Here is a 57,671-nt window from a genome sequence, read left to right as displayed (position 1 = left end):
CGCTTTTCATAAGCCGCGAGCTCTTCTGGTGTCTTGGGCTTCGGTTTTCTTGGTTGGCCTGTACCATCGCCTCGACTACCCGTGAGCTTGTCCTTGATAGCCTCAAATCCCTCATAACAAAGATATGCTCCCCCAATCATGAGCAGCCAGTGAACCGCCGCAGGCAACAGTGCGTTCAACACCAAGGCACAAGGCACCAGGATTGCTTTGTTTCTCAACGACCCCTTGAATACAGCCCATACCACCGGCAGCTCTCGGTCAGCTTTCATGCCGGTAACCTGCTCAGCATTCACGGCCAGGTCATCGCTCAGGACGCTAGCCGATTTCTTTGCAGCGACCTTGCTCATGAGAGAGATGTCGTCCAGCAGCGTGGCGATGTCATCCAATAGTGCGAACAAGCTGCTGCCGGCCATCTAAGGCTCCTTCCGTTGTTAATTCTGTTTCCCGACACCATAGGCATGCCGACACCAACGCCCCGAATACCGTCCCTCCGTATGCTTGGGATTACCCTGTCGTCATGGGGCAACGGAAAGCACCTTTCTAGACAATTGACACACCTTGCCGTTCATCAATGGATAAAGTGAATATTCCCGTCCTTGAATGCTTCGCGATTTAAGTCACTTCATTCGCCGCGTCTAAAAATTTGATCCGGTGGTTCCTGTGAAATAAAAGCTCACCAGCGGGGTGACTAGATCATCCAGATGCCTGACAACGACCACCACTGCGCAGGGCGACTCCATGAAGCCTCGATCCCTAAACGGGCCGCAATATGAGGTTTGAAGACTGCCCCCAAATATTCGTTATTGAATGCTGGCCTACTACCATCCTTAAGATCAAACCGCCTATTCTACGTAACCGAGATCCGAGCCGTTCGGCTACCGGCGACGCGAACCAAGTCAGAAGACGCGGGGCGTACACATCCTGGACGATGGGCGGTGAGCAATGAAGCTGCAGAGTATTCGGCTATGTAATTTTCAGTCCTTCGGCAATGGGCCTACGGTAATCACATTCGAGGATGTCACCTACCTTATCGGCCCCAATGGCTCCGGAAAGACAGCAGTCCTGCAAGCGCTCTGCAGGTTGTTTGCCTTTGATCCAAGCCTGCGTCGGATCAAGCGATCTGACTTCCATGTGCCTGCTGATGAGGATTTGGTACCTGAGGAACGCAGTCTGTGGCTGGAAGCGGATTTCGAATTCCCAGAGCTTCTGGAGGATGAAGACAACTCTACCGTGGCCCCGCACTTCGCTCATATGCGATTGGATACAGCCGACGGCATCCCGCGTGTTAGATATCGATTGAGCGCAACCATGGGGATTGATGGGGACATTGAAGAGAATTTAGTGTATGTCCTTGATGTTGATAAAGACGCCAACCCACTGTCGACCGCAGTAGTCACTCGGGCGCATCGCAATACCATTCAAATGCATTACCTCCCCGCCAGACGAGACCCTGCCGACCACATAACCTACGGCGCTAATGCCCTGCTCGGACGCTTGTTACGAGCCGTCAATTGGGCGGATGACCGCGAGCGGATCAAAGGACTCACTGACGAAATCAGCGAATGCTTGTCAGGAAACCAATCGGTAAGTGCATTCAGTGAAAGCCTGAACGTGATGTGGAAGCGACTTCACAGGGGCACCTTTTTCACCGACCCCAAGCTCACTTTCGTTACCTCCGAAATTGAGTCTCTTCTCAGACACATGTCAGTGTCGTTCTCACCAGGGCACGACGAAAACCTAGTCGACTTCTCTCGCCTCAGTGATGGACAGAAGTCGATGCTTTACCTATCACTGGTGTTGTCCTCTCACGCCATCGGGCGTGCAGTCCTTACCGGTAAGGACGTTTCTTTCGACGCTGAAAAACTGAAGCCGCCGTCATTTACGCTAATCGCAGTGGAGGAGCCAGAAAACAGCCTTTCACCTCATTACCTCGGGCGCATCGTGAACGCCCTCAATAGCTCAATTGGAGGGGCTGACTCCCAGGCAATCATTGCGACCCATGCCCCGTCCATGCTCCGCCGCGTGGATCCCGAGAACATCCGCTATCTACGCCTGGCCGCGAGCCGTTCAACCAAGGTCACCTGCATAGCCCTGCCTGACAAGGAAGATGAGGCTCATAAATTTGTCCGAGAGGCTGTGCAGGCTTTTCCTGAAGTTTATTTCTCCAGGCTGGTTGTACTGGGCGAAGGCGACAGTGAGGAGATAGTCCTTCCAAGAATACTTCAAGCGAAAGGCGCGCCTGTTGATGAGTCAGCAGTGACTATCGCTCCACTGGGGGGGCGCCACGTCAATCATTTCTGGCGGCTGCTGGCTGCATTAGAAACGCCGTATGTGACCCTATTGGATCTCGACGTCGCACGACATCAAGGTGGCTGGGGCCGCATCCGCAATGTCAACAATCAGTTAGCCAAGTTTTCTCCAGAGAAGATACTTCCTGATGATTGGAAGATTGTTAAGTGGAACGAAGAGCCTCCTATCCGAACACATCATACTTTCGAAGACGCGAGTTTGTTTCTCGAATTGGAGAAGCGCAACGTCTTCTTCTCTGAGCCGATGGATTTAGATTTCGCAATGATTAGCGCCTATCCAGACGCGTATTCTGTTGAGCAAAGTGATCCTGACGAGACAACACTCAAGGCGGTTCTCGGGAAAAGCCACCATAACCCTGCACAGTACACCGCAGCAGAGCAGCGGTTGTTTGGCACTTACCATTCCAAGTTTAAATTAGGTAGTAAGCCGGCAGCACACATCTCCGCTCTTGCAAAGCTGACTGATGAAGACCTGCTAAAGAGTCTTCCTCCTTCGCTTGACCGCTTGGCAGACGCAATCATTGCAGCGCTGGAGGACATTCCAGAATGATTAGCGAGGACTCATGGAAAGTCGCCGATGGATTAACCCTGGAAACAAATGCACTTCTTGCTGTGAAGGAACTCGGAAAGTCGCTCGCGCTCACCGCCGGCCCTGGCGCTGGTAAAACCGAGGTTCTGGCACAGCGTGCGGACTTTTTGCTACGCACCGGAAACTGTCGATATCCCAAGCGAATACTCGCGATATCTTTCAAGGTCGATGCCAGTAAAAATCTCAAGGAGCGGATTCGTCGCAGATGTGGCCTTGACCTGGCTGCGCGCTTCGACAGCTACACGTTTCATGGCTTCGCCAAGCGCATTATCGACAGGTTTAGACCGGTACTTACAGGCAAGGATTCTCTAGAGCCCAACTACTCTGTAGGCACCGAACAAATCCCAGGAAAGCAGATTAAGTTCGCGCAGCTTATACCACTCGCCACGAAAATTTTGAGCGACTCAAAGACTGCGAGGAATGCGATTTGTCAGACTTATGCCGATGTATTCCTCGATGAATTTCAGGACTGCACCACTGAGCAGTACACACTTCTAAAGCTCGTATTCATGAATAAGCCGATTCGTCTAACTGCAGTCGGTGACACCAAACAGAAGATCATGGGGTGGGCAGGGGCTCTGGATGGCATATTCGTAGAGTACGCAAAGGACTTCGGCGCTAGGCCACTCAATCTGTATCGTAACTTCCGATCCAAGCCTCGCCTGTTGCGTATGCAGAACGAAATCATCCGAACGCTTGATCCTGCTGCTGTTATGGCCGACGACCTGATAATCGGGAACGACGGCGAACTCTTCGCCCGAAACTACGACACCAGTCACAGTGAAGCGGTCGCACTGGCCAAGCTTATCAAACAGTGGATAGATGAAGAGGAAATCCCCCTACATGAAATAGCGATTCTGTTTCCAAGGCAGATTGACCTATATGGCACCCCTCTCATGCAAGAGTTGGCAGCTAGGGGAATTCCCTATCGCAACGAGCATGAGTCTCAGGACTTGGTTAATGAGCCCGCCGCTCGCCTCATAATTGACTATTTGTCATGCCTGTATCGCGAGCGAGAGCCAAAGGCGTGGATTAGTTTGATGGAGCAACTGGTTTCGTTTAATGATGAAGAAGGCGAATCAGAGCTTCAGAGAAGCTTCGAGCGGCTCTATCTTGCTCATCTCAAGGAGGTGAAAAAGTGCTCCCGATCTGACACGCCTTACAACGGGTGGTGGGATTTAACCATGACGTTCCTAAAGAACGTCGGCCTACCTGTGCTGGCCACCCTTTCTTCTGACTACGAAGCAAAAGCCAGATTGAACGAGGTTATCAAGAACACAAGACAGCAGATTGAAAAATTGCTCGAGCAAGAACCGGATTTGCTCAAAGCACTTGATCTGTTCTCCAACGATCAAGCAGTTCGATTTCTGACGATTCATAAAAGTAAGGGATTGGAATTCCACTCTGTAATCATGATCGGTGTAGAAACACAGACATTTTGGGGCAAAGCCCAAGAGGAGCGTTGCGGCTTCTTTGTAGGTGTTTCACGCGCCAAGGAGCGGTTGATGATCACGACATGCGACTTACGCCATCGACCGGCCTCAAACCCTCAAAGGTGGAATGAGCATCGCACTCCTCATGTAGAGTTCGTCACCTACATAACTCCATTTCTTTCCGCTCAGCCAAACGCCTAACAGATAGCCGTGTGTCGCTGATGTTGTATGAGCTCAGGGCAAGGATGCTCCCTACACAGCAAGTTATCCATAGACCTCAAGCAGAGTCGCAGACACTGGCCGAGGAAAATTTCCGGGCTTCCGGGATATGCCATAGATCGGGGTGTGTCAGGAAGGTCAAGGCAAGAGCACTCCCAATCAAAAGCAGGCTTTAACTGCTTTAAAGACAGAAGCAAGAGCGTGTCAAAGCCTAAGGGCTTTGACACCAAGGCGGTGTCTGTCTAGAAAATCACGGCCGAGTAAATCGTGTCACGCACCAGCGTGGCCGACGCTTCATTGCTCATCATGATCGCCAGGATCACCACTTCCACCAGCACGGCGGCCAGGGTCAGGATCATCGTGCCGTAGGGATCGCCGACTTTCTCCGCCAGCAGTTCAGCCTGATGGGCCACGCGCATGGAGGCCGCGACGATGAACGCGATCAGCACCAGCCCGGCGGTCAATGCAACAGCCTGACCGCTGTGGAGCATCCAGTGCTCCAGCGGATAGGCCACCACGGCGGCAATCAGGGCCAGCAGCAGAAAGGTTTCTTGCTTGAGAACAGAGAGCATGTCGGGCCTTTTGCCGTGGAGTAACGGATAAGTGACTGACTGCGCGGTGGAGCTAACGTTTCGTTAAACCTTAGCGCACCAGTGGATGGCAGCTGCGCCAGGCGTTGCACTTTTATCGGTCTCAGAGGACCTATCACGAGCAGGCTCGCGCCTATAAGGATCGCGGCGTTTTTGTGGGAGCGGGCTTGCCCGCGAAGGCCGCGCCTCGGTCCAAAGCCTTTTGTTGTCTTGTTGGTCAGCATTTTGCATTGGCCTTGTCAGGCCCAAGCGCCCAGCCAACCACACAACAAAATGGAGTTTCAATTCATGCACAAACGTCCGTTGAAGAAGCTGCTTTGCGCCGTTGCGGCGGCCATCGGTCTGAGCGCCAGTCTGACCGCGAATGCGGCCGACCCGCTGAAAGTCGGCTTCGTCTATATCGGCCCGATCGGTGACCACGGCTGGACGTATCAGCATGAACAGGGGCGCAAGGAACTGGTTGAAAAATTCGGCGACCAGATCACCACCAACTATGTGGAAAACGTCGCCGAAGGGGCCGATGCCGAGCGGGTGATCCGCAACATGGCCAAGGACAAGTACGACCTGATCTTCACCACGTCCTTCGGCTACATGAACCCGACACTGAAGGTCGCCAAACAATTTCCCAAAGTGACCTTCGAACACGCCACCGGCTACAAGCAGGACAAAAATCTGGGCACCTACCTGGCGCGTACCTATGAAGGTCGCTACGTCGGCGGTTTCCTTGCGGCGAAGATGACCAAGACCAAAAAGGTCGGCTACGTCGCCTCGTTCCCGATTCCGGAAGTGATCCGCGACATCAACGCCATCCAACTGGCTCTGAACAAATACAACCCTGGCACCGAAATCAAAGTCGTGTGGGTCAACTCCTGGTTCGATCCGGGCAAGGAAGCCGACGCAGCCAACGCGCTGATTGATCAGGGCGTGGACGTGGTGTTCCAGCACACCGACAGCCCGGCGCCGATCCAGGCAGCCGAGCGTCGCGGTGTGTACGCCGTGGGCTACGCTTCGGACATGGCGCACTTCGGGCCCAAAGCGGTGCTGACCTCCATCGTCAACGACTGGGGTCCACACTACATCCAGGCGACCCAAAGTCTGATCGACCATACCTGGAAACCCCAGGATTACTGGGGTGGCTTGAAAGAAGGCACGGTTGAACTGCCGATCAGCGATCTGGTGCCGGCTGCGGTAAAAACCGAAGCCGAGCAGATCATCGCTGACATCAAGAGCGGTGCCCTGCATCCGTTTACCGGACCGATCAAGGATCAGGCCGGCGTCGAGAAAATACCGGCAGGCGTGAGCGCGACCAATGCGCAGCTGGCGTCGATGAATTACTACGTGGAAGGCATGAAGGCCGAGATGCCGAAGTAAATTTTGCTCCCCACACAAACCCTGTGCGAGCTAGCCTGCTAGCGATGACGGTGTATCAGGCGACTTTTTTGTTGAATGACACACCGCTATCGCCAGCAGGCTGGCTCCCACAGTTGATATTCAGCGTATTCAGGATTGTGTATGAACAGCCTTCCCGTCATCGATATCAGCCCGCTCTACAGCAATGACCAAAACGCCTGGCAAGCCGTCGCCGCACACATCGACCGTGCCTGCCGCGATTGGGGATTTTTCTACATCAAGGGGCATCCCATCAGCGCCGAGCGCATCAATGCACTGCTAGACCATGCCAAACACTTCTTCGCCCAACCTTGCGCTGAAAAGCTCAAGATCGATATCACCCAGACGCGCCATCATCGTGGCTACGGCGCCATCGCCACCGAACAACTCGATCCGAGCAAGCCGAGCGACTTGAAAGAAACCTTCGACATGGGTCTTCACTTGCCGCTCGAACATCCCGATGTGCTGGCAGAAAAACCCTTGCGCGGTCCCAACCGTCATCCGTCACTGCCCGGTTGGGAAGCGCTGATGGAGCAGCACTACGTCGACATGCAGGCCTTGGCGCAAACATTGTTGCGGGCAATGACTCTGGCGCTCGGCATCGAACGGGATTTTTTCGATTCGCGCTTCAGCGAGCCGGTCAGCGTCCTGCGCATGATCCACTACCCGCCGCGCCATGCCGCCAGTTCCGATGAGCAACAAGGCGCCGGCGCCCACACCGATTACGGCTGCATCACCCTGCTCTACCAGGATGCCGCCGGTGGCCTGCAAGTACGCAACGTCAAAGGTGAATGGATCGACGCGCCGCCGATCGAAGGTACGTTCGTGGTCAACCTCGGCGACATGATGGCGCGTTGGAGCAATGACCGTTACCTGTCGACGCCGCACCGGGTGATCAGCCCGCTCGGTGTGGACCGCTATTCGATGCCCTTCTTTGCCGAGCCACACCCCGACACTCGGATCGAATGTCTGCCCGGTTGTCAGGATGAGCGGCATCCGGCGAAATATCCGACCACCACTTGCGCCGAATTCCTGCTCTCGCGTTTCGCTGATACCTACGCCTATCGACGGGAACAGGAAGCCGTGTAATGAACCGGCTGGTCAGGTTTTACCAAATGTCGCCGCTAGCCTCTGTAGAATGGCGACCATTGCACCTGATGAGAAAAGAATTATGTACGACTGGCTGAACGCCCTGCCCAAGGCAGAACTGCACCTGCACCTGGAAGGCTCGCTGGAGCCCGAGTTGCTATTTGCCCTGGCCGAACGCAACAAGATCGCCCTGCCGTGGAGCGATGTCGACACCTTGCGCAAGGCCTACGCCTTCAACAATCTTCAAGAGTTCCTCGACCTCTATTACCGAGGGGCCGACGTGCTGCGCACCTCCCAGGATTTCTACGACCTGACCTGGGCCTACCTGCTGCGCTGCAAACAGCAGAACGTTGTTCACACCGAGCCGTTCTTCGATCCGCAGACCCACACCGACCGTGGCATTCCATTCGAAGTGGTGCTCAATGGCATCGCCGCCGCGCTCAAGGATGGCGAACAGCAACTGGGCATCACCAGCGGCTTGATCCTGAGCTTCTTGCGTCACTTGAGTGAAGAACAAGCGCAGAAAACCCTGGACCAGGCCCTGCCGTTCCGCGATGCGTTTGTAGCGGTTGGCCTGGACAGCTCTGAAATGGGCCACCCACCGAGCAAGTTCCAGCGCGTATTCGATCGTGCACGTGGTGAAGGTTTCCTGACCGTTGCCCACGCCGGCGAAGAAGGCCCGCCCGAGTACATCTGGGAAGCCCTGGACCTGCTGAAAATCCAGCGAATCGACCATGGTGTTCGCGCCATCGAAGACGAGCGCCTGATGCAGCGGATCATCGACGAGCAGATTCCGCTGACCGTGTGCCCGTTGTCGAACACCAAACTCTGCGTGTTCGATCACATGTCGCAGCACAACATCCTCGACATGCTCGAGCGTGGCGTAAAGGTGACCGTGAATTCAGATGATCCAGCGTACTTCGGCGGCTACGTCACCGAGAACTTCCATGCACTGCATACCCATTTGGGCATGACACAGGACCAGGCAAAACGCTTGGCGCAGAACAGCCTGGACGCACGGTTGGTAAAACCGTAAGCCTGCGCGCATTACATTTTGTAGAGCCTGGCTTGCCGGTGAACGCCTTCGCCAGCAAGCCAGGCGCCTACAGCGCCATTTCCAGTTCGCCTTGTGTGGCGAGCCGATGGATTTCCCGCTGTCCGATGGCGGTGACCTGCAAGGCCCGTGAGTCGTTCGGTAGCGTCAACCAGCCGGACTGCATGAACAGCTGCAATAACGCAGCCCCCAATGATCCCCCCAGGTGCGGACGTCTTTCACTCCAGTCAGGACAGGCACACGCAGCCCTGCCGTTGTGATGCGCCAGTGCCTGAATGTAGACACCGCGTGCTGCCAATTCGGTGGAGCCCTTGAGGGTGATCGTCACACGCCTTTCGAACTGCTCGATCCAGCCGGCATCCAGCAAACGCTGATACAGATCAGCAGCCAGCGTCCCGCCCAAGTGGTTGTCGCAAAGCCGCGCGCTCAACAATGACGAACGCACCACCTGAGGTTTGGCCAGCGGAGCGGCGCGCTTGAAAATCTGCGGAATGTCCTGGGGCGTGCTGGCCAGCGTCGCACTGGCCAGTGCTTCGATCGCCGCACCGACCTCCGGAGCCGAGAGGCGGAAAAAACGCTTGCGCCCTCGGATTTCAACTTTCAACAGACCTCCGGCGGACAAACGCCCCAGGTGTGCACTGGCCGAAGACGGTGAGAGGCCGGCCAACAAGGCCAGGTCTTCGGTTTGCCGCGCCGAGCCATCCATCAAAGCCCACATCATTGCGCTGCGCTTTGGGTCAGCCAGCAATGTGGCGATCTGGCTGATGCAAGGTGCATGTTCCATGTATTCACTCCCTGTTGAATCGTTTCGTCCACTGTCCAGAGACCCCTTGAACAGTAATGTGTCGTAGGCCAATCCGAGGAAACCGCCTTTACCCGGGCAAAGTCTTCGCGCACCTGAGCCATCAACGGGCAGCGACTGCAGAGGTCAGGCTCGGGGTATGCGAGGCCTCGTCATTGCGATCGACGCTGCATACCTGAGGCGAGCGCTAGTATAGGCGGGTTAACCTCCGGTTCCTGCCCTTCGCAAACCAAGGGTGCTGATAGTTCCTGAAGGAAATTTCGCTATTTTCCTGCGACTAATCGTCGATAGCCGTCAACCCCGGAAAATGAACGCTCAAGCGGCTGCATCGACTGGCCAGCATTTCTCGCAACAAGTTCACCGGCTTACTCAATTGTGCGCGATGGGCGCACAACAGATTCAGTGGTGCACGCTCACAAAGCAATTCGGGCAGCAGCACTGTCAAGCGACCGGCAAGGACATCACCGGCCACATCCAGCCAGGATTTGTAAGCGATACCGGCACCGGCCACGGCCCACAGCCGCACGACATCGGCGTCGTCGCTGAAACGATCACCGCTGACGGTCAGGCCGACCTCTCGCTTGCCGTCGTGAAAACGCCAATGGTCGTGAACGCGACTGCCCAGCATGTACAACAGGCAATTGTGCTGCGCCAACTGCTCCAGATGCCGCGGCTCGCCATGCCGGGCCAGGTACTCCGGCGCCGCGCACAGCACGCGACGGTTCTGCGGGGCGATTGGCAGGGCTACCAGGCTGGAGTCTTCCGGCTCGCCATAGCGCAGGGCAATATCCACAGGCTGGCGAAACAAATCAGCGATACGGTCACCCAGCAACAAGCGCACGGTAAGTTTCGGATGCTCGCGCTGAAACTCGTCCAGCCAGGGCAACAGCAAATTGCGCCCGAAGTCCGACGGCGCCGATAACTGCAAGGCGCCACTGACCTGATCCTGACCGCTGGCCAACAGACGCCGGCCTTCGTCAAGATTGCTCAACGCTGCCCGGGCGTATTCAAGAAAGCCTTCACCTTCGGCGGTCAGGCGCAGGCTGCGGGTCGAGCGGGCGAGCAACCGGGCACCGAGTTGCTGCTCAATTCGCTTCAATGCTGCACTGGCCACCGCCGGCGACATGTCCATGCCCCTTGCGGCAGCAGACAGACTGCCCAGGTCCGCCGCACGGACAAACAACTGCAAGTCATCGAAACGTAGCATCCAGAATACCGATTATCAAAAAAGCATTGAAAGAGACTGCTGTTTTAGCCGGTTTTATCTCCAGGAAAAATAGCTAATCATCTGCGCCATCGAATCTCTTCTTTATTAATGCTCAGGAACTGACCATGAAAGCCATTGCCTACTACGCCTCATTACCGATCAGCGACGAAAAAGCCCTGCAAGACATCGAGCTGCCGGAACCGGTCGCCGGCACTCGCGACCTGCTGGTGGAAGTCAAAGCCATTTCCGTAAACCCGGTGGACACCAAGGTTCGCCAGAACGTCCAGCCTGAAAACGGTGCCGCCAAGGTGCTGGGCTGGGACGTGGCCGGCGTGGTCAAGTCCGTCGGTAGCGAAGTCACGTTGTTCAAGGCCGGCGACAAGGTGTTCTACGCCGGTTCCATCGCTCGCGCTGGCGGCAACAGCGAACTGCACGTGGTGGATGAACGCATTGTTGGGCATATGCCGAAAACCCTCGGCTTCGCCGAAGCCGCCGCGCTGCCGTTGACCGCCATTACCGCCTGGGAACTGCTGTTCGAACGCCTGCAAGTGCGCGAAGGAGAAACCGACGAAGGCCAGCGTTTGCTGATCGTCGGTGCCGCAGGCGGCGTGGGTTCGATTCTGGTGCAACTGGCCAAACAACTCACCGGTCTGACCGTCATCGGCAGCGCTTCGCGACCGCAAACCCAGAGCTGGGTGAAAGCACTTGGCGCCGATCTGGTCATCGATCACAACCTGCCCTTGAGCGAAGCACTCAAACAGGCCGGCATTGATCAGGTGACCCACGTTGCCAGCCTGACCCAGACCGACCAGCACCTGGATCAACTGGTCGAGGCATTGGCGCCCCAAGGCAAACTGGCGCTGATCGATGATCCCAAGTCGCTGGACGTGACCAAGCTCAAACGCAAGAGCCTGTCGTTGCACTGGGAGTTCATGTACACCCGCTCGCTGTTTGAAACCGACGACATGATCGAGCAGCACAAACTGCTTAACCGAGTCGCCCAGTTGATTGACGCCGGTACACTGAAAACCACGGTCGGGGAACACTTCGGCACGATCAATGCCACGAACCTGCGCCGAGCCCATGCGCTGCTGGAAAGCGGAAAATCCAAGGGCAAGATTGTGCTGGAAGGGTTCTGAAGCGCTGAAGAAATCGGTCGCGATTTTCATCACTCGCTACGTTTACGCCGTGTGCGACCGGGATGCTCCGGTCGCACGCGGCTGCGATTCATACGGCCGAAAAAGAGTGTTTTTTTTCGTTACAAACCGTCAGTCCGACAGTTGATCCTTGTCACATTGGTGCTCGTATTCAGGACTACAATCGAATCTCCTGCGAGGCAGTCTTTTGCGTGAACGTCTTTTACGAGAGGAGATCAGCTGTGAAGATCCTGATAAAAGAATTGGCAAAATCCCAGTGGCAGGTCCGTCTGGACCAGCATGCAGTCACCTTCCGCAGCGAAGCAGAAGCTCGCGCTTTCACGCGTCTCCTTGAAGCGCGCATCCACGCCCCTCATCAACTTCCCGATCTCCACCCGCAGCGCGCTGCCGGCTGATGGCTGACTCAAACCTGGGCTTGCGCCAGCGCCCGGGCATTTTGCAGACGTCGGGTGAGCATCGTCGCGCTCACCACCAGAATTCCACACAGGCTGATGACCATTGCCATCGGCACGGCGCTGCCGTCGTGCAACACACCGACCAGTGCCGCCGCGCCGGCTGCGACACTGAACTGCAGGCAACCAAGCATCGCCGAAGCACTGCCGGCGCGGGCGCCCTGCCCGTTCATGGCACACGCCGAGGCATTGGGCAGGATACAACCGAGGCTGGCGATGCAGATGAACAAGGGAATCAACAGCGGCCATAGGTGCTCGGGGTGCAGAGCGCTGACCGCAAGCAGGGTCAAACCGGCACCGAGGTAAACCCAAACCGCGCGCGCCAGCAGAAAAGCCGGTCCACGTTTGCTCAGCAAGCGAGCGTTGATCTGTGCCACCAGAATAAACCCCAGCGCATTGATGCCGAACAGCCAGCCGAAATGCTCAGCCGGAACACCGTAGAGTTTGATGAAGACGAACGGTGAGCCCGCAATGTAGGAAAACATCCCGGCGATGGCGATGCCACCGATCAGGGCATGTCCGAGGTACACCGAATCGGCCAGTAACCGACCGTACTGACGCAATGCACCCGAGAGCGGTTGACGCGGTATGTGAGCCGGCAGACTCTCCGGCAATCCCAAGGCGATGGCCAGGCCCGCCAATGCACTGAAACCGGACAGGACAAGAAAGATCGACTGCCAGCCTGTGGTGTTGACCAACAGCCCGCCGAGCATCGGCGCGAGGATAGGCGCCAGCCCCATCACCAGCATGAGTTGCGAAAAGACTTTCGCCGAACCCACTGCATCACATTTATCGCTGACCACCGCCCGGGAAATTACCATCCCCGCGCATCCACCCAACGCCTGGATGAAACGCGCACCGATCAGCCACTCCAGATTCGGCGCATAAGCGCAGGCCAGGGAAGCGGCCGTGAACAGCCCGACACCGGCCAGCAATGGCATGCGTCGCCCGAACCGATCCGCCACCGGACCATAAGCCAGTTGACCAATGGACAGGCCGAGGAAGTACGCCGCCAGCGTCATCTGAACGTGTGTTTCGTCCGTACCGAAGGCGAGGGCCATGGCCGGAAAGGCGGGCAGATAGAAATCGATCGCCAGCGGACCGAACGCGCTCAAGGCGCCAAGAATCAAAATGGTACGAAAGTTCATCAGGCATCCAGTGCGGCAGAAGTCAGCAGCCCGACAGTCTAGCCGCGCATGGACGCCTTGCACATAAAGATAGCTCGCTAACTATTAAAAAGATCAGATCAGCTTTACTGCGTAGCCTTCCTCGCTAATCGCCTCGACGACTTGCTGAGCGGTCAGCGCGCTTTCCACGCCAACTTCTCGGGCCTTCAGATCGACGCGCACGCTGGCCGCGGGGTCCTTTGCCTGGACAGCCTGAGTGATGGCCTTGACGCAGTGACCGCAGGACATACCTTCAACGTTGAACACTTGCATGGGAAGACTCCTTGGATGACGGTTGTGAGCAGTCTGGAGCTTGCCACCATGGCAAGGTCAAGTTCTGAAGTGATCTGCCGGGCTGGCAATCGGCGCCGGCCTCGGCCAAGCTGCGTCCATCAATGACTTGAACTCAGGAGATGCAGCCTATGCGCTGGTCAGCTTTCAGCCTGTTTGGCTTTCTCAGCCTCTTCGCCGCGGTGTCCTCAGCCAATGCTGCTGGGGAGGATTATGGCGTGCTGATCATTTCCCGCGAGCGGCTGGAAGTTGCGACGAGCTGCGAAATCGGCGTGTACATCCAGGATCAACTGGCGGCGCGGCTGTTTCAGGAGCAAAGCACGTCTTTCAACCTGCCGCCGGGCAATGTGACCTTGCGTCTTAAACTGCTGCCTGGCCAGGCACCGGGATGCAACCCGGGCATGCTCGCGCCGGGCTCTCAGGACATCCAGCTCAGGGCGGGTGATGTGCTGAAGTACCGGATCGCGATGACGCAGGAAGGGATGTACCTGAAGCGCGCCGATCTCGGCTACTGACACACCCCTTGTAGGAACGAGCCTGCTCACGATAGCGGTCTGACACTTACATCCATATTGGATGTGCCGCCGCCATCGCGAGCAAGCTTGCTCCTACAATTGGATCTGCGGTGAATATCAGATTGGTGCTTGACCTTGCCAGCATGGCAAGGTTGATCCTGTGGTCATCTACTACAGGGAGTGCGACCGATGTCCGATTCCACCACGTTCGATCTGCCGATAACCGGCATGACCTGCGCCAGTTGCGCGGGCCGTGTCGAACGCGCCTTGAGTAACGTCATCGGCGCCAGTGCCGTCAGCGTCAACCTCGCCACTGAACAGGCGCGAGTCCAGGCGCCTTCTGGCAGCCTGCCCGCGTTGATGGAGGCGGTGGAAAGAGCCGGTTATGGCGTACCACAGCACAGTCTGGAATTGAGCATCGACGGCATGACGTGTGCTTCCTGCGTCGGCCGCGTCGAACGTGCGCTGAACAAAGTGCCGGGGGTGAAGAGCGTCAGCGTCAATCTGGCCAACGAACGCGCCCACCTCGAACTACTCGGCCAGATCGACCCGCAAATCCTGATCGCCGCCGTGACCAAAGCCGGTTACACCGCCAGCGTCCGGGAAGCCGACCACCCACCTGCCGATAACCAGCAACAGCGCCTGCACCGCGAGCGTCTGGCCTTGATCATGGCCATCGCCCTCGCCTTGCCACTGGTGCTGCCGATGCTGTTGCAGCCGTTCGGCGTGCACTGGATGCTTCCGGCCTGGGCGCAATTCGCCCTGGCCACGCCGGTGCAATTCATCTTCGGCGCACGGTTTTATGTCGCTGCGTGGAAAGCCGTGCGCGCCGGGGCGGGCAACATGGACTTGCTGGTAGCCCTCGGCACCAGCGCCGGTTATGGCTTGAGTGTGTACGAATGGGCCACGGCCACCGATCGCATGCCGCATCTGTATTTCGAAGCCTCGGCGGTGGTGATTGCCTTGGTGTTGCTGGGTAAATATCTCGAAAGCCGCGCCAAGCGCCAGACAGCCAGCGCTATCCGCGCACTTGAAGCCTTGCGTCCGGAACGGGCGATTCAGGTGATCGATGGGCGCGAGCAAGAAGTCGCCATCAGCGCCCTGCGCCTTCATGACCTGGTGATGGTCAAACCCGGCGAGCGCTTCCCGGTGGATGGCGAAGTGATCGAAGGCCAGAGCCATGCCGACGAGGCCCTGATCAGCGGTGAGAGCCTGCCGGTGCCCAAACAACCCGGTGACAAGGTCACAGGTGGCGCGATCAACGGTGAAGGCCGGTTGCTGGTACGAACCCAGGCCCTCGGTGCAGAAACCGTGTTGGCGCGGATCATCCGCCTGGTGGAAGACGCCCAGGCCGCGAAAGCGCCGATCCAGAAACTGGTGGATAAAGTCAGCCAGGTGTTTGTGCCCACGGTGCTGCTGATTGCCTTGGCAACCCTGATCGGATGGTGGCTGTACGGCGCGCCAATGGAAACCGCGCTGATCAACGCTGTCGCCGTGCTCGTGATCGCCTGCCCTTGCGCCCTCGGGCTGGCCACACCGACGGCGATCATGGCCGGCACCGGGGTCGCGGCGCGATACGGGATTCTGATCAAAGATGCCGAGGCATTGGAGCGTGCCCATGAAGTCGGCGCCGTGGTGTTCGACAAGACCGGCACATTGACGTCTGGCGCACCGCGCATCGCGCATTTGAGTGCGATCGACGGTGACGAAGCGACCCTGTTGCAACTGGCCGGTGCCCTGCAACGCGGTAGCGAGCATCCGCTGGCCAAAGCGGTTCTCGACGCCTGCGCGGAACGCGACTTGAGCGTGTCCGATGTCACCGACAGCCAGTCCCTGACAGGGCGCGGTATTGCCGGAACCCTTGAGGGACGTCGGTTGGCGCTGGGCAACCGTCGCCTGTTGCAAGACTGCGGTTTAGAACCCGGCTCACTGGCCGATTCGGCCACCGCTTGGGAAACCGAAGGCCGGACCTTGTCCTGGTTGATCGAGCAAAGCCCCGACCCGCGCGTGCTGGGCCTGTTCGCCTTCGGTGACACCCTCAAACCCGGTGCGCTGCAAGCCGTGCAGCAACTCGCCGTCCGCCACATCAGCAGCCACTTGCTGACCGGTGACAATCGCGGCAGCGCCAACGTAGTTGCCCAAGCGCTGGGCATTACTGACGTGCACGCCGAAGTGCTGCCAGCGGACAAAGCCGCCACGGTTGCAACGTTGAAGAAAACCGGTGTGGTGGCGATGGTCGGTGATGGCATCAACGATGCCCCGGCCCTCGCAGCAGCCGACATCGGTATCGCCATGGGCGGTGGCACCGACGTGGCCATGCACGCGGCCGGGATCACCCTGATGCGTGGCGATCCGCGCCTGGTGCCGGCAGCACTGGAGATCAGCCGCAAGACCTACGCGAAGATTCGTCAGAACCTGTTCTGGGCCTTCGTTTATAACCTGATCGGCATCCCGCTGGCGGCGTTCGGCTTCCTCAATCCGGTGCTGGCCGGTGCGGCGATGGCCTTGTCGAGCGTCAGCGTGGTCAGCAATGCGCTACTGTTGAAAACCTGGAAACCCGAGGATCTGGAGGACAACCGATGAACATCGGCCAAGCGGCCCGCCATAGCGGCCTGAGCGCAAAGATGATTCGTTATTACGAGTCCATCGGTTTGCTCAAGGCCGCCCATCGCACCGAGAGCGGTTACCGGGTGTATGGCGATGACGACCTGCACACCCTGGCGTTCATCAAACGCTCGCGGGATTTGGGTTTCTCGCTGGAAGAGGTCGGCAAACTGCTGACCCTCTGGCAAGACCGTCAGCGGGCCAGTGCCGATGTGAAGGCACTGGCGCGTCAGCACATTGATGACCTGAACCAGAAAATCCGCGAACTGGGGCAATTGCGCGATACGTTGCAGGATCTGGTCGAGCATTGTCAGGGCGATCATCGGCCGGATTGTCCGATCCTGAAAAACCTGGAGTCGGGTTGTTGCACCGAACCGGTTCGAGCCTGAAACCCAATGCTTATGTAGGAGCTGCCGAAGGCTGCGATCTTTTTAGAGGCAAAGATCAAAAGATCGCAGCCTTCGGCAGCTCCTACGGTAGATGAAAAAAACCCGGCCGACGCCGGGTTTTTCTTTAGCCGATCACTGCATCCAGGGTGGAGGCGGTTCTTCGGCCTTGTTGGGTGGCGCGTCATCCGCCGCACGGGCCGCTTGCTTGCGCTCTTCATCCAGGCGTGCAGCCTCGATCTCGCGCATGATGCCGCCCACGTCGGCCAGCTCTTCCGGTTCGTCAAACTCGCCGGTCAGGACGCTGGCCGGGTGCAGGGTGCCGGCCTCATACAATGCCCACATTTCTTTGGCATACCGGGTCTTCTTCAGTTCCGGTGCGAACCGGCCGAAGTAGGACGCCATGTTGCCCACGTCCCGTTCCAGCATGCTGAATGCGTGGTTGTTGCCCGCCGCATCCACCGCTTGCGGCAGGTCGATAATTACCGGGCCGGTCGGAGTCAGCAGCACATTGAACTCGGACAGGTCACCGTGCACCAGACCGGTACACAGCATCAGCACGATCTGCGAAATCAGGAACGCGTGATACTCACGCGCCTGGTCCGGCTCCAGTACCACGTCGTTCAGACGCGGCGCCGCATCGCCATACTCGTCGGCCACCAGCTCCATGAGCAGCACGCCTTCGAGGAAGTCGAACGGTTTGGGCACCCGCACACCGGCACCGGCCAGACGAAACAGCGCCGCCACTTCGGCGTTCTGCCAGGCATCTTCGGTTTCCTTGCGGCCAAACTTCGAGCCCTTGGCCATCGCACGGGCCTGACGGCTGTTGCGTACCTTACGGCCTTCCTGATACTCGGCCGCCTGACGGAAACTGCGTTTATTCGCCTCCTTGTAGACCTTGGCGCAACGTAACTCGTTGCCGCAGCGCACCACATAAACAGCTGCTTCTTTACCACTCATGAGTGGGCGCAGCACCTCGTCGACCAGACCGTCCTCGATCAGGGGTTCAATGCGTTTTGGAGTCTTCATCAGCTTTTATTGTGGGTCCTTTATTACCAAACACGCGAAAGTCATTCGTTATACGGCAATCCACTCACGGGTGGGAGGGGGGGCCGACCTATGAACACTGCCAGGAACGACAAGAAGCACACAATGTGCCGGATTGATCGCAACATTGCGGTGTCCATCCCGAGCCGCCAAAGATCATAGCCGAGCTCGCATGACCTGTAGTGCAAGGTCTGCAAGGGCATTTGTGACAGAAGCTGACATCCGGGCTCATACCCTTTGTAGGATATTTCTCAATGGACCTCAATTTCCTCCGACAACAGCCGAAGTCCTAAGTGACAAATCGATTTGTCCGACAATCGCTGCGACAACAATAGCGATGCCGCACTCAAGGACCCGAGTTGACTCCGAAAGCATTCCCCAGGGCGAGGCCGACAAAAAAGTCTTTACCCTCCTTCAGGACCTCGGTAACAGTCATCCGGCTTACGCCTACGCCATCCTCGGCACCGCCGCCGGCGGTTACGTATCGTGGCCAGCGGACTGGAAGGCATCGCCCAAGACGAAGGCGACCTGACGAAGAACCTGCAAATCCGTGGCAGTGATGAAACCGCCCCACTGGCCAGCTGGTTCAACCAGTTCCTGACCGCGATTCGCAACTTGATCCAGAGCATCGGCGGCGCCGCGGGCAAGATCCTCGCCACGTCCAGGAGCTCGACCCAGGTTTCCAGCGAGATGGCCGAAGCTGCCGGGCGCCAGCGTGAAGCGGTGGACATGGTGTCCACGGCATTCCACGAAATGGTCTCCACCGCCAACGAAGTCGCACGCTCTTGCAGCCAGGCCGCCGAGTCCGCCGACAGCGGCCAGCGCCAGGCGCGCGAAGGTCAGCAACAGATCGATGCTGCGGTGAACAGCGTGGATCGCCTCAGCCAGGAAATCGAACAGTCGGCCCAGTCAATGCAACAGCTGGAGCGAGACAGCAACGACATCCAGTCGATCCTCGGGACCATTCGCTCGATTGCCGAACAGACCAACCTGCTGGCCCTGAACACGGCCATTGAAGCGGCGCGCGCAGGTGAACAGGGTCGCGGTTTTGCCGTGGTGGCGGATGGAGTGCGAGCCCTGGCCAAACGCACCAGCCAAGTGGCCCAGCAGATGCACGCGAACCTGGAAGTGTCGCAGCAATCGGTGACGCGGATCGGTGAAGCACGCAACAGCTTCGGGCAGATTCGCGAATCGGTGGATGTGATCCGCGACATGAACACCCAGATCGCCACGGCGGCGGAACAGCAGCATCAGGTGGCCGAAGACATCAACCGGCACATCAACCAGATTCATGACGATGCGCAGTTGGTGGCGGAACTGGCCAACTCGGCGCGACTGGACTCGCAGAGCCTGGCCGGGTTGTCGAGTGAGCTAGACGGGCCGGTGCGCCGCTTCCGCACTTAAAGATCAAAAGATCGCAGCCTGCGATCTTTTGCAAACAGACACCCACTCAAATCACCTTTCGATGATTACGGTCACGCCCTGCCCACCCGCGGCACAAATCGAAATCAACCCGCGTCCCTTGCCCGCCGCATCCAGCAGCTTCGCCAGGTTGGCGACGATGCGCCCGCCGGTTGCCGCAAACGGGTGCCCGGCCGCCAACGAGCTGCCTTTGACGTTGAGTTTGCTGCGGTCAATTGAGCCCAGTGGCGAGTCAAGGCCAAGGCGGGTTTTGCAGTACTCGGGATCTTCCCAGGCCTTCAAGGTGCACAACACTTGCGCGGCGAAAGCTTCGTGGATTTCGTAGTAATCGAAGTCCTGCAAGGTCAAGCTGTTACGCGACAGCAGGCGCGGCACCGCGTAGACCGGCGCCATCAACAGGCCTTCCGCGCCGTTGACGAAATCCACTGCCGCCGCTTCGCCATCGCGCAGGTAAGCAAGAATCGGTAAACCGCGCTCCTTCGCCCACTCCTCGCTGCCCAGCAGCACCAGCGATGCGCCATCGGTCAGCGGCGTGGAGTTGCCCGCCGTCAGGGTGCCCTTGGCGCTTTTCTCGTAGGCCGGTTTGAGTGAGGCGAGTTTTTCCAGCGTCGAATCCGCACGCATGTTGTTGTCGCGGGTGAGGCCGAGAAATGGTGTCATCAGATCGTTGTGCCAACCTTCGGCATAAGACGCGGCCAATTTCTGATGACTCTCAAACGCCAGTTGATCCTGTGCTTCACGGGGGATGTTCCATGTCTGGGCCATCAACTCACAATGCTCGCCCATGGATAAACCGGTGCGCGGTTCGCCGTTGCGCGGGAATTCGGGGATCAGGTGTTTGGGGCGCAATTGCAAGAAGGTCTTCAGTTTGTCGCCGGTGGTCTTGGCGCGATTGGCTTGCAGCAGAATTCTGCGTAGCCCTTCACTGACACTGATCGGCGCATCGGAGGTGGTGTCGACGCCACCGGCAATGCCGCTATCGATCTGGCCCAAAGCGATCTTGTTCGCCACCAGCAACGCCGCTTCCAGCCCGGTACCGCAGGCCTGCTGGATGTCATAGGCCGGGGTGGCGGGTGACAGCCGTGAACCGAGCACGCACTCGCGGGTCAGGTTCATGTCCCGCGACAATTTCAGCACTGCGCCGGCGACCACTTCACCGATGCGCTGGCCATGCAAGTTGTAGCGTTCGATCAGGCCTTCGAGGGCGGCGGTGAGCATCGACTGATTGCTGGCCGTGGCGTATTGGCCGTTGGAGCGAGCGAAGGGAATCCGGTTACCGCCGATGATCGCGACGCGACGCAACTGAGTCATGAAAAGCTCCTGATGAAAAATCAAAATCCGGTAGGAGCTGCCGAAGGCTCGGTCCGCGCTCGGGCCTTCGGCAGCTCCTACAATGATCTAGCGTAGGCCTTATCTTGTGAATCGAACGACTGATCAGCGTTCATGGTCCACACTTTGAACCTCAGCCACTGGAGCGCGTTCCATGTCCGACCGCTATATCGACTTCGCCAACTCGTCCTTCGGCCATCGTGTGGTCGGCGCGCTCGGGCTACCTTCGCCCACCCGACTGGAGCGTTGGCAAGCAGGACGGTTGCGCCCTGTGGAAGGTGCACTGCTGATTGGTGGCGGGCCTCTGGCGGAGAAAGTCGGCGCCTTTGCCAACCGCCTGACCGATGCAATCTACCGCTACGGCACCGAGCCTTCCATGGCCACGGCATGGATTCCCGGTCACGGGCCAAAACTCAAGGCCGTGGTGTTTGACGCCAGTGATCTGGTGCACACCGACGCACTCAAACAGCTGCGCGAATTCTTCCAGCCTCTGATGAAAAATCTCGATCATTGCGCACATTTGGTGGTGCTGGGGCGGGCACCGGAAACCTTGAGCGACCCGTTCGCCGCCAGTGCGCAACGTGCATTGGAGGGCTTCAGCCGGTCGCTGGCCAAGGAGCTGCGCAGCGGCGGCACGCTGCAATTGATCTACGTCGGCGAAGGTGCGGAAGATCAACTCGAAGGCCCGCTACGGTTCTTCCTTTCGCCCAAAAGTGCATTTGTTAGCGGACAGGTCCTTCGCCTGCAACCTTGCGCGACTCAAGTAACGGACTGGACGCGACCGCTCGCCGGGCGCAAGGCGCTGGTTACCGGTGCGGCGCGAGGTATCGGCGCCTCGATTGCCGAAACCCTGGCCCGTGACGGCGCCGACATCATCCTGCTGGACGTTCCGTCAGCCAAGACCGATCTCGACGCCCTCGCCGCCCGCCTTGGTGGCCGCAGCATCACCCTGGACATCTGCGCCGAAGACGCCGCGGCACAATTGATCGAACAGTTGCCCGACGGCATCGACATTGTGGTGCACAACGCGGGCATCACCCGGGATAAAACCCTGGCCAACATGACCCCCGAATTCTGGGACGCGGTGCTGGCGGTCAACCTCAATGCTCCGCAGGTGCTGACCAAGGCCCTGCTCGACAACGGTACGCTGCACGACGACGGCCGAGTGATCCTGCTGGCCTCCATCAGTGGCATCGCCGGCAATCGCGGGCAAACCAATTACGCGGCGAGCAAGGCCGGATTGATTGGCCTTGCGCAGGCCTGGGCCCCCCTGTTGCAGGAGCGCGGTATCAGCATCAACGCGGTGGCCCCGGGCTTCATCGAAACGCAAATGACCGCGCACATTCCATTCGGCCTGCGCGAAGCCGGGCGACGCATGAGCTCGCTCGGTCAGGGCGGTCTGCCGCAAGACGTCGCCGAAACCGTGGCCTGGCTCGCGCAACCGGGCACCGGCGCGTTCACCGGGCAAGCGCTGCGGGTTTGCGGGCAAAGCGTTCTGGGGGCTTGAGCATGATCACCGACTGGCACACCCTCAACCGCGAACCCGGCCTGACGGGCCTTTATGCAAGGGCAGCGACACGCCGCAAAATCACCGGCACCACCCTGCCCGATTCGGGGATGCGCTGCTGGGTCAATGTCGATCCCAAGCGGCTGGCGGCTTATCGCAAGGTCTGCGGTTTTGTCGACAACGGCCTGCTGCCGCCGACCTACCCGCACATCCTCGGTTTCGCGTTGCAGATGCAACTGCTCACCGCCAAAGACTTTCCCTTTCCACTGTTGGGCTTGATTCACTTGAGCAATCGCATCCGTGTGTTGCGCCCGATGGGTGGAGTGAGCCGCGTGCGAGTCAGCGTGCAGGTACAAAACCTGCAGCCCCACGCCAAAGGCGCCACGTTCGATCTGCTCACGACGCTGGACGATCAGCTGGGGCCGCTGTGGGAAGCGCAAAGTCAGATGCTCTGTCGCGGCGTCAAATTCGAAGGCGAGCCGGTTGAAGAGTCGATAGTGCCGACGCTGACATTGACCGAAGTCGCTCGCTGGGAAGCACCTTCGGACATTGGCCGGCAGTACGCCAAAGTGTCCGGCGACTACAACCCGATTCACCTGAGTGCAGCGAGTGCCAGGTTGTTTGGTTTCCCGACTGCGATTTCCCATGGTTTGTGGAACAAGGCACGCACCCTGGCTGCGCTCGCCGAGCATCTGCCGGCGGCGAACATCGAAATCGCCGTGCAGTTCAGGAAACCCGTGCGCCTGCCCAGCGAAGTGACATTGATGGCCAGTGCACCGGGGGCGAGCGGGGACTTGCAGATGCTGGGCGCGGGAGACCTGGAGCACATGGTTGGACATTGGCGGCCGGTTGCCTGACAGGGTTTATGGGATCTACATAATGTGGATTGGCAGGCCGCCTTCGCTGGCAGGCCAGCTCCTACAGGGATTGGGTATAACAGTAAGATTCAGGTCGGCTGGCAGGCCGCCTTCGCTGGCAAGCCAGCTCCTACAGGGATTGGGTATATCCGTAAGATTCAGGTCGGCCGGCAGGCCGCCTTCGCTGGCAAGCCAGCTCCTACACGGATTGGGGCATCACCCCCTGCTTTCCACCACTCAACAGGCCGAGCGTTAGCTCGCCTGCAGCTCTTGATCTTGATCCACCCGCCCCTTCGGGAGGCTGAGTGGAGGTGTTCATCCGGGGGTAGGCGCGCAGCGCCGTTCGACGCAGTCGAACACATCGAGAGGAGGTCGAAGCGAAGCCGACCGGAGGCGATGACCCCGGATGAATACCGGAGCGAAGGAACGCCGAGCCTAAGCGAGGGGCCGGACGCTCGGGGCGAGCGTTTTTTTGGTTACTTTTTTTAGGCGCTTGTAAAAAAAGTGACTCGCCGTAAGGGCGAAACCACAAGCCGCCGTAACCGCAAAAACGGATATGTCCCCAATCAACCCACAACATGGTCGGCCCAGAGGCCGCCAAGTCACCCCTTGACCAGATAAACAAGTGGCTGGGGAAACAGATTGTTCAGCGTCTCCAACAACCGCACGTGATAAATCGGCTTGCGAAACAAATCGAGCACCTGCAACGAGTTAGCGCAGACATTAAAATCCGCCTTTAGCAATAACAAGTAACCCACGCCTTGGCTACGGAGCAGCAGGAATCAAAGCCGTTGTGATAGTTGCAAAGAGAGTCTTGATCGAAGTGCCCACTCCGCTACTTAGCCCGGCAATTACCACGGCGACCATTGCTGCCACAATCGCATACTCAATACCCGAAGCTCCCTCGGTATCTTTCGCCAGCCCTTTATAAAAAGCGATTTCGGATTTGACCTTCTGAACAAGCTTGGAAAAAGACATGACATTCTCCTGGACGAAGGTAACCCAGCAGGTTGATCTGGGTGTCGACCAGGCCCTGCCATCCGGCGACACTCAGGTTAAGGTTGCCCCCGAGCATCTGCCCCAAAAGCAGGTTCAACGCTGCCGACTTGCTGGAGTCAACCACCAGCGCCGTACTGCCGATAGTCAGCATGGCCAGGGGTGGCAAGATGGCCGGTGCGCTGACGGCTGTCGCGCTGAGTTTGGTGGTCAGATTGACGGGGCCCGGGCTCATCAACGCATAGATGCCCGCCGCGAAACTGGTGGTTACCGTTTGGGTCACGATTACGCGAACCGCTTCTTTTTTGTTCGCATCGACCACGAAGGCGCGAAGGTTATTGGCCCCTGTCTGCAGCGAGCCGCAGGCGGTTTCCAGGGTCATGCCATCGTTGGTGTTGTATCCGTTTCGGGTGGCACTTTCGAGCGAGTAACCCGCAGCACTCATCCCCGGTGACAGGCAATCGCCATTGCGGCTGACCGCCTCGAGCGCCGCGACATCCGCCAACCGTTGTATCTCGCGCTGCTCCAGATAAAGCCTGCCGCTATCGACCACCAACAGCATGAAGCCCAGGGCCATGGTCAAGGTCAAAGCGGCCATCAGGCCAAGCGCTCCCCGTTGCCGGGCCGGGCCGCGAAACTGCATACGGGGAGACATGGCGCACTCCTTTGCCGGCGCACTGCCGGGTGCTACCTCCATTGGTGAAAAGCAGTGTAGACAAGGGTGGTCGAGGCTGCTGGCAACTAGCCACTTAAGACAATGAAAAACCCCCTGCGAAACAGGGGGTCATGAAAGCGCCAACGTCAGGTTCTGCGCGGAGGATAATTGGCCAGAATCCGGGTGACCGTTTCATGGATGGCCGTACTGCGATCCGATGGATTCGGGCTGCCGCTGAGCATTTGCTCATCGCTGCCGCGCCACACCAGCTTGCCGTCCTTGCCATCGAGCAGGTCGATCTGGATGGTCGCGACCTTGTAAGAAACCAGGCGGGTTTCGTTGTACATCGGCGCGCCATAGTAGCCATACCATGGGTTACCCCATCCGCCACCGTAGTTGGTGGTCACCTGTTGCTGGCGTTCCTCGACAATCAGGTAGGCCTGCACATTCAAATCACCCTTGGCGCCCGAGGCTGCCGGGCGCAAGCCACGCTGATCCAGTTGATCGGTCACCGCCTCGCGCACGCGTTGCTCGGTCAGGTCACTCTTGATCCGTGGATCATCGGGACGATATTGCAGAGCGGGTTCTTTCCAGCTCCAGCTGTGATAAGCCGCGAAGTCACGGCTGGCATCATAGTCGTGATTAACCTGGTTGGCGGCGCAGGCACTGAGCAGCGCGGCCACTGCCAGTAAAGCTAAACGGCGGAACATGATGATTCTCCGGTGGAAGGCATGAACCTGCGAAATGCTTCTTATCTACAGAAGCTAACTGGGAGGATACGCTGACATGGCCTTTTCCACAGCCTCCCGAATGGCATCGGTGCGCTGACTTTCACTGCCACGGTTGCTGGTTTCGGCACTGGAACTCCAGACCGGTTGACCGCTCTGGGCGTCGTACATGTCCACCTGGACGACCACAACCTCTTCCGAATAGGTGCGGATGACTGGAACCGCGGTGTACGCACCGTAACTGTTGCCGTAGTGGTTGTAGCCGCCATAACCGCCGTAGTACGCACCACCGTAATAATCGTCCCGAGCCTGACGCAAACGCGTTTCCATGCGCAGGTCGGCGCTGACGAACAGGTCTGCCGGGCGATTATCGTGCAATGGGCGCAAACCGCGTTGATCCAGCGCATTGCTGACAGCTTCGGCGACTTGTGCCGAGTCCGCCCAGGCTGTGCCAGGAGGCAGATGCCCGTCGAGCCAGGCCCAGCTGCGATAGCGCCCATAGTCGCGGACCGGCGCCGGATAGGCACTGCGGTCAAAGGTTTTGGCGGCCTCGGGCGGCGCCGGCGGCAAGGGCTTGGAGGTGGCCACATATGGGTTGGTGCCCTGGCAAGCGGTCAGCGCCAGACAGATCACCAATAACCCTGAACGACTTTTCATTTCGAGCTCCGATCAGATCGGCCGACAGATCCAGTGCAAGTAACGCCCAAGCCCGGCAAAGCTCGGATGGCGACGGTGGGCCAGTTCCATTTCCAGCAAGTCCACCAACTCGGCGCGGGCCTGGAATTCCACCGGCATGTAATCGTGAAAAACCCGCACGCCACTCTGGATTTCGACCTGCCACAGACCTTCAAGTTGCGCCGCCAATTCGCGCGGATCAAGGGGCTGTTGCGGGGTCAGGCTCTGCTTTTCACCGGCCATGTCGTTCTTGCGCATCTTGCGGAAGTGGCCCTTGAGCAAGTTGCGGTAAATCAATGCATCGCGGTTGTAGAACGCGAGGGAAAGCCAACCGTCGGCCTTGGTCAACTGATGCAGCACCGGCAGAATCGCATGGGGTTCGGCCAGCCATTCCAGTACGGCGTGGCACAGCACCAGATCGTAAGGTTCGGTAAGTTGGCCGAGCAGGTCTTGCCACGGGGCCTGGATGAACGTCGCTGTCTGCCCCGCGTCTGCAAAACGCTGGCGAGCGCCGTCGAGCATCGGCTCGGCGGGTTCGGCAAGGGTTACCTGATGGCCGCGCTCGGCCAGCCACAACGACATGTGACCAAGGCCGGCACCGATGTCCAGCACGCGCAGCGGACGATCCGGCAGGGTTTCGGACAGGTCGGCCTGCAACACCGCCAGACGGATCGCACCTTTGGCACCGCCGTAGATTTTTTCAGCGAAACGGGTCGCCAACTGATCGAAGTGACGGTCGCTCATCAGCTGAACCTCCGTTCGCTGTCCGCCAGTTTGCTGCGCACCACTTGTTCCATGTCCAGGCCCAACTCACTGCACAACAACAGCAGATACAGAACGATATCGCCAACTTCCTGCCCGGCGTGGGCAAGCTTGTCTGCCGGCAACTGGCGGGACTGGTCTTCGCTCAGCCACTGGAAAATTTCCACCAGCTCGGACATTTCCACGCTAGCGGCCATGGCCAGGTTTTTCGGGCTGTGAAATTGCCGCCAGTCATTGCGGTCACGGATGGCGTGCAGGCGTTCGGTCAGTTCAACAAGGTTCATCGGGCTCTCCTGAAGGCGTATAGCTTCAGGGGGATGACCGAGGATGGCAAGTGACAACGGTTGAGTGTCACCTTTGTTTTTTTGTCGGAGGGACTGTGCAACGCTCTATGCTAGTGGGAACTCGGCAGCATGATCGACAGCCCAAGACTCAATTCTCTTTAATCAGGACGTGCACTCCATGCAGGTAGAAGGTTTTTCCGAATGGCTCGGCCAGGTACTTGGCTCGATCATCCGTTTCATCGTTGATGGCCTCAGCGGGCTGTTCAACCTGTTGAGCAATGCCAGCAGCAATTTTGTCGAAGGCTTGTCCGGGGCGCTGGGCATGGATACATCGGTTGTCAGCATCATCACCCTGATCCTCGGGCTGATTCTGCTGTGGTCGGCGATTCGCGCCTTTCTCAATGCATCGATCATCATGGGAATCATCTGGTTGATGCTGGGTCTGTGGTTGCTCAGCTGGATCATCCACTAGACCCTGCACAAGCGCCCTCGCCACAATTGATCGCAGTTTGCTCGCGATGTGTCGTTACAATGCCGGCTCCGCCGAGGAGCCTGCATGTCCAACCTGATCGCCGACTGGCGCGACCGCCCCACCCATCGCCGGGTCTGGGCGCTGGCCGCGCCGATGATTCTCTCGAATATTTCCGTTCCGCTGGTGGCGCTGGTCGACAGCACCGTCATCGGTCACCTGCCCCATGCCCATCAACTCGGCGCCGTGGCGGTGGGTGCCAGCCTGTACACCTTTCTCGCCTGGGCCATGGGTTTTCTGCGCATGGGCACTACCGGGTTCGCTGCTCAAGCCGCCGGGCGCGGGGATGGCGCGGCGTTGCGGCAGATTTTGTTGCAAGGGTTACTGCTGGCTATGGGGCTGGCGGTCGTATTAGGTGCAGTGGGTGTACCGTTGAGCGGGGCCGCATTGCACTTCATGCAACCGTCGGCCGAACTCGATCAACTGACTCGCGAGTTTTTCCACACTCGACTATTCGGACTGCCGGCCGCACTGGCCAGTTACGCGCTGGTCGGCTGGTTCCTCGGCACCCAGAATGCCCGGGCACCGTTGGCGATTCTGCTGAGCACCAACCTGGTCAATATTGCCCTGAACCTGTGGTTCGTCCTCGGCCTGGAATGGGGCGTGGTCGGGGCCGCACGAGCCTCGGTGATTGCCGAGTGGACCGGTGCCCTGATCGGTTTGCTGATGACCCGCAAAGCCTTGCGTGCCTACCCCGGGCATATCGTCTGGGCCGCGTTGGCGGTGTGGCAGAGCTGGCGGCCGCTGCTGGCGGTGAACCGCGACATTTTCATCCGTAGCCTGGCGCTGCAATCGGTGTTTTTCCTGATCACCGTGCAAGGTGCGCGACTGGGCGATGCCACGGTCGCCGCCAACGCCCTATTGCTTAATGGCCTGTTGCTGACCGCCCACGCCCTCGATGGCCTGGCCCATGCCGTGGAAGCCCTGTGCGGGCACGCCATCGGCGCCCGCGATCGCGATGCCCTGCGCCGTTCATTGGTGGTGGCGTGTGGCTGGTCCCTGCTGGCGAGCCTGGGTTTTGCGGTGTTCTTTCTGTTCGCCGGGCATCTCTTTATCGAAATGCAGACCGACATTCAAAGCGTGCGTGACACCGCGTTCGTCTATCTGCCCTATCTCGCCGCCCTGCCGTTGATTGCGGTCTGGAGTTACCTGCTCGATGGCCTGTTCATCGGCGCCACTCGTGCCCGGGAAATGCGCAACGGCATGCTGTTGACGGTGGCACTGGCGATCCCTTTCGGCGTGTGGCTGCAGGACTGGGGCAACCATGGCCTGTGGATTACCTTCCTGTTGTTCATGTTGCTGCGCAGCCTGACGCTTGGCGTGATTGCCTGGTATCTGCGGCGCGACGATGGCTGGTTCACTCGTGCCACTCACTGATCGCGCTGCCACAGGCGACGCAAATGATCGAGGCGTTCCTGCTGGGTCCGCCCCGTCAACGGCTGCACGGACACAGCGTCAGGATGCTGCAACCGTAACGTCAACCAGTCATCGAGCACCGCACGCTGGCTGAAGCCCAGCGCCAATCCTTCCTGTAATTTGGCCCACAGGTCGCGATATTCGATAGAGGTGGCTCGGCTCCAGCGCCACGCATACTGTTCAAGCAGGCAAGTCTGAAGTTTCCCCTGTTGTCCGGCGCTGAGGTCTTCTTCGATTGCCAGCGGCCTCACCGCCAACCCCGGATTGTGCAAACATTGCCAGCCTTCACACCCCATCGCGCGATCAGCCCAGGTTCCACCGAACCAGCGTATCTGACTGATCGGTCCCAGCCAGCGGCTCAGTTCGGCGGCATCACAGGCGTCGAAAAAGTAACTTGCCGTGTTCGGGTTGTAGTAACTCAGCATCGCCCGGTGCAGACCGAAAGTGACGGTCAGCATGCGTCGCAAGTGCGCCAGCAAACGTGCGACCGATACGTCACTGACCATCAATAATCCTCGCCAGCGCTGCCCATCGACGTCGCACAAATCAGTCAGAACCGGGCAACTCATCAGATCGACAAGTACCGGTCCGTGCGTTTTCTGCGCCTGCCATTCCGTGCCTTCGAACAACCAGAACCACCGTGCCTGGGCAAACACCTGTCGCAGAATCTCTGTGGCGGGTACCGCAGCCGATGTATCGAGCAACAACCATTGCGGCGGCGAGTCACGCGTGGATGGGGTGCCAATCATAGGCTGCCGCTCTGGCCAAGCCATGTCGCCGCGCGGCAACTGCAGAGCACCTGAGCACAATGATTGAAGCTGCCGCCACCGGGCAACAGGCACAACAACATCAGAGGTTCACCGCCATGCAACCATTGCTGCAGAACCTTCTCGCTCACGGCGTCCAGTGGCGGCACGCAAGCGTCCAATTCTTCGGTAGCTTGCGGCACATGCAGCACCCCGGTGATCAACGGCTGATCCGGATCTCCTTCGATGAAGCTCACGACCAACTCGGTCCCCTCGTGCAATGTCGCGCCGGTGCTGGATTGCAGTTGTGGGTCCAGCGCCAGCCAGCAGTGGCTGGACACCGCGCCCTCCCCTTGGTAGATCCAGTCAAATTGCACCGGCACCGGCCTTTCGGGATCAGGGGTCGGCTCATCGACTTCGACCACCCACGCGCGGTGCAGGCTATGCATCCGGGGTTTGGCGGCCGGACACGGCGGCTCGAATGGTGTCGCCCAGTGAAGTGCCCGGACCTGATTGTGATAAGGCGCCGCCATGTCCTGACTGCCATGATGATCGACACTCGTCAGCAACCAACGATGATTGCATTGCGTGACCGGGTGGCCGGCCAGCGGCATCAGCTGACCGCTGCGCAGGGTTGGCAGATCGGTACGACATTGCGCCAGTTGCACGGCAGACTGATCACTGCGCTGATGCTCGAACTGACGTACTGCGGGCGCCCCCCCCTCGGTCCTGAACATCGCGAACTCGCCCACGGGAAAATCCCTTGGGGCATCGCTGAACACCAGGCAATGCAGGTTGGCATGGTGCTCGAAACGGTAATGAATTCGCTCTTCGGCACACAGACGCTGACAAAATTGCAGATCCGACTCTCGGTACTGCGTGCAGAAATCCCGAGGTGGGTATTCACCACTCAATTCGAAACGCCGTGCCTTGCCGACTATGCCGTGTTCCTTGAGAACCTGGCCGAGTATCTCCGGCACCGTGCGGCCACTGAAGATCCGTTGGCTGACGCGCTGGGCGAGACAGGCCAGCCGCGGGCCCAGACGTGCCTGACAAAGCCTGACACCCCCACCGTGATCGCGCTGGACGATTTCCTGCAATTGTCCATGCACGCAACTTCCCACTGGCCCGAAATGCAAAGCGGCGGAACGGTACAACAGGCTGGCCAGGTCAAGCATCCGATCCGCGATCAGCAATTGAATGTCGAACACAAACGGTGCACTGATGGCTTCGCTACCGGTAAAGGCCAAAACCTCAAAGACATCGTGCAAACCTGCTACATCCAGACGAAATGAAGGCTCGCTGACTGGATTGAACATCGGTTTTTTTCTCTACAGGAGGGGCGGCCGGGGATTCTCGCCGAGAGGCATGGCCGAGTAGAGAGCTGAAATACAACTTAGGAAATGACCTACGCGAAAAGAGGACCAATAGCCTGATTCGCTGAGGACGTGGGAAATTTCTCGGAAAACTAGAGAGCCGCCTCACCAGGTCATCTGAAATTTCCGCAGCAAACGGTAAATTTTCAGACAACCTGATGAGCGTAGTGCTTACCTCAGGAAGACAGGTAAGACGAGCGGGTCAGCCCCAGGCGCAGGGCATCGAGGAACTGGGTGCGCTCGGAGGCACTGATGCGGGCACTGGCGCACTTGTCGCGGTAGTGGGTCATCAGTTCTTCCGGCGACAAGTGCACGTAACGCAGCATGTCTTCGATGGTGTCGTGGGTTTCGATGCCCGCGTGATACACGCTGCCATCGGCGTTCTGGTAGATGTTCACCGAGTCGGTGTCACCGAACAGGTTGTGCATGTCGCCGAGAATTTCCTGATACGCGCCGACCAGGAACACGCCCAGCAGGTAATCCTCGCCTTCGTTCAGGGCATGCACCGGCAGACTGGTTTCGATGCTCTGCTCGTCAACGTACTGGTTGATCTTGCCGTCGGAGTCGCAGGTCAGGTCTTGCAGCACTGCACGACGCAATGGTTCTTCGTCGAGGCGGTGCAGCGGGATGATCGGCAGCACCTGATCGATGGCCCAGGTGTCCGGCAAGCTCTGAAACACCGAGAAGTTGCAGATGTACTTGTCGGCCAGCTTGTCGTTGAGTTCGTCCAGCACCTGACGGTGGGAACGCTGACGCGCCTTCAACGAGTTGTGCAGTCGACGGCATACGGCGAAGTAGCACTGCTCGGCCAGGGCTTTCTCGGCCAGGGTCAGCTTGCCGTCGGCATACTGGGAGGCAACATCGCTCATGTAGTGCGTGGCGCGCCAGTAGGTTTCGGTGACCATCTCGATGTCGGTCGGACCCAGCAGGTCCACCAGCCACTGCACGGTTTCCGGCAACGCTTCCTTGTTCTCGATCTGCGGCACGTCGTCGTTGTGTTTCTCGACGTCGGTCACCTGGATCACCAGCATCGCGTGGTGCGCGGTCAGGGAACGGCCGCTTTCGGAGAAGATGTTCGGGTGCGGCAGGCTCTGTGCATCGCAGAACTCTTTGAGCATCCCGACCACGACACCGGCGTAATCGTCCATGTCGTAGTTGATCGAACTGGCGTTACGCGAATGCGTACCGTCGTAGTCCACGCCCAGGCCGCCGCCCACGTCGATGTGATCCACTGGCAGGCCAAGGTTGCGCAGCTCGCCGTAGTAACGGATCGCTTCCTTGAAACCGTGCTGGTAGTCCGCCAGGTTGGCGATCTGCGAACCCATGTGGAAGTGCAGCAGGCGAATGCCCTGGTCCAGACCGGCAGCGCGGAAACGCTCAACCACCGACAACAGTTGCGCCGCCGACAGACCGAACTTGGATTTTTCACCACCGGTGTCCGCCCACTTGCTCGAGGCCAGCGACGACAGACGCACGCGCAGACCCACTTGAGGCTTGACCTTCAGCGAGGCCGCTTCTTCGATCACCAGGCCGACTTCGGACTCTTTCTCGATCACGATGAAGACGTTGTGGCCCAGCTTCTGCCCCATCAGCGCCAGCCGAATGAACTCACGGTCCTTGTAACCGTTGCAGACGATGGTGCCGCCCTTCGGAGCCAGTGCCAGCACCGCCAGCAACTCAGGCTTGGAGCCGGCTTCCAGACCGATGGAGACGTTCTGGGTGGCGATGATGTTTTCAATCACCGCTTCCTGCTGGTTCACCTTGATCGGGTACAGCGCGGTGTACTTGCTCTGGTACTCCAGACGCTCGATGTTCGCGTCGAATGCGCCCGTCAACTGACGCACGCGGTCTTGCAGAATGTCAGGGAAGCGCACCAGCAACGGCAGGGACAGGCCGCTTTTGCGCAGTTGGTCGACTTGCTCGAACAGATCGATTGGCGAACTGCTCGGACCGTTCGGACGAACTTCGACGCGACCGGCGTCATTGATCGCGAAATACCCGGCCCCCCAATGGCGAATCCCGTAAACACTGCGGCTGTCCGCAACTGTCCATTGGCTGCCATCGTCTTTGCGTGTGCGTCGTACGGACATCGAAGTCCCCTATAAAGAAGTCATAGTGCGTCGCCTGGGTTCAGGCCGGCGCAGTCTAAAGAATGAAAATGACGGTTCGTCAACGAGGCAATAGACCCCGCCGACCGCAGTGAGTTTAGATACCGGTCAGAACAGGCTCTGTGAAAACCATGTAGACGATGCCGGGCCTGATGTCATCAGGACCGGATCAAGCCGAGGGTGGTTTTCACAGAGGCTGCTAGCCGCCGGACTTCTTTGCCTTGAAACCGTGCTTGATCAGTTCAGCCAAGAGTAGCTCGACATGATCGCCCTGGATTTCGATGATCCCGTCTTTCAACGCCCCACCGGTCCCACAGCGTTTCTTCAACGTCGTGGCCAGTTCCTTGAGCGCGTCTTCAGCCAACGGCACGCCGGTGATGGTGGTCACCGTCTTGCCGCCACGGCCCTTGCTTTCGCGACGCACGCGAGCGATGCCGTCGCCGGCCGGGATAACGGTCTGTTTGCAGATACAGGCGTCCACCGGTTTACTGCATTCCGGGCAATGACGACCTGCGTCGGTGGAAAATACCAAGCCACCCAGGGCGGCGAAGGATGCGGCTTTTTTGGCCACCGGCAATCCTCTTTGGAGGACAAAGACTGGTCGCAGCACCTGGGCAGGGCTATCGACCGCGAAGCCCCACTCAGGCAGGGGCAGCGCTACTGAAACGGTACGACATTCATTTCACTGTAGGAGCGAGCTTGCTCCTACAGCAACAACAAGCAATACCGGTTCAGCTTGAAAAGGTCGCGCAGTGTAACGGCAAAAACGCCGATTGCTAAGAGCCAATCGGCGCCAATTTATAGCGGTTTTGCGACGTTGCTTTGTTGAGCTTTCAGATAGCGCTTCAACGCAGCCAAAGAGTCCGGGCAATAAGGCTTCTGCTCGATTTCCAGCATGACCTGATCGACGGGAATAAAGCGCGCTTCGAGCACCTCTTCCGGCTGCAGTATCAACGGCCCGTCCCAGACCGCCGAAAAGGCCGAGCACCAGAGACGATTGCCGGTGTCTTCAAAGAAAAAGTGGTCATGGGCGATCAGCTCTACGCCACTGACGCCCAACTCTTCTTCAAGCTCCCTGGCCGCCGATTCGGCGTAGGTTTCACTGGCCAGCACCATTCCACCCGCCGCCACGTCCCAATAACCGGGGTAAATCGCCTTGCTCAGCGTGCGCCGATGCACACACAGTTCACCGGCAGAGTTGAACAACATAATGTAGGTGCCGCGCCCGATCAGCCCGCGCTCGCGCAAATCGGAACGGACCAGGGCGCCGAGCAGGTTGTCCTGCTCGTCGACCCAGGCAATTTGCTCGGCATCCGAGGCCGCACGGTGCGCGGCCTCTCGCAGGTTATCGATAGAGCTATCGACCATGACTCAGCCCTGATTGAGCAGTTGACGCAAATCGATCACCGCCGCATTGGCCCGGGAAATGTAGTTGGCCATGACCAGCGAGTGGTTGGCCAGCACGCCGAAGCCGCTCCCGTTGAGAATCATCGGACTCCACACCGGCTCCTGCGACGCTTCCAGTTCACGAATGATCTGGCGCACGCTGACAGTGGCGTTCTTCTTGGCCAGTACATCGGCGAAGTCGACTTCGATGGCGCGCAGCAGGTGAGACAAAGCCCACGCCTGACCCCGGGCTTCGTAGAACACGTTGTCGATCTGCATCCACGGCGTCTCGACGATTTCTTCGTCGACCTGCGGCACTTCACCCGGCGCCACGACTTCGGTTTTCAAAGCAGTGTTGAGCTTGACCCGACCAACGCTGGCCGACAGCCGTTGCGACAGCGAACCCAGTCGGGTCCCGACATCACCCAGCCAGTTGTTGAGGTTGTCGGCGCGGGCGTAGAACAGCGCGCTTTTCTGGTTCGGGTCGGACAGGCGCGCCTGATAACGGCTCAGGGAGTTGATCCCTTCCTGGTATTCGGACTCACTGGATGGCAGCACCCAGCTTTTATTGTCGAAGTTGAAACGCGGCTCGGCCTTGGCCAGGTCGGCGTCCTCGGCGGACTGAGACTGCGAACGGGCGAAGTCTTTGCGCAACGCACGGCTCAGGTCACGGACCTGCACCAGCACGCCGTATTCCCAGCTCGGCATGTTGTCCATCCACAGGCCTGGCGGGAAACGGTCGTTGGAAATGTAACCGCCCGGCTTGGTCAGCAAAGTGCCCGCGACGGTCTTGAGCGTTTCGACCGTGGTGTAGCCGACGACCATCTGCTTGCCTTCTTTTTCAGCGGCTTGCTGGGCCGTTTGCTGAACAGGGAACAGCGCGGGCTCCTGGCTCCAGTACCATCCCAGAACACTCGCCACCAGCAAGTAGAGTCCGATCAGAGTGGCCAGCGCACGGCTGAACAACAGACCGCCCAAATAAGTGCGGGTGGCCGACTTGGGCTCAGCGGCACGTTCAGGCGCACTGCCTGCGCGGTTCTTCCAGTCCAGCATGGCGATATCCTTTCAATCACTTGAGTTCACGGTTCGACCACAACCATACAACAACGTGCCTTCGCCCGGCACGCACGCATTGCATTGATCGCAGAAATTGCCGCACGCAGGACCAAAAACCTGCGACCCGAAAAAAAACACCCATGCACCACCGAAATACGCCTATTGGTCTGGATGACGCCCCTAGGGGAATCCCTGATCCTTTTGCCGCACAAAAACGACCCGGTCAAAGAGATCAAATACACGAATCATCGCACCTGCACTGGAATTGGTCGGACCGGCGACAAAGGCCCACAGACAACGCTCACGGCCGCTCCGGCCAGACTTGCGGAGCAAAAAAATGACTGTCTGGTCACGAACTGAATGAGGTGCCCTTGCAGATTATTGATGTACCGCTCTCATGTAGCCGGAAAGTGGTGCTAGCATAGAGCCACCACTCGACCTCAGCTTGCACCCTAACCAGTAGTCAGGATATGACCGAGCCAGAAGAGCCCAGCCGCGAGCGCCTCAAGCACCACTTTGCCCAGCGGGTAATTCATCAGGCACGTCAGATCCTTGAGATATGGCAACGCCTGCAACGCAGCGAGTGGTCCACTGCCGACCTTTCGGAGTTGAGCGAGGCCAACTTGCGGCTGTTGCGATTTGCCGAGCGTTTCGAACAACCGGAACACTCGCAGCTGGCACGCCATATCGGCAAATCGCTGGAGGCCGTTGACGCCAATCGCGGGCGCCTGAGCAGCGGCCTGATCACTGATCTCAATCGCTTGATGCAGCGCCTGTCGCGTACCGGTCTGCGCCATGGCGATCAGCTCGATCAGACCTTCCTGCCACCGCTGCGCAAGCCGATCTACGTGATGTTGCAGGATCACGACCGTGCCGAGCGCCTGGCCAAGCAACTGGAGTTTTTCGGGCTCAGCGCCCAATCCCTGGAAAGCGTAGCCGCGTTTCGCTCCTCTATGGTCGAGCGGCTGCCAGCGGCGATTGTCATGGACGTTGACTTCAGTGGTCCCGGCGTTGGCCTGAAACTGGCCGCAGAAGCCCAGGAAGGCCTGGATCATCAACTGCCGCTACTGTTCTTCAGCCTGCACGAAACCGATACGCCGACCCGCCTCGCCGCCGTGCGTGCCGGTGGTCAGGAATTCCTCACCGGCACCCTCGAAGCGTCGAGCCTGCTGGAGAAAATCGAAGTCCTGACCTGCGTTGCCCAGTACGAACCTTACAAAGTGCTGATCATCGACGACTCCCGCGCCCAGGCTTTGCACACCGAACGTCTGCTCAACAGCGCCGGGATCGTCACCCGGACCTTGATCGAACCGATCCAGGCCATGGCCGAACTGGCGGACTTTCAACCCGATCTGATTATCCTCGACATGTACATGCCGGCCTGCACTGGCACGGAACTGGCCAAGGTAATCCGCCACAACGACCGCTATGTCAGCGTACCGATCATTTACCTGTCCGCCGAAGACGATCTGGACAAGCAGCTTGACGCAATGAGCGAGGGCGGCGATGACTTCCTGACCAAACCGATCAAGCCGCGGCACCTGATCACCACCGTGCGCAACCGTGCGGCCCGGGCGCGCAATCTCAAGGCGCGGATGGTCCGCGACAGCCTCACCGGCTTGTACAACCACACCCACATTCTGCAATTGCTTGAAGACTGCTCGTTTCGAGCTCGTCGCGAGCAAAAGCCGCTGAGCTTTGCCATGCTCGATATCGACCACTTCAAACGGGTCAATGACAGCCACGGTCATCCCATGGGGGACCGCGTGATCAAGAGCCTGGCGCTGTTTCTCAAGCAGCGCCTGCGCAAAACCGACTTCATCGGCCGATACGGTGGTGAGGAGTTCGCGATTGTGATGCCGGACACCGACATCGAGGCGGCCCACAACGTGCTCAACGAAATCCGCCAGCGTTTTGCCGAAATTCATTACCCGGCGCAACCCCAGGACCTCTGGTGCACATTCAGTGCCGGGGTGGTCCAGATGTGCGAAAACTCCGACAGTCTGACGATGGCCAGTCAGGCGGACGAGGCGCTTTACCACGCCAAAAATGCCGGACGCAACCGCGTACAGGCTGCTCCGGCGTCAAAGCAAAGTGCCACTTTTTTATCGGATTCGACCGATACGGTCATAACTCTGTAATAGAAACGCAATAACTTCAGGCGCTTACCGTTTTTGCCGTTGGTAGTCCCGAAATGCGCCTGAAGCTGCTGACCAATCTCAATACCCTCCTGTTGGTGGCCGTCTGCGTGGCCCTCGGCATCACGCTGTGGTGGTCGCAAAAAGCCCTTGAGCGCCCGTATTTGTTGATGGAGCGCTACCTGGGCCTTTCCCGGTCATTTCAAAATGAAGTGGTGCGCAGCGTTGAAGACTATCTCGCAAGCGGCGATGCCCTACGCCTGAGCAGTGCCAGCCAGGCCATCGACCGCCTGCAAAAGGAGCTCGGCGAATTACCGCCGGCACTGGCGCAGACCTTGCTCCCCAGCCTCTCAAACTTGAGTGAGTTCAGCAAAACCGAGCTGCTGGCGGCCGGCAAACTCGCCGGCGATCCGCAGGCGCTATTACTGCAAGCCGAACGGGAACTCGGCGCCAGCCTTGATCAACTCAACCAGTACGCCAGCGGCAACGCGGCCTATCTGGCGCCACTGCTCATCGCCTCGCAACATCTGGCCAAACTGTCGCTTGCCCGGGACAAGCTGGTCAGCAGCGGTCGCAGCGAATTGGCCGCCGATGTCGAACGAGAAGTCGCCAACATTCGCGCCCAAGCGGAAAAACTCGACGCCCTGCCGTTGCTCGGCGTGACCGCCAGCAGCGAATCGAGCACCGATGATTTCGCTTCGATGATGGGTCTGGAGAACACTGAAAAGGCCGCAGCCGAAGATGCCGGCGTTGGGCTCAAACGCGAACTCAACAGTCTGCTCAGCCGTTACCCGGCCGAACTCGCGCGCACCCGCGATCAAATCCGCAAACGCGCCGAACTCAGTACGGCGACGCACCTGAAAATCTCCTACGTGCAGCAGGCCATCGCCGGACTGGAGCCCGTGGTGCGTGCCCAGCACGGGCAGATCCAGAGTGAAGTGCGACTCATGCAAGGGATAATGATCGGTCTGATCTTGCTGATCGCCCTGCTGATCGACACGTTGCAACGCAAGCTCGCCCGGACCCTCACCAACCTTGCTCCGGCTCTGTCGACCTGGGCTGAAGGCGACTTCAGCCGGGATATCCAACTGGGCAACAGCAACCGCGAATTGCATGACATTGAAGCGTCTCTCAATCGCCTGCGTGCCTATCTGGTGGACCTGGTGGGAACGATTCGCCGCAATGCCGAGCTGGTGGCCGGCAGCAGCCGGACGCTGGCCGACCTCAGCAATGACCTGCATGACGGGGCGGAACATCAGGCCGGTGATACGGCGCTGATTCGTGATTCACTCAGCGAACTGGAGGCCACCATTCAACAAGTGGCCGGCGACGCCAGCCAGGCCGCCGACGCCAGCCGTCACGCGGGGCTGGCGGTCGAGCATGGGCAGAAAGTCATTGGCTTGAGTCTTACTGGCCTGCATGCGTTGGTGGGCGAAGTGCAAGGCAATGCGCAAATGATTGAGCACCTGGCCGAGGAGTCCGCCACGATCGGCGGCGTATTGACGGTCATTCGCTCGATTGCCGAGCAGACCAACCTGCTGGCGCTCAACGCCGCCATTGAAGCGGCTCGCGCCGGAGAAATGGGCCGAGGGTTTGCCGTGGTCGCGGAAGAGGTTCGGTCACTGGCGCAACGCACTGCCGGGGCCACAGCCGAGATCCAGACCTTGATCGCCGGCCTGCAAACCGCCGCGCGGCAGTCGGTAGTGGGCATGCGCGCCCAGGTCGAACACGCTGAAGCCACCGCCAGCCAGGCTCAAGCAGCCGATGGCGCGCTGGATAAAATCGTCGCGGCGATCCAGACCATTTCCGACACGGCGGTACGCATCGCCGATATCACCGCCCAGCAAAGCGGCGCTGTCAGCGAGATACGCGATCACAGCGAGCGAATTCACCAGCTGGGTGGGGATAACTTGCTGCGCATTGGCGAAGGGCGTGAGCAGGGAGAGAACCTGCTGGTACTGGGTGGGCGCCTGCATACTGCCGTTCAGGCTTTTCGCGTCTGACAGACCGCCTTCGCAAGCAGGCTCGCTCCTGCATGTGTTTTGTGAACTGTAGGAGCTGCCGAAGGCTGCGATCTTTTGACCTTGCAGTTGAGAGGCAAAATCAAAAGATCGACGCCTTGGGCAGCTCCTGTTTCGATGCGACCCTACTCTCTCAGCTATCATCCCCCCAATTCCGATACGCGAGATTGTCATGCGCCGTTTGCTCTACCTGCTGCTTTTAGTCTTCGCCTTGCCGGTCACCGCCACCGGTTTGCTGGAGAGCCGACCCAGTTCCACTCTGGGCTCGATCAACAACAGCGCAGACTTTTTGCCGGTGCGCGAAGCCTTTCAGCTGAGTCTGGTCGACAGTACGCCGCAATCGATCAAACTGCGTTTTGTCGCCACCGAGGGCTACTACCTCTATCGCCATCGATTTCAATTTCGTGCCGATCCGGCCGACGCCCTGCTCGGCACGGCACGCCTGCCCGACGGGCAAAAAAAGCACGATGAGTATTTTGGCGATGTAGAGGTCTATCACGGCATTCTCGACGTCGAGCTACCGCGCACTGACTCACGCGCTTTCACCCTGGTCGTGACGTATCAGGGCTGCGCCGACAAAGGCCTGTGCTATCCGCCCGAAACCGAGCGCCTGAGCATCAGTGACAGTAGCGCCGCAGGGACTCCCTACAACTGGAGCTGGCGAGAACTGGCGCTGTTCTTCCTCGCCGGTCTGGGCCTGACGTTCACGCCCTGCGTGCTACCGATGCTGCCGATTCTGTCGGGCGTTGTCTTGCGCGGTCAGGTGGGCGGCTTGCGCGGGTTCAATCTTTCGCTGGCGTACGTGCTGCCAATGGCTGCCTGCTTCGCCCTGCTCGGCGCCTTGATGGGGATGTTCGGCGCGCAGTTGAATCTTCAGGCACGCCTCCAATCCGCTTGGGTGCTGGTGCCGTTCGCGATGTTTTTTGCAGTGTTTGCCCTGGCGATGTTCGGCGTATTTGAACTGAAGTTGCCGCAAGCCATCAGCAGTCGCCTGGACCGCATCGCCGGCCGCACCGAGGGCGGCTCCCTGTGGGGTGCCGCGGTGTTGGGCGTAGTGTCCAGCCTGCTGGTTTCGCCCTGCGTTTCGGCGCCCCTGGCCGGTGCATTGTTGTACATCAGCGCCAGTGGTGATGCCTTGGGCGGTGGAATCAAACTGTTCATGCTCGGCCTCGGCATGGGCGCCCCGCTGCTGCTGGTGGCCACAGGCGGCGCGGCCTGGTTACCGAAAAGCGGACCCTGGCTGGTCTACGTAAAAAATGCGATTGGCGTGTTGCTGCTGGGCCTGGCAATCGGCTTGCTCAGCCGTGTCTTGCCCGGCCAGGTCACCTTGCTGATGATCGGCTTGCTGGCCGGCGGTGTCGGGTTATTCATGGGCGCGCTGGAGTTCGTCTACAAACCGCCGAGAAAACGCCTGGGACAGTTGCTCGGGATGTTTTTGCTCTTTTATGCGCTGTCCTGCTGGTACGGTGCGTTCAGTGGCCAGACCGACCCGTTCAATCCAATTGGCCAGCCGCGCATCGCCGCAGGTGCCGCCCAAGCGCAAAGCATCAGTGCCTGGCAAACCGTCAGCACTCCGGCGGATCTGGATCAGGTACTCAGCCAAGCACGATCCTCCAACACGCCGCTGTTGCTCGATTGGTACGCCGATTGGTGCATCAGCTGCAAAGTCATCGAACATGAAGTGCTAAACGATCCGATCGTCGTCGAACGCCTCAAGGGCTACCGGCTGATCCGCTTCGACATCACCGCCAGCAACGCCGAACAACGCGCCCTGCTCGACCACTATCAGCTGTTCGGACCTCCGGCGCTGATGTTTTTCGGCAAGGACGGTGCGGAACGCGCCGATGTTCGGGTGATCGGCGAGATCAACGCAAAAAACTTCGCCGAACGTGTTGCGAAGGCTAATGACCAGAATTAATCAAGCAGTCATATATTTTGCGCAAACATCGGGCATCGTGCTGGCTATTGCAGAGAACTGGACAGTCATAAAGGCTTTGCGGCATAGTCGCCGGGTTCTGACAATTGCACACGGATAACAAAGGAACAGCCGATGGCGACGCTACTCGTTCTGCACGGACCCAACCTGAATTTGCTTGGCACCCGTGAACCGGGCACCTATGGCGCTACGACTCTGGCGCAGATCAACCAGGACCTGGAACGCCGCGCCCGCGAAGCCGGCCACCATTTGCTGTACCTGCAAAGCAATGCCGAGTACGAATTGATCGATCGCATCCACGCTGCGCGCAGCGAAGGTGTGGACTTCATTTTGATCAATCCAGCAGCTTTTACGCATACGAGTGTCGCATTACGTGACGCGCTGCTGGCGGTGAGCATCCCATTCATCGAAGTGCATTTGTCTAACGTGCACAAACGCGAACCTTTCCGCCATCACTCTTACTTCTCCGATGTAGCGGTGGGAGTGATCTGCGGCCTTGGCGCCAGCGGTTACCGACTGGCCCTGGAGGCCGCCCTGGAACAGCTTGAACAACAAGTTAACCGCCCCTGACCGACCCTTGGGAGTTGATGATTCATGGATATCCGTAAAGTTAAGAAACTGATCGAATTGCTGGAAGAGTCCGGCATCGACGAGCTCGAGATCAAGGAAGGCGAAGAGTCCGTACGCATCAGCCGTCACAGCAAGACCCCGGCTCAGCAGTACTACGCGCCGGCTCCAATGCCAGCTCCGGCTGCCGCGCCTGTCGCTGCCGCCGCTCCAGCTGCCGCTGCCGCCCCTGCTGCTCCGGCCGCCCCTGCACTGAACGGCACCGTTGCCCGTTCGCCGATGGTCGGTACGTTCTACCGCAAATCTTCGCCATCCTCGCCGTCCTTCGTTGAAGTCGGTCAGACCGTGAAGAAAGGCGACACCCTGTGTATCGTTGAAGCCATGAAGATGATGAACCACATCGAAGCTGAAACCAGCGGTGTGATCGAATCCATCCTCGTTGAAGACGGCCAGCCGGTTGAGTACGACCAACCGCTGTTCACCATCGTTTGAACCGCGGAGAGCCTTTGATGACTGCGAAGTTGGAAAAAGTTCTGATCGCCAACCGCGGTGAGATCGCCCTGCGGATCCTGCGCGCCTGCAAAGAGATGGGCATCAAGACCGTCGCCGTTTACTCCAAGGCTGACAAGGAACTGATGCACCTGGGCCTGGCAGACGAATCCGTCTGCATCGGTCCGGCATCGGCCGCCCACTCCTACCTGCACATTCCGGCAATCATCGCCGCGGCCGAAGTGACGGGCGCCACTGCCATTCACCCTGGCTACGGCTTCCTTGCGGAAAACGCCGACTTCGCCGAGCAGGTCGAAAACTCCGGCTTCGCTTTCATCGGTCCAAAAGCCGAAACCATTCGCCTGATGGGCGACAAGGTTTCGGCCAAGCACGCGATGATCGCCGCTGGCGTACCGACCGTTCCGGGCTCTGACGGCCCGCTGCCGGAGGACGAAGAAACCGCTCTGCGCATTGGTCGTGAAGTCGGTTACCCGGTGATCATCAAGGCCGCCGGCGGCGGTGGTGGTCGCGGCATGCGCGTTGTGCACAAGGAAGAAGACCTGATTTCCTCGGCACAACTGACCCGCTCCGAAGCAGGCGCGGCGTTCGGCAACCCGATGGTCTATCTGGAAAAATTCCTGACCAACCCACGTCACGTGGAAGTTCAGGTTCTTTCCGACGGCCAGGGCCAGGCCATCCATCTGGGTGACCGCGATTGCTCGCTGCAACGTCGCCACCAGAAAGTCCTCGAAGAAGCGCCGGCACCGGGCATCGACGAGCAGGCTCGCCAGGAAGTCTTCGCCCGCTGCGTCAAGGCGTGCATCGACATCGGTTACCGTGGCGCCGGCACTTTCGAGTTCCTCTACGAAAACGGTCGCTTCTACTTCATCGAGATGAACACTCGTGTCCAGGTAGAGCACCCGGTTTCGGAAATGGTCACCGGTATCGACATCGTCAAGGAGATGCTCAGCATCGCCGCCGGCAACAAGCTGTCGTTCACCCAGGATGACGTGGTCATCCGCGGTCACGCGCTGGAATGCCGGATCAACGCCGAAGACCCGAAGACCTTCATGCCGAGCCCGGGCACGGTCAAGCACTTCCATGCACCAGGCGGCAACGGCGTTCGCGTCGATTCGCACCTGTACAGTGGATATGCCGTTCCGCCGAACTACGATTCGTTGATCGGCAAGCTGATCACCTACGGCGCAACCCGTGACGAAGCCATGGCGCGCATGCGCAATGCGCTGGACGAAATCGTGGTCGACGGGATCAAGACCAACATCCCGTTGCACCGCGACCTGACCCGCGACGAAGGCTTCTGCAAAGGGGGTGTGAACATTCACTACCTCGAGCACAAGCTGGCTGGCGAGAAGCACTAAGCTTCGACCCTATCAACAAAGCCGCCTTCGGGCGGCTTTGTTGTTTAAGATCAGAAGATCGCAGCCTGCGGCAGCTCCTACATCTGGAATGCGTTCCCCTGTAGGAGCTGCCGCAGGCTGCGATCTTTTTGCTTCACCCCTATAGTCGTCATCTGCGCCGCGCTCGCGTAAACTTGCGCGCTTCTCGCAGACCGCTAGGCTGCAATCTATATTTTTCAAAGGTGCCCGCCATGCCTTGGCTGCAAGTACGTCTCGCCATCAGCCCAGAACAAGCCGAAACCTACGAAGACGCTTTCCTTGAGGTCGGGGCCGTCTCGGTGACCTTCATGGACGCCGAAGATCAGCCGATCTTCGAGCCGGAACTCAATACCACGCCGCTGTGGTCCCACACGCATCTGCTGGCCCTGTTCGAAGGTGGCACCGAAGCCGCCAGCGTACTGGCTCATCTCGAATTGCTCACCGGCGGCCCACTACCCGAACATCACAGCGAAGTGATCGAAGACCAGGACTGGGAACGCACGTGGATGGACGGTTTCCAGCCGATGCGTTTTGGCCAGCGCCTGTGGATCGTGCCGAGCTGGCACGCCGCGCCTGAGCCGGATGCGGTCAATCTGCTGCTGGATCCGGGCCTCGCATTCGGCACCGGCACCCACCCGACCACCGCGCTGTGCCTTGAATGGCTCGATGGCCAGGAGCTGAAAGACTGCAACGTGCTGGACTTCGGTTGCGGCTCGGGGATTCTGGCGATTGCCGCCCTGCTGCTGGGTGCCAGGGAAGCCGTGGGCACCGACATCGACGTGCAGGCGCTGGAAGCCTCGCGCGACAACGCCGGACGCAACAACATTGCCGAGCACCTGTTCCCGCTGTACCTGCCGGAAGATCTGCCGCAGGTTCCGGCGGACGTACTGGTCGCGAACATTCTCGCCGGCCCTCTGGTATCCCTGGCACCACAACTGACCCGCCTGGTGAAATCGGGCGGGCGTCTGGCGCTTTCCGGCATACTCGCCGAGCAAGGCGATGAAGTGGCTGCCGCGTACGCCAAAGACTTCGATCTGGACCCGATCGCCAATCGCGATGGCTGGGTGCGAATCACTGGCCGTCGGCGCTAGAATGAGCGCCTGCATATTCCGGATCGCCGCATGACCGACAGTTTCGTCACCCAGTGCCCGCATTGCCAAACCAGCTTTCGCGTCAGTCATGCCCAGTTGAGCGTGGCGCGGGGGGTGGTTCGTTGCGGCTCGTGCCTGCAGGTGTTCAATGCCGCCAAGCAGCTGCTTGAGCAAGCCGGCAAGCAAGCCCCGGCAGCAGCACCACCGGCTATTACCGAGATCCTCCCCGAGCCCCGCGCCATTAGCCAAAAGCAATGGCGCGCGGCCGAACTGGATCTGGATAGCCTGGACCTTGACGAAGAGCTTGCCCGACTCGAACAGCGGGAAATCCAGCCCGCCACCGAACTCGGTCGACATCGTGACGAATCGCTGAGCGCCCGTCGCGACTCCGCCGAGCAGGACGAGGAGCCATGGTCCGACAGCCTGTTCAGCGAATCGGCCGCCGATCGCGCTCGATCCGAGGAATCCCTCGATAGTTTCGAAGCCCCTGAACCGGCGGAATCAAAAACCGTTTCGCGCACCGAACCCTCGCTATCCCTGGAGCCGGTTGAACTGGACGACGAACCGCCCCAACTGCTCTTGCACGACCCGCTCGACAAACCACTCAACCATGAGCGCCTGTCAGCAACCGACGAGCACGAAATCGACGACGCACTGCCAACGGTCGAACCGCTGCGCCAGCGCCGCGAACGCAACGAACCCGGCGTGCGCTCCGAAGTGCTCCAGGACCTGACCGACGATCCGCTGCAACTGGACTGGCAAAAACGCCGCTCTCCCTGGGGTCGCCGCCTTCTCTGGCTGTTGCTGACCCTGCTCGCCGCCGGCGCGCTTGCCGGGCAGTACATCGCCTATCACTTCGACGAACTCGCGCGACAGGATCAATACCGCCCATGGTTCCAGCAACTGTGTCCGCAAATCGGTTGCGACGTGCCGTCCAAGGTAGACATCGCAAAAATCAAAAGCAGCAACCTGGTCGTGCGCAGCCATCCGGAGTTCAACGGCGCGCTTGTGGTCGATGCCATCATCTATAACCGCGCCCCGTTCTCCCAACCCTTCCCGCTGCTGGAACTGCGCTTTGCAGACCTCAACGGCCACCTGATCGCCAGCCGTCGCTTCAAACCCGGCGAGTATCTCAATGGCGAACTCCAGGGCAAGGTGGAGATGCCGCCGCAGACGCCGATCCACATCGCACTGGACATCCTCGATCCTGGCGCAAAAGCGGTGAACTACAGCTTGAGCTTTCACTCGCCAGAGTGAATCGCTTCCCCGCTCAGGGATTGACGTCGGCTTTCTGACTTTCAGCCTGCGGACCAAACCACTGGTAATAACAGAATAACTGTTCAGATTTTGTTCAATTCAGCCTTTATCCAGTCATCGAGAGCGGGTATCATGCCAACCCTTTTTCGAACTCTCATGATCCGGCCCCACAACAGGGAAGTCCTATGTCGGCGGTACGCATCGGTCCATACACATTACAAAACAGCTTGATCCTCGCCCCGATGGCGGGTGTCACTGACCAACCCTTTCGTCAGCTGTGCAAGCGTTTGGGCGCGGGACTCGTAGTCTCGGAAATGGTTACCAGCGACATGAGTTTGTGGAACACCCGCAAATCGCGCATGCGCATGATCCACGAAGGCGATCCCGAGCCACGCTCGGTACAGATCGCCGGTGGTGATGCTCAGATGCTGGCGGATGCAGCCCGAGCCAACGTAGAACTGGGCGCACAGATTATTGACATCAACATGGGCTGTCCGGCGAAGAAGGTCTGCAACAAGGCTGCCGGCTCCGCGTTGCTGAAGGATGAAGCACTGGTCACCGAGATCCTGCAGGCTGTTGTGGCTGCGGTTGATGTGCCGGTAACCCTGAAGATCCGGACCGGTTGGGACCGGGACAACAAGAACGGCCTGACGGTGGCGAAGATCGCCGAACAGGCAGGCATTACGGCGCTGGCAGTGCATGGCCGCACCCGAGCCGACCTGTACACCGGTGAAGCCGAGTACGACACGATTGCTGCGATCAAGCAGGCCGTGTCAATCCCGGTTTTCGCCAATGGCGATATCGATTCGCCTGAGAAGGCCCGGTACGTGCTCGACGCGACCGGTGTCGACGGCCTGTTGATTGGCCGGGCTGCCCAGGGGCGGCCGTGGATTTTTCGCGAGATCGATCATTTCCTGCGTACCGGCGAGAAGCTCCCGGCGCTGGAACTGATCGAGGTGGAACGCATTCTGCTAGAGCATCTGGCTGCCCTGCACGCTTTCTATGGCGATGTCATGGGTGTCCGTATCGCTCGAAAGCATGTGGGCTGGTATCTCGCAACCTTGCCGGGCGCCAGGGAATTTCGCGCCCACTTCAATCGTTTGGATGGTACGGAAACACAATGCGCCAACGTTCGGGAGTTTTTTGCCGAGCGTTACAAGAGCCTGACAGGGGACGGAGAAGGGGTGGCCGCATGACGATGATGACCGAGACTTTAGTGAGTGGAACAACACCCGTGAGCGACAACGTAAATTTGAAACAGCACCTCAATACGCCAAGCGAAGAAGGCCAGACCCTTCGCGGGAGTGTCGAGAAGGCGCTGCACAATTATTTCGCCCACCTTGAGGGCGCTGCCGTCACGGATGTGTACAACCTGGTGCTCTCCGAAGTCGAGGCTCCCCTGCTCGAGTGCGTGATGAACTACGTCAAGGGCAACCAGACCAAGGCCAGCGAGATGCTCGGACTGAACCGTGGCACGCTGCGCAAGAAACTCAAGCAGTACGATTTGCTGTAAGCATTCAATCAAACCAGAAAGGCGCCCGCGTAGAACCGGTCGCCTTTTTTGCTGACTCCTTTGCTTTTGATGGAAATTGAGATGACCGACCAGACTACCCGCCTGCCGATCCGCCGCGCCTTGATCAGTGTTTCCGACAAGACCGGGATCCTCGAATTCGCCAAGGAGCTTGAAGCCCTGGGCGTCGAGATCCTCTCCACCGGCGGGACGTTCAAGCTGCTGCAGGACAACGGCGTTGCCGCAGTGGAAGTCGCGGATTACACCGGCTTTGCCGAAATGATGGACGGCCGGGTGAAGACCCTGCACCCGAAAATCCACGGCGGCATCCTCGGTCGTCGCGGTATCGACGACGCCATCATGAACGAGCACGGCATCAAGCCGATCGACCTGGTAGCGGTCAACCTGTACCCGTTCGAAGCCACCATCAACAAGCCAGGCTGCGACCTGCCGACCGCCATCGAAAACATCGATATCGGCGGCCCGACCATGGTCCGTTCCGCAGCAAAAAACCATAAAGACGTGGCCATCGTGGTCAATGCCAGCGATTACGCCAGCGTCCTGGAAGGCCTCAAGGCCGGCGGCCTGACCTACGCTCAGCGCTTTGACCTGATGCTCAAGGCGTTCGAGCACACCGCGGCCTACGACGGCATGATCGCCAACTACATGGGCACTGTGAATCAGACTGCCGAGACACTGAGCACCGAAGGACGCAGCGAATTCCCGCGCACCTTCAACAGCCAGTTCATCAAGGCCCAGGAAATGCGCTACGGCGAGAACCCGCACCAGAGCGCAGCGTTCTACGTTGAAGCCAAGCCTGCCGAAGTGGGCATCGCCACTGCGACCCAGCTGCAAGGCAAAGAACTGTCGTACAACAACGTGGCCGACACCGATGCCGCACTGGAATGCGTGAAGAGCTTCGTCAAGCCGGCCTGCGTGATCGTCAAGCACGCCAACCCGTGCGGCGTAGCCGTCAGCCCGGACGCTGAGGGTGGCATCCGTCAGGCCTACGAACTGGCCTACGCCACCGATACCGAATCCGCCTTCGGCGGCATCATCGCCTTCAACCGCGAACTGGATGCCGAAACCGCCAAGGCCATCGTCGAGCGTCAGTTCGTTGAAGTGATCATAGCGCCTTCGGTCAGCGAAGAAGCCCGCGCCATCGTGGCGGCCAAAGCCAACGTGCGCCTGCTGGCCTGCGGCGAGTGGTCAGCTGATCGCGCCGCTGCCTGGGATTACAAGCGCGTGAACGGCGGCCTGCTGGTACAGAGCCGCGACATCGGCATGATCGGCGCCGATGACTTGAAAGTGGTCACCAAACGCGCCCCGAGCGAGCAGGAAATCAATGACCTGATCTTCGCCTGGAAAGTCGCCAAGTACGTGAAGTCCAACGCCATCGTCTACGCCAGGAATCGCCAGACCATCGGTGTCGGCGCCGGCCAGATGAGCCGCGTGAACTCGGCGCGCATTGCTGCTATCAAGGCCGAGCACGCTGGCCTGCAGGTAGCCGGTTCGGTGATGGCTTCCGACGCTTTCTTCCCGTTCCGCGACGGTCTGGACAATGCAGCCAAGGCGGGCGTGACTGCCGTGATTCAGCCAGGCGGCTCGATGCGTGATGCTGAAGTGATTGCTGCTGCCGACGAAGCCGGTATCGCGATGGTGTTCACCGGCATGCGCCACTTCCGTCACTGACAGCACAGCATTCCCCCTGTAGGAGCGAGCTTGCTCGCGAAGAACGACTAGACGCCACAGTGTTTCAGACACCCCGCGTTATCGTTAACCACCATCGCGAGCAAGCTCGCTCCTACAGTTCCCAGATTTGCGTCATCCGAGGTTTTTGAAATGAATGTTTTGATCATTGGCAGCGGTGGCCGTGAACACGCACTGGCCTGGAAAGTGGCTCAGGATCCGCGCGTGCAGAAAGTGTTCGTAGCCCCGGGCAACGCCGGTACCGCCATCGAAGCCAAATGCGAGAACGTCGCCATCGACGTGCTGGCGCTTGAGCAGCTGGCAGACTTTGCCGAAAAGAACGTTTCCCTGACCATCGTCGGCCCCGAAGTGCCGCTGGTTGCCGGTGTTGTGGACCTGTTCCGCAGCCGTGGCCTGGATTGCTTCGGTCCGACCGCAGGCGCCGCACAGCTGGAAGGCTCGAAAGCCTTCACCAAAGATTTCCTGGCGCGCCACAAGATCCCGACCGCCGACTACCAGAACTTCACCGAGATCGAGCCGGCCCTGGCTTATCTGCGTGAAAAAGGTGCGCCAATCGTGATCAAGGCCGACGGTCTGGCTGCCGGTAAAGGCGTGATCGTCGCCATTTCCCTGGCCGAAGCCGAAGACGCCGTGCGTGACATGCTCGCCGGCAATGCCTTTGGCGACGCAGGTTCGCGGGTCGTCATCGAAGAATTCCTCGACGGCGAAGAAGCCAGCTTCATCGTGATGGTCGACGGCAAGAACGTGCTTCCGATGGCCACCAGCCAGGACCACAAACGCGTCGGCGACGGCGACACGGGCCCTAACACTGGCGGCATGGGCGCCTACTCCCCTGCTCCGGTCGTCACCGCCGAGGTGCACAAGCGCGTCATGGACCTGGTGATCTGGCCAACCGTGCGTGGCATGGCTGAGGAAGGCAACGTCTACACTGGCTTCCTGTATGCCGGACTGATGATTGACAAGGCTGGCAATCCGAAAGTTATCGAGTTCAACTGCCGCTTTGGCGACCCGGAAACCCAACCGGTCATGCTGCGCTTGCAGTCGAGCCTGGTACTGCTGGTCGAAGCGGCACTGGCGCAGGCACTGGACAAGGTCGAAGCGCAATGGGATCCACGTCCGAGCGTCGGTATCGTATTGGCTGCGGGCGGCTATCCTGGTGACTACACCAAAGGCGCAGCCATCAATGGCCTGGATGCGGCGGCAGCAATGGAAGGCAAGGTCTTCCATGCCGGTACTGCGCTCAAGGATGGTCAGGTCGTAACGGCCGGTGGTCGGGTACTTTGCGCCACCGCCATGGGTGCGAGCGTCGACGCTGCCCAGCAGCAAGCGTACAAACTGGCAGCCCGTATTGATTGGGAAGGCTGTTTCTATCGTAAGGACATTGGCTACCGTGCCATTGCCCGCGAGCGTGGCGAAGATCAGGAATAAGGTAAACACCGCGCCAGGCAACGGACCCGACTCCTTGCCTGGCTATTCCGGCGCCGCGCATCGTTATATTCTGGCATCAACCTAAGAAGGGATTTCGCCGTGCGCTGGCTCAGGATTGCCATAAGTTTAACCGTCACGCTGCTGACCTTGCTCTGCATGCTACCGGCCCAGGCCGAGCAAGGCAGTGGCTGGGCGGTATTGCTCGACGAACAGGGCGATCTGCAACTGAGCGACATCCGTTCTGCCCGCTACACCAATCAATTCAGCCCTATCGAACTCGACCGCCTCAAGGCAGCCGAGCCCGACGGCGCGTTATGGCTGCGATTCAGGCTCTCCCCCGGCAAGCATGAGCAGTTGCTGCGGGTGTTCGCCCCCGACCTGCGCCAACTCAATATGTATGTGCTGGACGGCGACAAGCTGATCGAGCACTCCAGCACGGGCAACGAACAGCCACAGGCTGCACGACCACTGCCAAGCAGTGACTTCATGTTGCCTCTGCCAGAAAGCGACACCCCCCTCGACGTCTACCTGCGAATCACCTCTGGCCATCAATTGAGGCCCTACATCACCCTGCAAGCGGCCGTCATGACCGCCGCCAATCAAAGCCAGACGCTGGTTTACGGACTGCTGTTCGGTTGCATCACAATGCTGATCCTGCACAACCTCCTGCGCTATACCTACACCCGCTCTCGCAGCAGTCTCTGGGTAGCGGCGTGCGAGGGCTTGCTGATGCTGAGCATGCTGTTGCTGCTGAACCTCGCCGGGCCATGGCTGCCAGACTGGTACGCACTGCAAGCGCCAGGCGCCTATCTGGCGTTATTGCTGACAGCACCTTGCGGCCTGATGCTGACAAACCGGTTCTTCGCCCCTCTTGGCCCGCATCCGCTGAACAAGCTGATAATGGGCGAGGTGCTACTCATCACCTCCTGTGGCCTGATGCTGTTGTTCGTCAACACCTTGCCACTGAACTTCATCACCTACGCACTGGTGGCCCTGGCTGGGCTCACCATGCTGTTCGTCAGCGCCTATCACTGGCAAAAAAATTATCGTCCGGCACGGTTTTTTGTGGCGGCAATGATTGTATTCAACCTCGGTACGCTGATTATCCTCCCTGCGCTGCTGGGACTGACGTTGATTGAACCCCACGGGTTGATCACCATCCTGCTGATATTCATCTGCATCAGTGGTTTGCTGATGAGCACCGCATTGAGCGAGCGTCAGCGCAGCATCACCGAGAATCGCTTCAGCATCAGTCGCGATCTTGCGGCCAGCAATGCCGAGATCAATGCCAAGGCAGAATTCCTGGCGAAGATAAGCCATGAAATTCGCACTCCGATGAACGGCGTGCTGGGCATGACCGAGTTGCTTCTGGGTACGCCGCTCTCGGTCAAGCAGCGCGACTACGTACAGACCATCCACAGTGCCGGCAACGAACTGCTGACGCTGATCAACGAAATTCTCGACATTTCCAAGCTCGAGTCAGGGCAGATTGAACTCGATGATGTGCAGTTCGATCTCAACGCGTTGATCGAAGATTGCCTGAGTATTTTTCGCGCCAAGGCCGAACAGCAGAACGTCGAGCTGATCAGCTTTATTCAGCCACAGGTTCCGCGGGTCATCAGCGGTGACCCGACGCGACTTCGCCAGACCCTGCTGAGCCTGCTTGAAAACGCCTTGAAGAAAACCGACGAGGGCGAAATCCTGATCGTCGTGGCACTCGACGAACGCACCACCAAACCGCGCCTGCGCATCGCCGTACAGGACAGCGGCGAGCCCATGAATGCCGAGGAACGCGATGCGCTGATGCACGCCGAACTGCATAGCAGACACTTTCTTTCCGCTACTCACCTGGGTGGTAACCTGGGGCTGGTGATCGCCCGCCAATTGATTCGCCTGATGCAAGGAGAGTTCGGCATCAAGAGCGGCTCCAATCAGGGCAGTACTTTATGGCTGACATTGCCACTGGATCCGGATCGTCTCGAGCATCCGACCTCGGACCTCGACGGCCCGCTGCAGGGTGCGCGTGTACTGGTGGTAGATGACAACGACACCTGTCGCAAGGTGTTGGTGCAGCAGTGCACGGCCTGGGGCTTGAACGTCAGCGCTGCACCGTCCGGCAAGGAAGCGCTGGCGCTGCTACGCACCAAGGCACACCTGCGCGATTATTTCGACGTGGTCCTGCTCGATCAGAACATGCCCGGCATGACTGGCATGCAACTGGCCGCCAAGATCAAGGAAGACCCAAGCCTGAACCACGACATCCTGTTGATCATGCTGACCGGCATCAGCAATGCGCCCAGCAAGATCATTGCCCGCAACTCCGGGATCAAACGCATCCTCGCCAAACCGGTTGCCGGGTACACGCTCAAAACGACCCTGGCCGACGAATTGACACAGCGCAACAAGGGCCTGGTTCTCACCCAGCAACCGCAAAACGCTGGCCCCCTGCCGGTCAAGGTTCCCAGTGATTTCCGTATTCTCGTCGCCGAAGACAACAGCATTTCAACCAAGGTCATCCGAGGCATGCTGGGCAAGCTCAACTTGCAACCGGACACCGCCAGCAATGGCGAGGAAGCCTTGCAGGCGATGAAGACCCAACATTACGACCTGGTGCTGATGGACTGTGAAATGCCAATCCTGGACGGCTTCTCCGCCACCCAGCAATTGCGCGCGTGGGAGGTGGGTAATCAACGGCCCCGTACACCTGTAGTGGCGCTGACTGCGCACATTCTCGCGGAACACAAGGAACGAGCGCGGCAGGCTGGCATGGATGGACACATGGCCAAACCGGTCGAGCTCTCGCAGCTGCGCGAATTGATCGAACACTGGGTTGCCCAGCGTGATCAGCACAATCGTGCGGCGGCCCAAACGTCCTGAGCCGACAGAGCCTGCAACGCCTGATAGACTCCCCCTCGACTTCCCCCGCCAGTGAGCCTGCACCATGCTCCATGTGTTGTTCAGTGTTTACCTGAAGATGCTGGTGCTCTACAGCCCGTTCTTCGTGTTGTCCTGCTTCATCAGCCTGACCCGCGGTTATTCGCGCAAGGAGCAGCGTCGGCTGGCCTGGAAAGTGGCCCTCGCCACACTGGTCTCCAGCGTGCTGCTGTACTTGTTCGGGCGGGTGATTTTCAGCGTTTTCGGCATCACCGTGGACGCGTTCCGCATCGGTGCCGGCAGCGTGCTGTTTATCTCCGCACTGGGCATGGCGCAAGGCAAGTCGGCAGTGCAGACCGACAACGTGCAGCAGGACGTGACGATCGTCCCACTGACCATTCCGCTGACAGTTGGCCCTGGCACCATCGGTGCCTTGCTGGTGATGGGCGTAGGCCAGCCACACTGGGACGACAAGCTCACGGCCATTGTCAGTATTGCTTTAGCCAGTTTTACGGTTGGCGTTGTGCTGTTTTTATCCGGCCGCATCGAACGCATCCTCGGCGACCAGGGATTGCAGATAGTCAGTCGGCTGATGGGGTTGTTTGTCTGTGCATTGGCAGCGCAGATCATCTTTACCGGGGTAAAGGGTTACCTGGTGCCCTGAAAAGCCGCATCGATCGCGCTCGCCAGTCTTGAGGCCCCTGGCCTGCCGCCCTCACCAAAGCAAGGTGTCAACTCGGGCTTGCGAAAGGAGCGACAGAGGCGGCAAGAGAAAGCCGCCAGCCTCTACATAGGCCGAGTCCGTCATAAATCGATCCTTCTCAGAACGGCCAGAGACGCATCGCCTCTGGCTGTATACCTTACTTGCGCCGACTGAAACGCTTTTTCAAAAGTTCCCTGCGATGCTCATCCACATACGCCTCAATTAGCGATTGGTTAGCTGCGTATTTAGCGGGATTGAAAGTTACAAATGACCTGCCTTGAAAAATATCCAGTGTCGAAGTTCTCCAGTCGACAAACAACACACCGCCATCGTTACCGCCTCCTCGATGATCAACCGATGCAACGGCGATCAAAATAATACCGTTGGCCATTTGCTCGCAGGGAATAGCAGATAAACGAACACCTTCGATATTTTTAGATTCCAGATTCAACAGGTTTAGCGCCTCAGGCTCTTTCTTCAGCGCGCTCAATGTCGAGTCAGCAATCGCACTGAGCACCGACGCCCCGGGTATTGCAGCCTTCGCCGCATCAGCGGCCGTCTGGACAATATCAACAATGATATTGTCCAACGTGAGGTTCAGAGAGGCTGAACCGTATTTTGTGTAGCCTTCATCTGGCACAAAACACCCGAGCGCTTTCATACACTGGTGAAATTCGCGGAACCAGGCTTTCGGATCTTTGCCACCGGGGACCGCGTAACTGGCCTCCATCTTGGACATGGTGATCAGGTTTTCAATAATGGCCATATTCTCGGCCGTGATCTTGTCACCGTAACCGACGAGGCTGTTACCCAGCACCAGGGCGTCCAGATTTTTGGTCGGCCTGGCGTCTAGATCCGTGGCTGCAGACCTTCGGAACCGTTTGCCCGGCGAGGTAGTTTGGCGCGCTTGCGTACGTTGCTTTATAAACTCAATACTTTGTTCAACACTGACAGAACTTTCAAAAACTTCCATGACCAACATCCCTTTAGTTAATTAAAAATGCTCAATCCGAGAGCAGTCGAAATTTAACCCGGGAAATTCAAACTAACAACTTCAACTAAATACAACATGTGTAAGCTGCACTTAATTGACAATCACCCTTACAACCGCCTTGAGCAAACAACCAAGGCGGCCCGGTTTATTCGACCGGTAACAGAAAGAGTTATTACTCGACAGGCAAAAGCTTATCGCCATAGCTTCGTGGCGTGTAAACCCAGACGCCAGCGTCAGCACGTGGAATCACGCGAGTTGTCGACGAACCGATGAGTACCATCGTTCGCATATCCACCTGATCGGGACTCAACTGGCCCAGTGTCGTAACCTTCAAGGTCTGCCCCGGACGACCGATGTCACGACCTAACACCACCGGAGTTTGGGGAGTGCGGTGCTGGGCGACGATTTCCAGTGCCCGACCCAGTTGCCAAGGGCGTGCTCGGGAAATTGGATTGTAGAAAGCCAAGGCCAGATCGGCCTGTGACGCCAGATCCAGGCGGGTCTCGATAATCGACCAGGGTTTGAGGTTGTCCGACAGCGACAATACACAGAAGTCATGGCCCAGTGGTGCACCCGCCTGGGCGGCAGTCGCCAGCGAAGCAGAGATGCCAGGCAGGATTTCCAGATCAACGCGATGCCATGCTGCATCGGCGGACTCGTGAAGCGCTTCCAGCACGGCCGCAGCCATTGCGAAAACACCCGGGTCGCCAGACGACACCACCACCACTGAACGCCCTTTGGCTGCCAGTTCAAAAGCGTGCCGGGCGCGCTGCATTTCTTCGCGATTATCCGTGCAATGCAACACCTGCTCGGCGCGGAAAGGCCCCGCCATGCGCACATAGGTTTCATAACCCAGCACGTCATCGGCGCGGGCCAGTTCAGCCTTCACCGCCGGCGCCATCAATTGAGCATCGCCAGGGCCCAGACCAATCACGGCAAGGCGTCCACGAGGACGGCCGACATGCGACGAGTCCAAAGGCTGTTCAGCGATTGCAATGGCAATGGCGCCGTCAAGCAGGACGGAGATTGACTGGCCAACGGCACGGCGCAGTCCATCACCTCTTAATGCCTCAGGCTTGGCGAACCGCAACGGCACATCCAGTTCAATCGCCGCTTCACGCAGCGCCGGGCTGGCCATTTCAGTCTCGCAAGCCAGCAGACAGACCAGTGACTGTTGCGCGATTGCGGCTTGATGCAAAGCTGCGCGAACGGCTGTCGGCACATCCGCCATTCCCGGACTCACAGCGACCACGACGTTGCGTGGATAGATCAACAGTTCGTCTTTCGCCGGGCTACGTTCAACATGGCTGACATGCACCGTCAACCGCGCTTGTGCATCCTCAGGTAATTGCGCCTGTGCCAGCCAGGGGGCCGAACCTTCGATGCGCACCGTTTCGCCTGCCAGCAAATCGGAAACAAAACGCT

General features: G+C 59.0%; 50 protein-coding genes and 2 pseudogenes (2 of these 52 only partly in view). 29 read left to right on the top strand and 23 right to left on the bottom strand.

Translation table 11 applies throughout. The features are described from left to right. Positions 1–413 carry the 5' end (the start) of a DUF808 domain-containing protein gene (locus AD668_RS02265; protein ID WP_053154041.1) on the bottom strand. The gene continues 508 nt to the left of window position 1, outside the view, so the window shows 413 of its 921 coding nt (coding positions 1–413); the start codon lies at positions 411–413; its stop codon lies beyond the left edge, outside the window. 529 nt (positions 414–942) lie between these two features. On the opposite strand from AD668_RS02265, the gene AD668_RS02260 reads away from it, so the two are divergent. Together AD668_RS02260 and AD668_RS02255 are read left to right on the top strand one after the other, a co-directional pair. Then, on the top strand, positions 943–2,859 hold the full coding sequence (locus AD668_RS02260; RefSeq protein WP_053154039.1) for an ATP-dependent endonuclease: 1,917 nt from the start codon (positions 943–945) through the stop codon (positions 2,857–2,859). Further along, positions 2,856–4,532, top strand: a complete 1,677-nt coding sequence (locus tag AD668_RS02255) for a UvrD-helicase domain-containing protein (RefSeq protein ID WP_053154037.1) — start codon at positions 2,856–2,858, stop codon at positions 4,530–4,532. The genes AD668_RS02260 and AD668_RS02255 overlap by 4 nt, the downstream gene beginning before the upstream one ends. Before the next feature lie 266 nt (positions 4,533–4,798). Here the strand turns inward: AD668_RS02255 and AD668_RS02250 are convergent. Then, a pseudogene (locus AD668_RS02250) lies at positions 4,799–5,122 on the bottom strand (calcium:proton antiporter); the annotation flags it as partial. A 306-nt stretch (positions 5,123–5,428) separates the two neighbouring features. Between AD668_RS02250 and AD668_RS02245 the strand changes: the two are divergent. The 3 genes from AD668_RS02245 to AD668_RS02235 all read left to right on the top strand — a co-directional run bounded on the left by AD668_RS02245 (position 5,429) and on the right by AD668_RS02235 (position 8,654). Then, positions 5,429–6,511: a BMP family ABC transporter substrate-binding protein gene (locus AD668_RS02245; protein WP_053154034.1), complete on the top strand. Its 1,083-nt coding sequence runs from the start codon at positions 5,429–5,431 to the stop codon at positions 6,509–6,511. A gap of 141 nt (positions 6,512–6,652) precedes the next feature. Next, positions 6,653–7,618 (top strand): 2-oxoglutarate and iron-dependent oxygenase domain-containing protein, encoded by a 966-nt coding sequence (locus AD668_RS02240; RefSeq protein ID WP_053154032.1) that lies wholly within the window; start codon positions 6,653–6,655, stop codon positions 7,616–7,618. Positions 7,619–7,700: 82 nt separating this feature from the next. Continuing rightward, the gene (locus AD668_RS02235; RefSeq protein WP_053154029.1) at positions 7,701–8,654 is read left to right on the top strand and encodes an adenosine deaminase; all 954 of its coding nucleotides are present in this window, start codon (positions 7,701–7,703) and stop codon (positions 8,652–8,654) included. Positions 8,655–8,721: 67 nt separating this feature from the next. On the opposite strand, the gene AD668_RS02230 is transcribed toward AD668_RS02235, so the two are convergent. Next, positions 8,722–9,456 (bottom strand): helix-turn-helix transcriptional regulator, encoded by a 735-nt coding sequence (locus AD668_RS02230; RefSeq protein ID WP_053154019.1) that lies wholly within the window; start codon positions 9,454–9,456, stop codon positions 8,722–8,724. A 295-nt stretch (positions 9,457–9,751) separates the two neighbouring features. Beyond that, positions 9,752–10,681, bottom strand: coding sequence for a LysR family transcriptional regulator (locus AD668_RS02225; RefSeq protein WP_053154016.1), 930 nt, complete (start codon positions 10,679–10,681; stop codon positions 9,752–9,754). 125 nt (positions 10,682–10,806) lie between these two features. Here AD668_RS02225 and AD668_RS02220 point away from each other — a divergent pair, with 125 nt between their 5' ends. Together AD668_RS02220 and AD668_RS29630 are read left to right on the top strand one after the other, a co-directional pair. Next, a complete protein-coding gene (locus AD668_RS02220; RefSeq protein WP_053154014.1) occupies positions 10,807–11,820 on the top strand; it encodes a zinc-binding alcohol dehydrogenase family protein in 1,014 nt (337 codons plus the stop codon). A 239-nt stretch (positions 11,821–12,059) separates the two neighbouring features. After that, entirely contained in the window at positions 12,060–12,233 is a 174-nt protein-coding gene (locus tag AD668_RS29630; RefSeq protein ID WP_172681778.1) for a hypothetical protein, read from the top strand. A gap of 8 nt (positions 12,234–12,241) precedes the next feature. On the opposite strand, the gene AD668_RS02210 is transcribed toward AD668_RS29630, so the two are convergent. Next, positions 12,242–13,438, bottom strand: a complete 1,197-nt coding sequence (locus AD668_RS02210; protein WP_053154006.1) for a multidrug effflux MFS transporter — start codon at positions 13,436–13,438, stop codon at positions 12,242–12,244. Positions 13,439–13,531: 93 nt separating this feature from the next. After that, complete coding sequence (locus tag AD668_RS02205; RefSeq protein ID WP_053154002.1) at positions 13,532–13,729, bottom strand: cation transporter; 198 nt, start codon at positions 13,727–13,729, stop codon at positions 13,532–13,534. Positions 13,730–13,878: 149 nt separating this feature from the next. On the opposite strand from AD668_RS02205, the gene AD668_RS02200 reads away from it, so the two are divergent. The 3 genes from AD668_RS02200 (at position 13,879) to cueR (ending at position 17,255) form a co-directional block, all read left to right on the top strand. Beyond that, positions 13,879–14,262, top strand: coding sequence for a hypothetical protein (locus AD668_RS02200; RefSeq protein WP_053153999.1), 384 nt, complete (start codon positions 13,879–13,881; stop codon positions 14,260–14,262). 189 nt (positions 14,263–14,451) lie between these two features. Continuing rightward, positions 14,452–16,845: a heavy metal translocating P-type ATPase gene (locus tag AD668_RS02195; protein ID WP_053153996.1), complete on the top strand. Its 2,394-nt coding sequence runs from the start codon at positions 14,452–14,454 to the stop codon at positions 16,843–16,845. Continuing rightward, positions 16,842–17,255 carry a Cu(I)-responsive transcriptional regulator gene (gene cueR / locus AD668_RS02190; protein WP_053153993.1) on the top strand — a complete coding sequence of 138 codons (414 nt, stop codon included), beginning with the start codon at positions 16,842–16,844 and terminating at the stop codon, positions 17,253–17,255. Before AD668_RS02195 ends, cueR begins: the two co-directional genes overlap by 4 nt. A gap of 132 nt (positions 17,256–17,387) precedes the next feature. On the opposite strand, the gene AD668_RS02185 is transcribed toward cueR, so the two are convergent. Beyond that, positions 17,388–18,281 (bottom strand): PA4780 family RIO1-like protein kinase, encoded by an 894-nt coding sequence (locus AD668_RS02185; protein ID WP_053153990.1) that lies wholly within the window; start codon positions 18,279–18,281, stop codon positions 17,388–17,390. Positions 18,282–18,989: 708 nt separating this feature from the next. On the opposite strand from AD668_RS02185, the gene AD668_RS02180 reads away from it, so the two are divergent. After that, the gene (locus AD668_RS02180) at positions 18,990–19,703 is read left to right on the top strand and encodes a methyl-accepting chemotaxis protein (RefSeq protein ID WP_371259751.1); all 714 of its coding nucleotides are present in this window, start codon (positions 18,990–18,992) and stop codon (positions 19,701–19,703) included. A 51-nt stretch (positions 19,704–19,754) separates the two neighbouring features. On the opposite strand, the gene AD668_RS02175 is transcribed toward AD668_RS02180, so the two are convergent. After that, positions 19,755–21,032 carry an acetyl-CoA C-acetyltransferase gene (locus AD668_RS02175; RefSeq protein WP_053153987.1) on the bottom strand — a complete coding sequence of 426 codons (1,278 nt, stop codon included), beginning with the start codon at positions 21,030–21,032 and terminating at the stop codon, positions 19,755–19,757. A gap of 172 nt (positions 21,033–21,204) precedes the next feature. On the opposite strand from AD668_RS02175, the gene AD668_RS02170 reads away from it, so the two are divergent. Both AD668_RS02170 and AD668_RS02165 read left to right on the top strand, forming a co-directional pair. Continuing rightward, positions 21,205–22,557, top strand: coding sequence for a 3-oxoacyl-ACP reductase (locus tag AD668_RS02170; protein WP_053153985.1), 1,353 nt, complete (start codon positions 21,205–21,207; stop codon positions 22,555–22,557). A gap of 2 nt (positions 22,558–22,559) precedes the next feature. Then, positions 22,560–23,414: a MaoC/PaaZ C-terminal domain-containing protein gene (locus AD668_RS02165; RefSeq protein ID WP_053153982.1), complete on the top strand. Its 855-nt coding sequence runs from the start codon at positions 22,560–22,562 to the stop codon at positions 23,412–23,414. Between the two features lie 602 nt (positions 23,415–24,016). Here AD668_RS02165 and AD668_RS29805 read toward each other — a convergent pair. From AD668_RS29805 to AD668_RS02135, 7 genes and pseudogenes are all read right to left on the bottom strand, one after another. Beyond that, positions 24,017–24,121 (bottom strand): annotated as a pseudogene (locus AD668_RS29805) (response regulator); the annotation flags it as partial. Between the two features lie 58 nt (positions 24,122–24,179). Then, positions 24,180–24,392 (bottom strand): Flp family type IVb pilin, encoded by a 213-nt coding sequence (locus AD668_RS28435; protein ID WP_082344400.1) that lies wholly within the window; start codon positions 24,390–24,392, stop codon positions 24,180–24,182. Then, entirely contained in the window at positions 24,340–25,065 is a 726-nt protein-coding gene (locus tag AD668_RS02155; protein ID WP_256220558.1) for a pilus assembly protein TadG-related protein, read from the bottom strand. The genes AD668_RS28435 and AD668_RS02155 overlap by 53 nt, the downstream gene beginning before the upstream one ends. A gap of 146 nt (positions 25,066–25,211) precedes the next feature. Then, entirely contained in the window at positions 25,212–25,775 is a 564-nt protein-coding gene (locus AD668_RS02150) for a DUF4136 domain-containing protein (protein WP_053153974.1), read from the bottom strand. Between the two features lie 54 nt (positions 25,776–25,829). Then, complete coding sequence (locus AD668_RS02145; RefSeq protein WP_053153971.1) at positions 25,830–26,450, bottom strand: DUF4136 domain-containing protein; 621 nt, start codon at positions 26,448–26,450, stop codon at positions 25,830–25,832. A gap of 12 nt (positions 26,451–26,462) precedes the next feature. Then, positions 26,463–27,212 carry a methyltransferase gene (locus AD668_RS02140; protein ID WP_053153968.1) on the bottom strand — a complete coding sequence of 250 codons (750 nt, stop codon included), beginning with the start codon at positions 27,210–27,212 and terminating at the stop codon, positions 26,463–26,465. Then, entirely contained in the window at positions 27,212–27,514 is a 303-nt protein-coding gene (locus tag AD668_RS02135; protein ID WP_053153965.1) for a MazG-like family protein, read from the bottom strand. The genes AD668_RS02140 and AD668_RS02135 overlap by 1 nt, the downstream gene beginning before the upstream one ends. Before the next feature lie 178 nt (positions 27,515–27,692). On the opposite strand from AD668_RS02135, the gene AD668_RS02130 reads away from it, so the two are divergent. Then, positions 27,693–27,986 carry a hypothetical protein gene (locus tag AD668_RS02130; RefSeq protein ID WP_053153962.1) on the top strand — a complete coding sequence of 98 codons (294 nt, stop codon included), beginning with the start codon at positions 27,693–27,695 and terminating at the stop codon, positions 27,984–27,986. 84 nt (positions 27,987–28,070) lie between these two features. After that, positions 28,071–29,420, top strand: coding sequence for an MATE family efflux transporter (locus AD668_RS02125; RefSeq protein ID WP_053153959.1), 1,350 nt, complete (start codon positions 28,071–28,073; stop codon positions 29,418–29,420). Here AD668_RS02125 and AD668_RS02120 read toward each other — a convergent pair. From AD668_RS02120 to AD668_RS02095, 6 genes are all read right to left on the bottom strand, one after another. Continuing rightward, positions 29,414–30,208, bottom strand: a complete 795-nt coding sequence (locus AD668_RS02120) for a DUF4123 domain-containing protein (protein WP_053153955.1) — start codon at positions 30,206–30,208, stop codon at positions 29,414–29,416. The two genes, AD668_RS02125 and AD668_RS02120, sit on opposite strands and share 7 nt — an antisense overlap. Next, positions 30,205–31,524 carry a type VI secretion system Vgr family protein gene (locus AD668_RS02115; RefSeq protein WP_053153952.1) on the bottom strand — a complete coding sequence of 440 codons (1,320 nt, stop codon included), beginning with the start codon at positions 31,522–31,524 and terminating at the stop codon, positions 30,205–30,207. Before AD668_RS02115 ends, AD668_RS02120 begins: the two co-directional genes overlap by 4 nt. Before the next feature lie 233 nt (positions 31,525–31,757). After that, positions 31,758–33,671, bottom strand: a complete 1,914-nt coding sequence (speA, locus tag AD668_RS02110) for an arginine decarboxylase (RefSeq protein WP_053153949.1) — start codon at positions 33,669–33,671, stop codon at positions 31,758–31,760. Positions 33,672–33,888: 217 nt separating this feature from the next. Next, entirely contained in the window at positions 33,889–34,260 is a 372-nt protein-coding gene (locus AD668_RS02105) for a translation initiation factor Sui1 (protein WP_007914613.1), read from the bottom strand. 227 nt (positions 34,261–34,487) lie between these two features. Continuing rightward, complete coding sequence (locus tag AD668_RS02100; RefSeq protein WP_053153946.1) at positions 34,488–35,057, bottom strand: NUDIX hydrolase; 570 nt, start codon at positions 35,055–35,057, stop codon at positions 34,488–34,490. A gap of 3 nt (positions 35,058–35,060) precedes the next feature. Continuing rightward, entirely contained in the window at positions 35,061–36,128 is a 1,068-nt protein-coding gene (locus AD668_RS02095) for a DUF2333 family protein (RefSeq protein ID WP_053153944.1), read from the bottom strand. A gap of 473 nt (positions 36,129–36,601) precedes the next feature. On the opposite strand from AD668_RS02095, the gene gcbA reads away from it, so the two are divergent. The 14 genes from gcbA (at position 36,602) to AD668_RS02025 (ending at position 55,213) form a co-directional block, all read left to right on the top strand. Beyond that, positions 36,602–38,272 (top strand): diguanylate cyclase GcbA, encoded by a 1,671-nt coding sequence (gene gcbA / locus AD668_RS02090; RefSeq protein ID WP_053153939.1) that lies wholly within the window; start codon positions 36,602–36,604, stop codon positions 38,270–38,272. 53 nt (positions 38,273–38,325) lie between these two features. After that, positions 38,326–40,272: a methyl-accepting chemotaxis protein gene (locus AD668_RS02085; RefSeq protein WP_053153936.1), complete on the top strand. Its 1,947-nt coding sequence runs from the start codon at positions 38,326–38,328 to the stop codon at positions 40,270–40,272. Between the two features lie 190 nt (positions 40,273–40,462). Beyond that, positions 40,463–42,208 (top strand): protein-disulfide reductase DsbD, encoded by a 1,746-nt coding sequence (locus AD668_RS02080; protein WP_053153932.1) that lies wholly within the window; start codon positions 40,463–40,465, stop codon positions 42,206–42,208. A gap of 132 nt (positions 42,209–42,340) precedes the next feature. Beyond that, a complete protein-coding gene (gene aroQ, locus AD668_RS02075) occupies positions 42,341–42,796 on the top strand; it encodes a type II 3-dehydroquinate dehydratase (protein ID WP_053153929.1) in 456 nt (151 codons plus the stop codon). 24 nt (positions 42,797–42,820) lie between these two features. Next, the gene (gene accB, locus AD668_RS02070; protein ID WP_053153926.1) at positions 42,821–43,285 is read left to right on the top strand and encodes an acetyl-CoA carboxylase biotin carboxyl carrier protein; all 465 of its coding nucleotides are present in this window, start codon (positions 42,821–42,823) and stop codon (positions 43,283–43,285) included. A gap of 17 nt (positions 43,286–43,302) precedes the next feature. Further along, on the top strand, positions 43,303–44,661 hold the full coding sequence (accC, locus tag AD668_RS02065; protein WP_053153923.1) for an acetyl-CoA carboxylase biotin carboxylase subunit: 1,359 nt from the start codon (positions 43,303–43,305) through the stop codon (positions 44,659–44,661). A gap of 230 nt (positions 44,662–44,891) precedes the next feature. Then, positions 44,892–45,770 (top strand): 50S ribosomal protein L11 methyltransferase, encoded by an 879-nt coding sequence (prmA, locus tag AD668_RS02060; protein WP_053153920.1) that lies wholly within the window; start codon positions 44,892–44,894, stop codon positions 45,768–45,770. A gap of 30 nt (positions 45,771–45,800) precedes the next feature. Next, positions 45,801–47,027, top strand: a complete 1,227-nt coding sequence (locus tag AD668_RS02055; RefSeq protein WP_053153917.1) for a DUF3426 domain-containing protein — start codon at positions 45,801–45,803, stop codon at positions 47,025–47,027. A 185-nt stretch (positions 47,028–47,212) separates the two neighbouring features. Continuing rightward, positions 47,213–48,223 carry a tRNA dihydrouridine synthase DusB gene (gene dusB / locus AD668_RS02050; RefSeq protein WP_053153915.1) on the top strand — a complete coding sequence of 337 codons (1,011 nt, stop codon included), beginning with the start codon at positions 47,213–47,215 and terminating at the stop codon, positions 48,221–48,223. After that, positions 48,220–48,540 carry a DNA-binding transcriptional regulator Fis gene (fis, locus tag AD668_RS02045; RefSeq protein WP_015093301.1) on the top strand — a complete coding sequence of 107 codons (321 nt, stop codon included), beginning with the start codon at positions 48,220–48,222 and terminating at the stop codon, positions 48,538–48,540. Before dusB ends, fis begins: the two co-directional genes overlap by 4 nt. Before the next feature lie 81 nt (positions 48,541–48,621). Then, a complete protein-coding gene (gene purH / locus AD668_RS02040; RefSeq protein WP_053153912.1) occupies positions 48,622–50,229 on the top strand; it encodes a bifunctional phosphoribosylaminoimidazolecarboxamide formyltransferase/IMP cyclohydrolase in 1,608 nt (535 codons plus the stop codon). 150 nt (positions 50,230–50,379) lie between these two features. Then, on the top strand, positions 50,380–51,675 hold the full coding sequence (purD, locus tag AD668_RS02035) for a phosphoribosylamine--glycine ligase (RefSeq protein ID WP_053153909.1): 1,296 nt from the start codon (positions 50,380–50,382) through the stop codon (positions 51,673–51,675). A 99-nt stretch (positions 51,676–51,774) separates the two neighbouring features. Next, complete coding sequence (locus AD668_RS02030) at positions 51,775–54,552, top strand: hybrid sensor histidine kinase/response regulator (RefSeq protein WP_053153906.1); 2,778 nt, start codon at positions 51,775–51,777, stop codon at positions 54,550–54,552. A gap of 64 nt (positions 54,553–54,616) precedes the next feature. Continuing rightward, complete coding sequence (locus AD668_RS02025) at positions 54,617–55,213, top strand: MarC family protein (RefSeq protein WP_007991257.1); 597 nt, start codon at positions 54,617–54,619, stop codon at positions 55,211–55,213. Positions 55,214–55,409: 196 nt separating this feature from the next. Here AD668_RS02025 and AD668_RS02020 read toward each other — a convergent pair whose 3' ends face one another. Together AD668_RS02020 and cobJ are read right to left on the bottom strand one after the other, a co-directional pair. Further along, positions 55,410–56,225, bottom strand: a complete 816-nt coding sequence (locus AD668_RS02020; RefSeq protein WP_053154100.1) for a hypothetical protein — start codon at positions 56,223–56,225, stop codon at positions 55,410–55,412. Between the two features lie 193 nt (positions 56,226–56,418). Next, positions 56,419–57,671, bottom strand: the 3' portion of a protein-coding gene (gene cobJ / locus AD668_RS02015; RefSeq protein ID WP_053153903.1) for a precorrin-3B C(17)-methyltransferase. It continues 457 nt past the right edge of the window; the window shows 1,253 of its 1,710 coding nt (coding positions 458–1,710); its start codon lies off the right edge, out of view; its stop codon occupies positions 56,419–56,421.

The organism is Pseudomonas sp. P1.8 (assembly GCF_001269805.1).
Classification (GTDB): Bacteria; Pseudomonadota; Gammaproteobacteria; order Pseudomonadales; family Pseudomonadaceae; genus Aquipseudomonas.
This window is presented reverse-complemented; position numbering and strand designations above follow the sequence as displayed.

Coding starts and splice junctions, on each gene's coding strand:
- AD668_RS02195 (WP_053153996.1), top strand. CDS start 14,452: ATGTCCGATTCCACCACGTTCGATCTGCCGATAACCGGCATGACCTGC.
- AD668_RS02170 (WP_053153985.1), top strand. CDS start 21,205: ATGTCCGACCGCTATATCGACTTCGCCAACTCGTCCTTCGGCCATCGT.
- AD668_RS02140 (WP_053153968.1), bottom strand. CDS start 27,212: ATGAGCGACCGTCACTTCGATCAGTTGGCGACCCGTTTCGCTGAAAAA.
- AD668_RS02245 (WP_053154034.1), top strand. CDS start 5,429: ATGCACAAACGTCCGTTGAAGAAGCTGCTTTGCGCCGTTGCGGCGGCC.
- AD668_RS02205 (WP_053154002.1), bottom strand. CDS start 13,729: ATGCAAGTGTTCAACGTTGAAGGTATGTCCTGCGGTCACTGCGTCAAG.
- speA (WP_053153949.1), bottom strand. CDS start 33,671: ATGTCCGTACGACGCACACGCAAAGACGATGGCAGCCAATGGACAGTT.
- prmA (WP_053153920.1), top strand. CDS start 44,892: ATGCCTTGGCTGCAAGTACGTCTCGCCATCAGCCCAGAACAAGCCGAA.
- cueR (WP_053153993.1), top strand. CDS start 16,842: ATGAACATCGGCCAAGCGGCCCGCCATAGCGGCCTGAGCGCAAAGATG.
- AD668_RS02155 (WP_256220558.1), bottom strand. CDS start 25,065: ATGTCTCCCCGTATGCAGTTTCGCGGCCCGGCCCGGCAACGGGGAGCG.
- purH (WP_053153912.1), top strand. CDS start 48,622: ATGACCGACCAGACTACCCGCCTGCCGATCCGCCGCGCCTTGATCAGT.
- accC (WP_053153923.1), top strand. CDS start 43,303: ATGACTGCGAAGTTGGAAAAAGTTCTGATCGCCAACCGCGGTGAGATC.
- purD (WP_053153909.1), top strand. CDS start 50,380: ATGAATGTTTTGATCATTGGCAGCGGTGGCCGTGAACACGCACTGGCC.
- accB (WP_053153926.1), top strand. CDS start 42,821: ATGGATATCCGTAAAGTTAAGAAACTGATCGAATTGCTGGAAGAGTCC.
- AD668_RS02095 (WP_053153944.1), bottom strand. CDS start 36,128: ATGCTGGACTGGAAGAACCGCGCAGGCAGTGCGCCTGAACGTGCCGCT.
- fis (WP_015093301.1), top strand. CDS start 48,220: ATGACGATGATGACCGAGACTTTAGTGAGTGGAACAACACCCGTGAGC.
- AD668_RS02230 (WP_053154019.1), bottom strand. CDS start 9,456: ATGGAACATGCACCTTGCATCAGCCAGATCGCCACATTGCTGGCTGAC.
- AD668_RS02235 (WP_053154029.1), top strand. CDS start 7,701: ATGTACGACTGGCTGAACGCCCTGCCCAAGGCAGAACTGCACCTGCAC.
- AD668_RS02165 (WP_053153982.1), top strand. CDS start 22,560: ATGATCACCGACTGGCACACCCTCAACCGCGAACCCGGCCTGACGGGC.
- AD668_RS02180 (WP_371259751.1), top strand. CDS start 18,990: ATGGCCGAAGCTGCCGGGCGCCAGCGTGAAGCGGTGGACATGGTGTCC.
- AD668_RS02125 (WP_053153959.1), top strand. CDS start 28,071: ATGTCCAACCTGATCGCCGACTGGCGCGACCGCCCCACCCATCGCCGG.
- AD668_RS02100 (WP_053153946.1), bottom strand. CDS start 35,057: ATGGTCGATAGCTCTATCGATAACCTGCGAGAGGCCGCGCACCGTGCG.
- AD668_RS02175 (WP_053153987.1), bottom strand. CDS start 21,032: ATGACTCAGTTGCGTCGCGTCGCGATCATCGGCGGTAACCGGATTCCC.
- AD668_RS02020 (WP_053154100.1), bottom strand. CDS start 56,225: ATGGAAGTTTTTGAAAGTTCTGTCAGTGTTGAACAAAGTATTGAGTTT.
- AD668_RS02220 (WP_053154014.1), top strand. CDS start 10,807: ATGAAAGCCATTGCCTACTACGCCTCATTACCGATCAGCGACGAAAAA.
- AD668_RS28435 (WP_082344400.1), bottom strand. CDS start 24,392: ATGTCTTTTTCCAAGCTTGTTCAGAAGGTCAAATCCGAAATCGCTTTT.
- aroQ (WP_053153929.1), top strand. CDS start 42,341: ATGGCGACGCTACTCGTTCTGCACGGACCCAACCTGAATTTGCTTGGC.
- AD668_RS02080 (WP_053153932.1), top strand. CDS start 40,463: ATGCGCCGTTTGCTCTACCTGCTGCTTTTAGTCTTCGCCTTGCCGGTC.
- AD668_RS02150 (WP_053153974.1), bottom strand. CDS start 25,775: ATGTTCCGCCGTTTAGCTTTACTGGCAGTGGCCGCGCTGCTCAGTGCC.
- AD668_RS02130 (WP_053153962.1), top strand. CDS start 27,693: ATGCAGGTAGAAGGTTTTTCCGAATGGCTCGGCCAGGTACTTGGCTCG.
- AD668_RS02200 (WP_053153999.1), top strand. CDS start 13,879: ATGCGCTGGTCAGCTTTCAGCCTGTTTGGCTTTCTCAGCCTCTTCGCC.
- AD668_RS02025 (WP_007991257.1), top strand. CDS start 54,617: ATGCTCCATGTGTTGTTCAGTGTTTACCTGAAGATGCTGGTGCTCTAC.
- gcbA (WP_053153939.1), top strand. CDS start 36,602: ATGACCGAGCCAGAAGAGCCCAGCCGCGAGCGCCTCAAGCACCACTTT.
- AD668_RS02055 (WP_053153917.1), top strand. CDS start 45,801: ATGACCGACAGTTTCGTCACCCAGTGCCCGCATTGCCAAACCAGCTTT.
- AD668_RS02255 (WP_053154037.1), top strand. CDS start 2,856: ATGATTAGCGAGGACTCATGGAAAGTCGCCGATGGATTAACCCTGGAA.
- AD668_RS02225 (WP_053154016.1), bottom strand. CDS start 10,681: ATGCTACGTTTCGATGACTTGCAGTTGTTTGTCCGTGCGGCGGACCTG.
- AD668_RS02085 (WP_053153936.1), top strand. CDS start 38,326: ATGCGCCTGAAGCTGCTGACCAATCTCAATACCCTCCTGTTGGTGGCC.
- AD668_RS02135 (WP_053153965.1), bottom strand. CDS start 27,514: ATGAACCTTGTTGAACTGACCGAACGCCTGCACGCCATCCGTGACCGC.
- dusB (WP_053153915.1), top strand. CDS start 47,213: ATGTCGGCGGTACGCATCGGTCCATACACATTACAAAACAGCTTGATC.
- AD668_RS02185 (WP_053153990.1), bottom strand. CDS start 18,281: ATGAAGACTCCAAAACGCATTGAACCCCTGATCGAGGACGGTCTGGTC.
- AD668_RS02145 (WP_053153971.1), bottom strand. CDS start 26,450: ATGAAAAGTCGTTCAGGGTTATTGGTGATCTGTCTGGCGCTGACCGCT.
- AD668_RS02210 (WP_053154006.1), bottom strand. CDS start 13,438: ATGAACTTTCGTACCATTTTGATTCTTGGCGCCTTGAGCGCGTTCGGT.
- AD668_RS02115 (WP_053153952.1), bottom strand. CDS start 31,524: ATGTTCAATCCAGTCAGCGAGCCTTCATTTCGTCTGGATGTAGCAGGT.
- AD668_RS02240 (WP_053154032.1), top strand. CDS start 6,653: ATGAACAGCCTTCCCGTCATCGATATCAGCCCGCTCTACAGCAATGAC.
- AD668_RS02260 (WP_053154039.1), top strand. CDS start 943: ATGAAGCTGCAGAGTATTCGGCTATGTAATTTTCAGTCCTTCGGCAAT.
- AD668_RS02120 (WP_053153955.1), bottom strand. CDS start 30,208: ATGATTGGCACCCCATCCACGCGTGACTCGCCGCCGCAATGGTTGTTG.